This window comes from Brevundimonas sp. FV1ye28 (assembly GCF_058681135.1).
Genome location: NZ_CM178731.1, coordinates 1013016 through 1069099 on the forward strand (window position 1 = coordinate 1013016; position 56084 = coordinate 1069099).

Annotated in this window: 53 protein-coding genes, 1 tRNA gene and 1 other annotated feature; of the genes, 31 read left to right on the forward strand and 23 right to left on the reverse strand. The window is 67.1% G+C overall.

Translation table 11 applies throughout. The annotated features are described in order from the left end of the window. Positions 1 to 24 precede the first annotated feature (24 nt). The 3 genes from ACW171_RS05150 to ACW171_RS05160 form a co-directional block, all read right to left on the reverse strand. Positions 25 to 393 carry a hypothetical protein gene (locus tag ACW171_RS05150; RefSeq protein ID WP_492096021.1) on the reverse strand — a complete coding sequence of 123 codons (369 nt, stop codon included), beginning with the start codon at positions 391 to 393 and terminating at the stop codon, positions 25 to 27. A gap of 148 nt (positions 394 to 541) precedes the next feature. Continuing rightward, complete coding sequence (gene serS, locus ACW171_RS05155; protein WP_492096022.1) at positions 542 to 2044, reverse strand: serine--tRNA ligase; 1503 nt, start codon at positions 2042 to 2044, stop codon at positions 542 to 544. Between the two features lie 362 nt (positions 2045 to 2406). Further along, positions 2407 to 3348 carry a hypothetical protein gene (locus tag ACW171_RS05160; protein WP_492096023.1) on the reverse strand — a complete coding sequence of 314 codons (942 nt, stop codon included), beginning with the start codon at positions 3346 to 3348 and terminating at the stop codon, positions 2407 to 2409. 99 nt (positions 3349 to 3447) lie between these two features. Here ACW171_RS05160 and ACW171_RS05165 point away from each other — a divergent pair, with 99 nt between their 5' ends. The 4 genes from ACW171_RS05165 (at position 3448) to mutL (ending at position 8646) form a co-directional block, all read left to right on the forward strand. Next, positions 3448 to 3906, forward strand: a complete 459-nt coding sequence (locus ACW171_RS05165; RefSeq protein WP_492096024.1) for a RidA family protein — start codon at positions 3448 to 3450, stop codon at positions 3904 to 3906. Then, positions 3903 to 5060 carry a GNAT family N-acetyltransferase gene (locus tag ACW171_RS05170; protein ID WP_492096025.1) on the forward strand — a complete coding sequence of 386 codons (1158 nt, stop codon included), beginning with the start codon at positions 3903 to 3905 and terminating at the stop codon, positions 5058 to 5060. Before ACW171_RS05165 ends, ACW171_RS05170 begins: the two co-directional genes overlap by 4 nt. A 61-nt stretch (positions 5061 to 5121) precedes the next feature. Then, positions 5122 to 6741 carry a M20/M25/M40 family metallo-hydrolase gene (locus ACW171_RS05175; protein WP_492096026.1) on the forward strand — a complete coding sequence of 540 codons (1620 nt, stop codon included), beginning with the start codon at positions 5122 to 5124 and terminating at the stop codon, positions 6739 to 6741. A gap of 48 nt (positions 6742 to 6789) precedes the next feature. After that, positions 6790 to 8646 carry a DNA mismatch repair endonuclease MutL gene (gene mutL, locus ACW171_RS05180; RefSeq protein ID WP_492096027.1) on the forward strand — a complete coding sequence of 619 codons (1857 nt, stop codon included), beginning with the start codon at positions 6790 to 6792 and terminating at the stop codon, positions 8644 to 8646. A 234-nt stretch (positions 8647 to 8880) separates the two neighbouring features. On the opposite strand, the gene ACW171_RS05185 is transcribed toward mutL, so the two are convergent. Next, positions 8881 to 9924 (reverse strand): Kelch repeat-containing protein, encoded by a 1044-nt coding sequence (locus tag ACW171_RS05185; RefSeq protein ID WP_492096028.1) that lies wholly within the window; start codon positions 9922 to 9924, stop codon positions 8881 to 8883. A 9-nt stretch (positions 9925 to 9933) separates the two neighbouring features. Continuing rightward, positions 9934 to 10503, reverse strand: a complete 570-nt coding sequence (gene rsmD, locus ACW171_RS05190; protein WP_492096029.1) for a 16S rRNA (guanine(966)-N(2))-methyltransferase RsmD — start codon at positions 10501 to 10503, stop codon at positions 9934 to 9936. Between the two features lie 45 nt (positions 10504 to 10548). On the opposite strand from rsmD, the gene ACW171_RS05195 reads away from it, so the two are divergent. Next, positions 10549 to 11496 (forward strand): CPBP family intramembrane glutamic endopeptidase, encoded by a 948-nt coding sequence (locus tag ACW171_RS05195; RefSeq protein WP_492096030.1) that lies wholly within the window; start codon positions 10549 to 10551, stop codon positions 11494 to 11496. Here the strand turns inward: ACW171_RS05195 and ACW171_RS05200 are convergent. Beyond that, on the reverse strand, positions 11473 to 13038 hold the full coding sequence (locus ACW171_RS05200) for a pseudouridine synthase (RefSeq protein ID WP_492096031.1): 1566 nt from the start codon (positions 13036 to 13038) through the stop codon (positions 11473 to 11475). The two genes, ACW171_RS05195 and ACW171_RS05200, sit on opposite strands and share 24 nt — an antisense overlap. Positions 13039 to 13050: 12 nt before the next feature. On the opposite strand from ACW171_RS05200, the gene tadA reads away from it, so the two are divergent. After that, on the forward strand, positions 13051 to 13512 hold the full coding sequence (gene tadA, locus ACW171_RS05205; RefSeq protein ID WP_492096032.1) for a tRNA adenosine(34) deaminase TadA: 462 nt from the start codon (positions 13051 to 13053) through the stop codon (positions 13510 to 13512). Positions 13513 to 13544: 32 nt separating this feature from the next. Beyond that, positions 13545 to 13952, forward strand: coding sequence for an MliC family protein (locus ACW171_RS05210; RefSeq protein ID WP_492096033.1), 408 nt, complete (start codon positions 13545 to 13547; stop codon positions 13950 to 13952). On the opposite strand, the gene aroB is transcribed toward ACW171_RS05210, so the two are convergent. After that, positions 13949 to 15052, reverse strand: coding sequence for a 3-dehydroquinate synthase (gene aroB, locus ACW171_RS05215; RefSeq protein WP_492096034.1), 1104 nt, complete (start codon positions 15050 to 15052; stop codon positions 13949 to 13951). The two genes, ACW171_RS05210 and aroB, sit on opposite strands and share 4 nt — an antisense overlap. Continuing rightward, positions 15049 to 15660: a shikimate kinase gene (locus tag ACW171_RS05220; protein ID WP_492096592.1), complete on the reverse strand. Its 612-nt coding sequence runs from the start codon at positions 15658 to 15660 to the stop codon at positions 15049 to 15051. The genes aroB and ACW171_RS05220 overlap by 4 nt, the downstream gene beginning before the upstream one ends. 68 nt (positions 15661 to 15728) lie before the next feature. On the opposite strand from ACW171_RS05220, the gene ACW171_RS05225 reads away from it, so the two are divergent. The 5 genes from ACW171_RS05225 (at position 15729) to ACW171_RS05245 (ending at position 21063) form a co-directional block, all read left to right on the forward strand. Beyond that, on the forward strand, positions 15729 to 16631 hold the full coding sequence (locus tag ACW171_RS05225) for a tyrosine recombinase (protein WP_492096035.1): 903 nt from the start codon (positions 15729 to 15731) through the stop codon (positions 16629 to 16631). Between the two features lie 651 nt (positions 16632 to 17282). Next, positions 17283 to 18893: an ABC-F family ATP-binding cassette domain-containing protein gene (locus ACW171_RS05230; protein WP_492096036.1), complete on the forward strand. Its 1611-nt coding sequence runs from the start codon at positions 17283 to 17285 to the stop codon at positions 18891 to 18893. 60 nt (positions 18894 to 18953) lie between these two features. Next, positions 18954 to 19904: an acetyl-CoA carboxylase carboxyltransferase subunit alpha gene (locus tag ACW171_RS05235; protein ID WP_492096037.1), complete on the forward strand. Its 951-nt coding sequence runs from the start codon at positions 18954 to 18956 to the stop codon at positions 19902 to 19904. 95 nt (positions 19905 to 19999) lie between these two features. Beyond that, positions 20000 to 20581 (forward strand): response regulator, encoded by a 582-nt coding sequence (locus ACW171_RS05240; RefSeq protein ID WP_492096038.1) that lies wholly within the window; start codon positions 20000 to 20002, stop codon positions 20579 to 20581. Continuing rightward, positions 20578 to 21063: a chemotaxis protein CheE gene (locus tag ACW171_RS05245; RefSeq protein WP_492096039.1), complete on the forward strand. Its 486-nt coding sequence runs from the start codon at positions 20578 to 20580 to the stop codon at positions 21061 to 21063. Before ACW171_RS05240 ends, ACW171_RS05245 begins: the two co-directional genes overlap by 4 nt. Here the strand turns inward: ACW171_RS05245 and ACW171_RS05250 are convergent. From ACW171_RS05250 to ACW171_RS05260, 3 genes are read right to left on the reverse strand one after another with little or no spacing between them, the layout of a single operon-like run. Beyond that, positions 21048 to 22934: an ABCB family ABC transporter ATP-binding protein/permease gene (locus ACW171_RS05250; RefSeq protein WP_492096040.1), complete on the reverse strand. Its 1887-nt coding sequence runs from the start codon at positions 22932 to 22934 to the stop codon at positions 21048 to 21050. The two genes, ACW171_RS05245 and ACW171_RS05250, sit on opposite strands and share 16 nt — an antisense overlap. Before the next feature lie 51 nt (positions 22935 to 22985). Continuing rightward, positions 22986 to 24002: a threonine aldolase family protein gene (locus ACW171_RS05255; protein WP_492096041.1), complete on the reverse strand. Its 1017-nt coding sequence runs from the start codon at positions 24000 to 24002 to the stop codon at positions 22986 to 22988. Between the two features lie 4 nt (positions 24003 to 24006). Beyond that, entirely contained in the window at positions 24007 to 24999 is a 993-nt protein-coding gene (locus ACW171_RS05260) for a mechanosensitive ion channel family protein (protein ID WP_492096042.1), read from the reverse strand. A 115-nt stretch (positions 25000 to 25114) separates the two neighbouring features. Here ACW171_RS05260 and ACW171_RS05265 point away from each other — a divergent pair, with 115 nt between their 5' ends. Then, positions 25115 to 25732: a hypothetical protein gene (locus ACW171_RS05265; protein WP_492096043.1), complete on the forward strand. Its 618-nt coding sequence runs from the start codon at positions 25115 to 25117 to the stop codon at positions 25730 to 25732. Here the strand turns inward: ACW171_RS05265 and ACW171_RS05270 are convergent. From ACW171_RS05270 to ACW171_RS05285, 4 genes are all read right to left on the reverse strand, one after another. Further along, a complete protein-coding gene (locus ACW171_RS05270) occupies positions 25729 to 27417 on the reverse strand; it encodes a cisplatin damage response ATP-dependent DNA ligase (RefSeq protein WP_492096044.1) in 1689 nt (562 codons plus the stop codon). The two genes, ACW171_RS05265 and ACW171_RS05270, sit on opposite strands and share 4 nt — an antisense overlap. 239 nt (positions 27418 to 27656) lie before the next feature. Further along, complete coding sequence (locus ACW171_RS05275; RefSeq protein WP_492096045.1) at positions 27657 to 28163, reverse strand: RcnB family protein; 507 nt, start codon at positions 28161 to 28163, stop codon at positions 27657 to 27659. Between the two features lie 92 nt (positions 28164 to 28255). Next, positions 28256 to 30028, reverse strand: a complete 1773-nt coding sequence (locus tag ACW171_RS05280) for a response regulator (RefSeq protein ID WP_492096046.1) — start codon at positions 30026 to 30028, stop codon at positions 28256 to 28258. Positions 30029 to 30163: 135 nt separating this feature from the next. Then, a complete protein-coding gene (locus ACW171_RS05285) occupies positions 30164 to 30463 on the reverse strand; it encodes a BolA family protein (RefSeq protein ID WP_492096047.1) in 300 nt (99 codons plus the stop codon). A 45-nt stretch (positions 30464 to 30508) separates the two neighbouring features. Here ACW171_RS05285 and ACW171_RS05290 point away from each other — a divergent pair, with 45 nt between their 5' ends. Beyond that, on the forward strand, positions 30509 to 31183 hold the full coding sequence (locus ACW171_RS05290; RefSeq protein ID WP_492096048.1) for a J domain-containing protein: 675 nt from the start codon (positions 30509 to 30511) through the stop codon (positions 31181 to 31183). A 4-nt stretch (positions 31184 to 31187) separates the two neighbouring features. On the opposite strand, the gene ACW171_RS05295 is transcribed toward ACW171_RS05290, so the two are convergent. Next, positions 31188 to 31637: a MarR family winged helix-turn-helix transcriptional regulator gene (locus ACW171_RS05295; RefSeq protein WP_492096049.1), complete on the reverse strand. Its 450-nt coding sequence runs from the start codon at positions 31635 to 31637 to the stop codon at positions 31188 to 31190. Between the two features lie 123 nt (positions 31638 to 31760). Between ACW171_RS05295 and ACW171_RS05300 the strand changes: the two genes are divergently transcribed. From ACW171_RS05300 to ACW171_RS05315, 4 genes are read left to right on the forward strand one after another with little or no spacing between them, the layout of a single operon-like run. Beyond that, a complete protein-coding gene (locus tag ACW171_RS05300; RefSeq protein ID WP_492096050.1) occupies positions 31761 to 32186 on the forward strand; it encodes an organic hydroperoxide resistance protein in 426 nt (141 codons plus the stop codon). 59 nt (positions 32187 to 32245) lie between these two features. Beyond that, positions 32246 to 33250: a cobaltochelatase subunit CobS gene (gene cobS / locus ACW171_RS05305; protein ID WP_492096051.1), complete on the forward strand. Its 1005-nt coding sequence runs from the start codon at positions 32246 to 32248 to the stop codon at positions 33248 to 33250. 55 nt (positions 33251 to 33305) lie between these two features. Further along, positions 33306 to 34658: a DUF3696 domain-containing protein gene (locus ACW171_RS05310; RefSeq protein WP_492096052.1), complete on the forward strand. Its 1353-nt coding sequence runs from the start codon at positions 33306 to 33308 to the stop codon at positions 34656 to 34658. Beyond that, on the forward strand, positions 34659 to 35135 hold the full coding sequence (locus ACW171_RS05315) for a hypothetical protein (protein ID WP_492096053.1): 477 nt from the start codon (positions 34659 to 34661) through the stop codon (positions 35133 to 35135). It begins immediately after the preceding gene. A gap of 5 nt (positions 35136 to 35140) precedes the next feature. On the opposite strand, the gene ACW171_RS05320 is transcribed toward ACW171_RS05315, so the two are convergent. Further along, positions 35141 to 35701, reverse strand: coding sequence for a DUF2239 family protein (locus ACW171_RS05320; RefSeq protein WP_492096054.1), 561 nt, complete (start codon positions 35699 to 35701; stop codon positions 35141 to 35143). 160 nt (positions 35702 to 35861) lie between these two features. Between ACW171_RS05320 and ACW171_RS05325 the strand changes: the two genes are divergently transcribed. Further along, on the forward strand, positions 35862 to 37613 hold the full coding sequence (locus ACW171_RS05325; protein WP_492096055.1) for a hybrid sensor histidine kinase/response regulator: 1752 nt from the start codon (positions 35862 to 35864) through the stop codon (positions 37611 to 37613). Here ACW171_RS05325 and ACW171_RS05330 read toward each other — a convergent pair. Further along, the gene (locus ACW171_RS05330) at positions 37610 to 37972 is read right to left on the reverse strand and encodes a phage holin family protein (protein ID WP_492096056.1); all 363 of its coding nucleotides are present in this window, start codon (positions 37970 to 37972) and stop codon (positions 37610 to 37612) included. The two genes, ACW171_RS05325 and ACW171_RS05330, sit on opposite strands and share 4 nt — an antisense overlap. A 152-nt stretch (positions 37973 to 38124) precedes the next feature. On the opposite strand from ACW171_RS05330, the gene ACW171_RS05335 reads away from it, so the two are divergent. Further along, the gene (locus ACW171_RS05335; protein ID WP_492096057.1) at positions 38125 to 38433 is read left to right on the forward strand and encodes a CsbD family protein; all 309 of its coding nucleotides are present in this window, start codon (positions 38125 to 38127) and stop codon (positions 38431 to 38433) included. A gap of 73 nt (positions 38434 to 38506) precedes the next feature. On the opposite strand, the gene clpA is transcribed toward ACW171_RS05335, so the two are convergent. The 3 genes from clpA to ACW171_RS05350 all read right to left on the reverse strand — a co-directional run bounded on the left by clpA (position 38507) and on the right by ACW171_RS05350 (position 42910). Then, on the reverse strand, positions 38507 to 40822 hold the full coding sequence (clpA, locus tag ACW171_RS05340; protein ID WP_492096058.1) for an ATP-dependent Clp protease ATP-binding subunit ClpA: 2316 nt from the start codon (positions 40820 to 40822) through the stop codon (positions 38507 to 38509). 12 nt (positions 40823 to 40834) lie between these two features. Continuing rightward, positions 40835 to 41167: an ATP-dependent Clp protease adapter ClpS gene (clpS, locus tag ACW171_RS05345; protein ID WP_492096059.1), complete on the reverse strand. Its 333-nt coding sequence runs from the start codon at positions 41165 to 41167 to the stop codon at positions 40835 to 40837. 261 nt (positions 41168 to 41428) lie between these two features. Continuing rightward, the gene (locus tag ACW171_RS05350; protein ID WP_492096060.1) at positions 41429 to 42910 is read right to left on the reverse strand and encodes a SulP family inorganic anion transporter; all 1482 of its coding nucleotides are present in this window, start codon (positions 42908 to 42910) and stop codon (positions 41429 to 41431) included. A gap of 36 nt (positions 42911 to 42946) precedes the next feature. Beyond that, positions 42947 to 43007: a sequence feature (sul1 is cis-regulatory element that is thought to sense ions involved in sulfur or methionine metabolism; They are found in Alphaproteobacteria), on the reverse strand. Positions 43008 to 43191: 184 nt separating this feature from the next. Between ACW171_RS05350 and ACW171_RS05355 the strand changes: the two genes are divergently transcribed. Continuing rightward, a complete protein-coding gene (locus ACW171_RS05355) occupies positions 43192 to 43734 on the forward strand; it encodes a biliverdin-producing heme oxygenase (protein ID WP_492096061.1) in 543 nt (180 codons plus the stop codon). Next, positions 43731 to 46307 carry an HWE histidine kinase domain-containing protein gene (locus tag ACW171_RS05360; RefSeq protein WP_492096062.1) on the forward strand — a complete coding sequence of 859 codons (2577 nt, stop codon included), beginning with the start codon at positions 43731 to 43733 and terminating at the stop codon, positions 46305 to 46307. Before ACW171_RS05355 ends, ACW171_RS05360 begins: the two co-directional genes overlap by 4 nt. Positions 46308 to 46381: 74 nt before the next feature. On the opposite strand, the gene ACW171_RS05365 is transcribed toward ACW171_RS05360, so the two are convergent. Further along, entirely contained in the window at positions 46382 to 46885 is a 504-nt protein-coding gene (locus ACW171_RS05365) for a phasin family protein (RefSeq protein ID WP_492096063.1), read from the reverse strand. A 311-nt stretch (positions 46886 to 47196) separates the two neighbouring features. On the opposite strand from ACW171_RS05365, the gene ACW171_RS05370 reads away from it, so the two are divergent. From ACW171_RS05370 to ACW171_RS05410, 9 genes are all read left to right on the forward strand, one after another. Further along, positions 47197 to 48741: a D-alanyl-D-alanine carboxypeptidase family protein gene (locus ACW171_RS05370; protein ID WP_492096593.1), complete on the forward strand. Its 1545-nt coding sequence runs from the start codon at positions 47197 to 47199 to the stop codon at positions 48739 to 48741. A 766-nt stretch (positions 48742 to 49507) separates the two neighbouring features. Continuing rightward, positions 49508 to 49930 (forward strand): hypothetical protein, encoded by a 423-nt coding sequence (locus ACW171_RS05375; protein ID WP_492096064.1) that lies wholly within the window; start codon positions 49508 to 49510, stop codon positions 49928 to 49930. Further along, on the forward strand, positions 49927 to 50133 hold the full coding sequence (locus tag ACW171_RS05380) for a hypothetical protein (RefSeq protein ID WP_492096065.1): 207 nt from the start codon (positions 49927 to 49929) through the stop codon (positions 50131 to 50133). Before ACW171_RS05375 ends, ACW171_RS05380 begins: the two co-directional genes overlap by 4 nt. A 64-nt stretch (positions 50134 to 50197) precedes the next feature. Continuing rightward, positions 50198 to 51070 carry an AAA family ATPase gene (locus ACW171_RS05385; protein WP_492096066.1) on the forward strand — a complete coding sequence of 291 codons (873 nt, stop codon included), beginning with the start codon at positions 50198 to 50200 and terminating at the stop codon, positions 51068 to 51070. 114 nt (positions 51071 to 51184) lie between these two features. Then, positions 51185 to 52060 (forward strand): methyltransferase type 11, encoded by an 876-nt coding sequence (locus ACW171_RS05390; protein ID WP_492096067.1) that lies wholly within the window; start codon positions 51185 to 51187, stop codon positions 52058 to 52060. A gap of 129 nt (positions 52061 to 52189) precedes the next feature. Further along, on the forward strand, positions 52190 to 52783 hold the full coding sequence (locus tag ACW171_RS05395) for a YfbR-like 5'-deoxynucleotidase (protein WP_492096594.1): 594 nt from the start codon (positions 52190 to 52192) through the stop codon (positions 52781 to 52783). Between the two features lie 4 nt (positions 52784 to 52787). Further along, the gene (locus ACW171_RS05400; protein ID WP_492096068.1) at positions 52788 to 53729 is read left to right on the forward strand and encodes an NUDIX hydrolase; all 942 of its coding nucleotides are present in this window, start codon (positions 52788 to 52790) and stop codon (positions 53727 to 53729) included. 99 nt (positions 53730 to 53828) lie between these two features. Then, positions 53829 to 53918 (forward strand) — tRNA-Ser (locus ACW171_RS05405). A gap of 92 nt (positions 53919 to 54010) precedes the next feature. Further along, complete coding sequence (locus ACW171_RS05410; protein WP_492096069.1) at positions 54011 to 55519, forward strand: DUF6538 domain-containing protein; 1509 nt, start codon at positions 54011 to 54013, stop codon at positions 55517 to 55519. 180 nt (positions 55520 to 55699) lie between these two features. Here ACW171_RS05410 and ACW171_RS05415 read toward each other — a convergent pair whose 3' ends face one another. Further along, positions 55700 to 55987, reverse strand: a complete 288-nt coding sequence (locus ACW171_RS05415; protein ID WP_492096070.1) for a helix-turn-helix domain-containing protein — start codon at positions 55985 to 55987, stop codon at positions 55700 to 55702. Positions 55988 to 56084 lie beyond the last annotated feature (97 nt).

The window sequence follows — 56084 nt, forward strand, 5'->3', positions numbered from 1 at the left end:
AGGCCGGGGTGCACGGAGGGAAAGTCACTGAATGACGGCGATGTCCGTCCCCAGGATCACGAAGGCGCCCTCGCACTCATTGCGGATGTTCGAGCCTTCGTAGTCGTACCGATCGCCCGGCAGATCCTCGGACCATGGCATGGTCGTGCCGGTGACCCGCACCTTCTGGCGGCCGATCGTCCGCGCCGACATCCGCTGTTCGTCACGCGGCAGGGCGCCCGAGATGCAGGGACGGCGCGTGCCGGCGACATAGCGGTTCTGGTTGTCCACCAGCTGGAATTCCTCGCCGGAGAAGTTGATCCAGCCTTCGAACGTCGTCGGCGGGGCCGGTCGATCCTGGGCCATGGCCGGGGTGGCCAATGCCAGGGCGAGGGCTGCAAGCATCGTCTTCATCTCGGGACTCCCTTTTTCCGTGCATCCCGGCGAAGGCCGGGATCTAGATTGCAAACGCAAATCTAGACCATTGTATGCCGATGCCGACCCGGGCGAGACCGGATCCGTGATCTGGACCCCGGCCTTCGCCGGGGTGCACGGAGCAATCTCAACCGACGTGCGTCGCCCCGCCCATATAGGGCAGCAGGGCCGCCGGCACGGCGATCCGCCCGCCCTCGTCCTGATAGTTCTCCATGATCGCCACCAGCGTCCGCCCGACCGCCAGGCCAGAGCCGTTCAGCGTGTGCACGAACTCCGGCTTGCCCTCTTTCCGCTTGAACCGCGCATCCATCCGCCGCGCCTGGAAGTCCCCGCAGTTCGAGACCGAGCTGATCTCGCGATAGGTGTCCTGCGACGGCAGCCAGACCTCCAGGTCGAAGGTCTTCCGCGCCGAGAAACCCATGTCGCCCTTGCACAGCAGCATCCGGCGATAGGGCAGCTCCAGCTTCTGCAGCACCGCCTCGGCGCAGGTCACCATGCGCTCGTGCTCCTCGTCGGACTTGTCCGGCGTGGTGATGGAGACCAGTTCGACCTTGTGGAACTGGTGCTGGCGGATCAGCCCGCGCGTATCCCGCCCCGCCGACCCCGCCTCAGCCCGGAAGCAGGGCGTCAGGGCCGTGAGCCGCAGCGGCAGCTCCTCCTCCGGCGTGATCATCTCGCGCACGAGGTTGGTCAGGGAAACTTCGGCGGTGGGGATGAGGTAGCGAGCTTCTTGATACCTGCCCTTTTGCACCAAGCCGGTGAGAATATCTCCAATGGCCTTACTGTGGTTCTCGAACAGTTGCCCTTGAGCCCCCTCAATGATCAGTCGGCGTTCTTCCTCAGTCGAACTCGGATCGATTTCCAGTGTCAATTGGTAGAGTTCGGTGAGGGCCGCGTCTCGCGCCGGTCCTGCTAACCGATAGGCCTCATCACTCAGCGCCTCCCAATCATAGTTTTTTACGCTGAAGAGGTCTGGCTCGAACTTAGGCAGCTGCCCCGTCCCGAACATCGCCTCTTCCCGCACCAGATAGGGCGGATTGACCTCCAGATAGCCGTGCTCGGTCGTCTGCACGTCGAGCATGAACTGGCCGACGGCCCGTTCCAGCCGCGCCAGCCCGCCCGTCAGCACCGCAAACCGCGAGCCCGACATCTTCGCCGCCGCCTCGAAGTCCAGCAGGCCCATGGCCTCGCCGAGGTCGGCGTGATCCTTGGCCGGAGCGCCCGCCTTGGGCGTCCCCCATCGCGAGGTCTCGACATTGCCGTCTTCGTTCTCGCCGTTCGGCACATCGTCGGCTGCGAGGTTCTTCTGCGCCGCCAGCAGGTTGCGCAATGTCCAACTCTTGGCCGCCTCCACCAGCGACTCGGCACCGATCGCATTCTTCAGCGTCTCGACCTCGGCCTTCAGCCGATCGGCCTCCTCCATGTCCTTGCGCCCCATCGCGGCGCCGATCAGCTTGGACGCCGCATTGCGCTTGGCCAGCGCCTCCTGCCCCGCCGTCTGAGCGGCGCGCAGTTCGGTGTCGAGGCTCAGGATCTGGTCGACCAGGCCTTGCGCATCCTCCACGCCGCGCGACGACCAGCCGGCGACGAAGTGGCCGGGGTTGTCTCGAATGGCTCGGATATCGTGCATGGCGCGGTCTTTTGGGTGGTCATCGGTGAGGCGGCTGTCCTAGCGGGCGTCGCTGACCACCGCAAACCTCCCTTTTCCCCGGTCGGATCGATGCAGGACCGAAACGCGAGGATGCCAGTTGGCAAAAGACCGCCGAAATCGCCCAGGGATTTCAACACCTCGATCTTTTGAGACGCCTTATTCCAGACCCCGCTTGAAACCGTGAGACACTGTCGCCCGGTCTTTCACATCGTTCCCACGCAGCGCCACGACCCGAACGCATCGGACGCTTCGGACGGTGTTTTGGCGTCCATATCGAGCCGCCGGCTGTGCCTTGGGACTCAGTGGACGACTTGGACTCTGAATTTGGAATCGCGCCGCCTTCAGGCGGCCTCGGCCAGCTCCAGGGCCGCCTTGCGCTGTTCCGCCCACGGGATCAGCGTCGACTTCGGCCAGGCGACCAGCCACGAGCTCGGCGTGTATTCGCCGCTCTCGATCATGGCCTTGCGCGTCGGCGAGGACGCGCTGGCCCGCTCCGAATGAATCGGCGCCGGTCCCTGGTGGATGATGAAGGCCCCGCCCTTCAGCGGGTTCAGCCGCAGATAGGCCAGACGCGGGCTGATCGTCTCCAGCGGCGGGTCATAGAACCAGCTCGACCCGATCATCCCGGCCAGCTCCGGCCGCGTCTTGCAGATCGCCGCCGCCGTCGCCCAGGCCCGGTCCCAGCCGGCCTCGTTGAAATCGGCCAGCTGGCGGCTTTCGGTGTGGACCTCCAGCCAGGGCTTCTTCCACCCTTGAGCCCGCGCATAGGCCACCAGCTGCGACCAGCCATGCCCCTCGCGCCCGTTCCGCACCACCTGCCCCGGCCCCATGGGCGACGACAGGTCGATGGTCTGGGTCAGGGCGCCGGGTACGCTAAGCACCAGCGCCATCCGCACGTCCTTGGCCCAGTGGTCCGGGTCATACGGAGCATCTGTTTCGCCGGCCCCCGTCAGGAACTCGGCCATCTTGTCCATCCAGTAGGGATAGAGCTCCATCACCTCGCCCGGCAGCGCCGCCTGCTTCGCCCTTCCGGGCAGCTCCAGCGCCCATGTGGCGACCAGCGCCCGGCGCATCGCATCGGTCGCGTCCTCGCCCATCGCCCCATCCTTGAGTGCAATGTCGGCGGCATGGGCCGGAAGGTCGAAATTCCAGTGCGACGCCGACGCGACCGCCGGATCCACGGCCTCCACCGAGGCGATATCGACCCGCGTCCGCTCGTCGGCGGTCAGGCGATTGCGAACGGCCTTGAAGGCCTCGATCTGGGTCAGGCTCAGCGTTTCCATGCCCGGATACTGGCACACGCCGGTTGGCGAAGACTTAAAGGCTGGCGACGCGCCTCGCCCCCGCGCTAAACCGCCCGCAACACCTATATGGAGCCCAAGATGAGCATCGCCGCCCGCCTGACCGAACTCGGCATCGACCTGCCCGCCCCCGCCGCGGCCGTCGCCAACTACGTCCCGTTCGTGAAGACGGGCAATCTGGTCCACATCTCGGGCCAGCTGTCGAACGACGCCTCGGGCGGCCTCAAGGGCACGGTCGGCGAGGATGTCACCCCGAAACAGGCCAACGCCGGCGCCCGCCTGTGCGGCATCAACCTCCTGGCCCAGCTCAACGCCGCGCTCGATGGCGACCTCGACCGCGTCGTCCGCGTCGTCAAACTGGGCGGCTTCGTCCAGGCCGGCCCCGGCTTCACCGCCATCCCGGCCGTCATCAACGGCTGCTCGGACCTGATGGTCGAGGTCTTCGGCGACGCCGGCCGCCACGCTCGCTCCGCCGTCGGCGTCTACCAGCTCCCCCTCGGCTTCGCCGTCGAGGTGGACGCCATCGTCGAGGTGCGGTGACCTCCGAGCCCGACTTCACCCTCCAGGTCCATGACACCCTCGCGGCCATCGGTCGCGAGGCCTGGGACGCCTGCGCCGCCCCCACCGGCGATCCCTTCGTCAGCTTCGACTTCCTCAACGCCTGCGAGGCCTCCGGCAGCGCGGTCGCCCGCGAAGGCTGGGGCCCGCGCCACCTGACCCTTCGCGGCCCCGACGACGCCGTCCTCGGCTGCATGCCCCTCTATCTGAAGGGCCACAGCCAGGGCGAATACGTCTTCGACCACTCCTGGGCCGACGCCTATCAGCGGGCGGGCGGCCGCTATTACCCGAAGCTCCTCGGCGCCGTCCCCTTCACCCCCGCCACCGGCCCGCGCTTCCTGCACGCTCCGGGCACGGACGAAGCCACAGTCCGCGCCGCCCTGATCCAGGGAGCGATCACCCTGACAGAGCGCCTTGGCGTCTCCTCCCTGCACGTGAACTTCCCGACCGAGCCCGAATGGACCGCGATGGGCGAGGCGAAGATGCTGCGTCGCCAGGACATGCAGTTCATCTGGCGCAACCAGGGCTACCGGACCTTCGACGACTTCCTGGGGGCCCTGTCCTCCAACCGCAGGAAGACCATCCGCCGCGAACGCCGCGACGCCCAGGCCGATCTCGACATCCGCGTCCTCACCGGCAGCGACATAACCGAGGCCCACTGGGACGCCTTTTTCGCCTTCTACCAGGACACCGGCGAACGCAAATGGGGCCGCCCCTATCTGACGCGGGAGTTCTTCAGCCTGGTCGGTCAGACGATGGCCGACCGCATCGCCCTGGTCATGGCCTTCCGTGACGACGAGCCCATCGCCGGCGCCCTGAACTTCATCGGCCGCGACGCCCTCTACGGCCGCCAGTGGGGCGCGCTGGAGGAGGTCCCCTTCCTCCATTTCGAGCTCTGCTACTACCAGGCCATCGAGTTCGCGATTCAGCACGGCCTGTCCCGCGTCGAGGCGGGCGCGCAGGGCGAGCACAAGATCGCGCGCGGCTACCTGCCCTCCCCCGTCTACTCCGCCCACTACATCGCCGACCCCGCCCTGCGCGGCCCCGTGGCCCAGTACCTGACGCACGAACGCGCCGAAGTGGAAGCCGGGATCGCCGCCATGACCGAGGAACTGTCCCCCTACCGATCCGCCTGATTGCAAAGCGTCGCGGCGCAGCGCCTTATCCCGAAACAACGATTTTCGCCCCGGAGTCCTAATGTCACGTCTGCTGATCCTCCTCGCCTCGGCCGCCCTCGCCGCGCCGCTCGCCGCCGCGCCGGCCTCGGCCCAGTCCGTCGATCGCGTCGCCATCAACGGCATCCTGGACGAGGGCCTGAACCACTCGCAGGTCATGCAGACGGCCGCCCATCTGACCGACACCATCGGCGGTCGCCTGACCAACTCCCCCGCGATGCGCGAGGCCGAGAGCTGGACCCAGCAGCAGTTCCGCGACTGGGGCCTGTCAAACGTCCGCGCCGAGGGCTTCGAGTTCGGTCGCGGCTGGTCGATCGTCCGCTCCAGCGCCCGGATGACCGAGCCCCGCGCCATCGATCTGCGCGCAATCCCCATCGCCTGGACGCCCGGCACGAACGGGACGCTCAACGCCGATGTCGTGGTCGCCCCCATGACCAAGGTCGCAGACTTCGAACGCTATCGCGGGCAGTTGCGCGGCAAGATCGTCATGGTGACCCAGCCGGACACCGGATCGGAGCCTGCGGAAGCGCCCTTCCGGCGCTGGACCGACGAGGAGCTGCGGGGCCGTAACGGATACACCCAGCCCCAGTATTCGCCAGCCGCCATCGAGCGCCAGCTGTCGACCGCCGACTTCGCCACCGCCATGGACGGTTTCCTGGCCCAGGAAGGCGCGATCGCCTGGGTGCGGATGTCCCAGCGTGATGCCGGGCTCCTGCACGGGACCGGCTACCTGTTCCGCGTGGGAGCAACGCCGCAGTTGCCCGGGATGGAACTGGCCGCCGAGGACTATCGTCGCCTGGCCCGCCTCGCCAAGACCGACACCCCGCCGAAGCTCGAACTGATGAGCGAGGTCCGGTTCCACGACGAGGACGTCAACGCCTACAACGTCCTGGCCGATATTCCGGGCACGGATCGGTCCGGTGAATACGTCATGGCCGGCGCCCACTTCGACAGCTGGGTCGCCTCGGACGGCGCTCAGGACAACGCCGCCGGCACCGCCGTGGTCATGGAAGCCGCACGCATCCTGATGGAGCTGGGCGTCCGGCCCAAGCGCACCATCCGCTTCGCCCTGTGGAACGGCGAGGAACAGGGTCTGCTGGGCTCGCTGGCCTACATCGATCGGCACGTCGCGACCCGTGCGCCCCTGACCGATCCGGCCCTCGCCGCCCTGCCCAACAGCCGCACCTGGCGTCACCGCTGGCCGATCCAGCCCCGCGAGGGCTACGGCGACCTGACCGCCTACTTCAACCTGGATAACGGCTCCGGCCGCATCCGGGGCATCAACGCCGAGGGCAATGTCGCCGCCGCTCCGATCTTCCAGGAGTGGCTGGCGCCCTTCTCCAGCCTGGGCGCCTCGACCGTCTCGCTGCGGCCGTCCGGCGGCACCGACCACGTCTACATGCAGGCCGTGGGCATCCCGGGCTATCAGTTCATCCAGGACCCTCTGGATTACGGTGCCCGCATCCACCACACCTCCATCGACAGCTACGATCACCTCAAGCCGGACGACATGCGCCAGGCGGCCGTCATCCTGGCCAGCTTCCTGCTGAACGCCGCCAACCGCGACCAGCCCCTGCCGCGTATGCCGACGCCGACCCAGCCGACGCCGAGCGATCCGTTCGAATACCTGCCGGTGGAGTGATCCGGCGGCGAGACCCGGGCGGCGGAACGGGCTAGGATCACGAATCCCATGCCCATCCGCCGCCTCCCGCCCGAGACCGTCAACCGCATCGCCGCCGGCGAGGTGGTCGAACGGCCGTCCAGCGCCATCAAGGAGCTGGTCGAGAACGCCCTGGATGCCGGCGCCACCCGGATCGAGATCCAGGCCGACGGCGGCGGCCTGTCGCGCATCCTGATCGCCGACGACGGTCACGGCATGGCCCCGGACCAACTGGCCCTGGCCGTCGAGCGCCACGCGACCTCCAAGCTGGAGCCCGACGACGCCGGCGACGTGGACCTGCTGCGCATCCACACCCTGGGCTTCCGGGGCGAGGCCCTGCCCTCCATCGGCTCGGTCGCCCGCCTGACGATCACCAGCCGCGCCCGGGACGGCGACGCCCACCAGATCACCGTCGAGGGCGGCGATCAGCGCCCGGTCGCCCCCGCCGGCTTCCCGGGGCCCCACGGCGCCCGCGTCGAGGTCCGCGACCTGTTCTACGCCACGCCCGCCCGGCTCAAGTTTATGAAGTCGGAACGGTCAGAGGCCATGGCCATCTCCGAGGAGATCAAGCGCCAGGCCATGGCGCACGAGAGTGTCGCCTTCACCCTCGACCTCGACGGCAAGACGACGCTGCGCCTGCCCGCCGAGCACCCCGGCGACGAGGGCCGGCTGAAGCGGCTGGCCGCGTTGCTGGGTCGCGACTTCGAGGCGAATGCCCTGCTGATCGACCAGCAACGCGAGGGCATCCGCCTGTCGGGCTATGCGGGCCTGCCCACCTATTCGCGGGGCAACGGCGGGCACCAGTATCTGTTCGTCAACGGCCGCCCGGTCCGCGACCGCCTGCTGCAAGGCGCCCTGCGAGGGGCCTATGCCGATTTCCTGGCGCGGGACCGCCATCCGGCGGCGGTGCTGTTCCTCGATATCGATCCGCTGTTCGTCGATGTGAACGTCCACCCGGCCAAGGCGGAGGTCCGGTTCCGCGATCCTGCCATGGTGCGGGGCCTGATCGTGGGCGCTCTGAGACACGCCCTGCATGCCGCCGGTCACCGGGCCTCGACCACGGTGGCCGACAATGTGCTGGCCGGGTTCACGGCCCATGCGGGTCCCGCCTTCAGCCCGACCTCGCCGACAGCCCAGAGCTTCGCGGCGCCCGGCTACAGCGGCTGGACCGGCTGGGACCGACCGGCCGCAGCCAACCAGGACATCCCCGGCCTGTCGGAGATGTCGGTCCGGGTCGAAGCCCCGCCCTCCGGCTTCTCGGCCTGGCCGGAACAATCGGGCGCGCCCCATCCGGCCGATCCGATCGACCAGCCCCTGGGGGCGGCCCGGGCCCAGGTCCACGGCACCTATATCGTGGCCCAGACCCGCGACGGCATCGTCGTCGTCGATCAGCATGCGGCGCACGAGCGCCTGGTCTACGAGCGGATGAAGACCCAGATGGCCGCGGGATCCGTCACCCGTCAGGCGCTTCTGACGCCCGAGGTGGTCGAGCTGGATCCAGCGGAGGCCGAGCGCGTCGTGGCGCGGGCGGGCGAGCTGGCGGAGCTGGGCCTGATCGTCGAGCCGTTCGGCGGCGGGGCGGTGCTGGTGCGCGAGACGCCGGCCCTGCTCGGCGACACCGACGTCCAGGGCTTGATCCGCGACATCGCCGACGACCTGGCCGAGCACGGCGCGGCGCTGGCGCTGTCGGAGAGGCTCGGGGAGGTCTGCGGGACCATGGCCTGTCACGGCTCGGTCCGCGCGGGACGGGTGCTGTCAGCACCCGAGATGAACGCCCTGCTGCGCCAGATGGAGGCCACACCCCACTCCGGCCAGTGCAACCACGGGCGGCCGACCTATGTGGAGCTGAAGCTGAACGACCTCGAAAAGCTGTTCGGGCGGCGGTAGGTCGGGACGGCGGCGCGGCCGCGATTTGGACTCTGGATGACCGGGTGCACAGAGTCCAAACGACGAAATGCTCGTTTAGTCAGGGACTTGGACGAAAGTCTGGAGACGGCCATCGAAATGCGAGTCCAACGGCTGATAATATACTGAATTAATTGCGTTTTGCTCTAATTTTGGGTCAGTTTCAGCGCCACTGAGCGTGTCGGGAGGGCTAAGAGCCTTTCCGTGGCGCGATGGTCAGACAGCGAACGAAAAAGCCTCGAGCGTTCCCGTGGCATTACCGCCCGAGACGACGGACCCGCCGGCGATGGCATAGATCGTATCGCCGACGACCGCTGCGGCCAGACCGTGACGCGGTGTCGTCATGTCGGGGCCGCGCTCCCAGCGATCGGCCGTGGGGTCGTAAATCCAGGTCTCGGCGAAGACCCCGCCGCCCCCGCCCTGGCGGAACCATTCGCCGCCGAACGCGACCAGCTTGCCGGCCAGAGCCACCATGGCCAGGCCGCCGCCGACCTGATTGTTCGCCGCATAGGAGCGCGGAATGGGCGCGAGGGTGTCCCAGCGATCCTCGGCAGGGGTGTAGCGATCCAGCCGCCCGGTCCCGCCGCCGCCGACCGTGCGTCCGCCGGCCACCCAGACGGCGCCGTCCAGCACCGCCGCCGCCGCGCTGTTTCGCGCCATAGGACAGGGCCGCCCGACATCCCACCGGTCGTCACCGATGCGGTAGATCAGATGCCGGTCCGTATCGACCTGGTCGTTCCAGGCGCCGTTCGCCGCCCCGCCCGGCGTTCGGCCGGTGATCAGGTGCAGGGTCTCGCCCAGGCCCACGCCCACGCCCACGGCTTCGGCCTGAGGCGACGGCAGCGGCGCGATCTCGGTCCAGCGAGCGCCCTCGGCCAGCACCCAGGCCGTGGTCGTATTGGTCCATTCCCCGGCGTCGGACCGGGCGTAGCCGCCGATGGCATAGAGGTCGGCGTCGCCGGCGATCAGCATCGGATGGTGGCGCGCCGCCGGGAGTTCGGGGCCTTCCGCCCACAGACCTGTCGCAGGGTCGTACCGTGCGACGCGATCTTCGATGTGCAGGGGCTGGCGGCCCCGCGAGACCAGCCCGCCCGCCGTCCAGATCGCGCCAGCGTGGACGGCGGCGTATATCTCCTGCGCCGGCCAGGGCATGGCGGCGCGTGCGGTCCAGGCGGTGTCGCGGGCGAAGGCGGGCGCGGCGGGGGCGAGCACGGCGGCTCCGGCGGCGGCGAGCAGGCTGCGGCGGTCGATCTGGGTCATGGCCGGAGGCTAGACCCGCGCGCGCCTCAGGAACAGCACGCGTGCGGCGCCGTAGTCGCGCGCATCCAGCCGCTCGTAGCCCGGGGTGTCGATCTCCGGTTCGTCCGAGCCGCGTTCGAAGATCACCAGGGCCTCGGGCTTCAGCCAGTTGCCTTCCAGAAGACGCAACAGCGCCTGTTCGCCCATGCCCTTGCCATAGGGTGGGTCGAGGAAGGCGATGTCGAAGGCCTCGCCGTCCGAGCCGGGCCGAACCCCCAGGTCGGTGGCGCTGCGGCGATGAACCCGCGTCGCCCCCATCACGCCGTAGGCGTCGGCGTTCTCGCGGATCGCGCCGCGCGCGGCTTCATCGATCTCCACGAACAGGGCGAAGACCGCGCCCCGGCTCATGGCTTCGAAGCCCAGGGCGCCCGATCCGGCGAACAGGTCCATGACCCGCGCGCCGTGCAGCGGCACGGCCCAGGCGGCATGTTCCAGGACGTTGAAGACGGCCTGACGCGCCCGGTCCGACGTCGGGCGTGTGCCCTGTCCCTCCGGCGCCACTATGGCGCGACCTTTGAGCTTTCCGGCGACGATCCTCATGGCCTGCCTCTGGACCGAAACCGCGACGCAATGCAACGGTCGGGGATGTCTCCGTATGAACGCCTGGTCGCCGCCGTCCCGCTCGCGCGCCGTTCGCCCATGATCACCGGCTTCAAGCCGGATCGGCCGTGGCTGAAGCTCGGCGGCTTCATCGCCCTGTCGGTCCTGTTCATGTTCGGCGCGACACTGGTCCTGACCATCCTCGTTCAGTTGATTCCGGGCCCCGCCGCCGACCTGCAGTTTTCCGAGGTTCTGCCCGACACGCCGATGCGGCTGGTCGACGAAAGCGCCTACATGATGATGCTGGCGCTCATACTCGGGACCCTGGCCCTGGCGATCCTGGGGGCGGCGGCTGTCACCTATCGTCGCCGACTGACGGAGTTCCTGTGGCCCGGTCGCCGGTTCAACGCCTGGGACCTGGGCGTCGGCTTCCTGGCGATGGTCTGTGTCGTCGCGATTCTGTTCCCGGTCTATCTGTGGATGGGGGCCGAGTGGTCGCCGCCGATCCTGAACCCGCTATACGCGGATTGGACGCGGCCGCTCTATCTCATGGCCGGGGTGGTCGGCCTGCTGATCGCGGCGGCGGGCGAGGAGATCGTCTTCCGAGGCGTCCTGTTGCGCCTGACCAGCCAGATCAGCCGGCATCCGGTTCTGCTGTGCGTGATCAACGGCCTGCTGTTCTCGGCGTTTCACCTGGATCCCGATCCGGTCGCCTTCGTCGCCCGCGCCCTGTCCGGCGCGATCTGGACCTGGGCGGCGATTCGGTTGGGCGGGCTGGAGTTCGCGGTCGGCGCCCATCTGGCCAACAACCTGATGATCTGTCTGTTCGGCGCGCCGATGTCCGAAGCGGCCGAGGTCGGACGCGACTCGCGCTGGATCGAACTGGCGCCCGAGGTCTTCGTCGCCGTCGTCATGCTGATCATCATCGAACGCCTGGCCGCAGGTCCCCGCGACTGGCTTCCGGCGCAGTTAGCCCCGCGAGGGACCGCGTGATCCGCCGGGCTTTCCGCCCGTAGGGCGCGGGCCGCCGGGGCCGGAGCGCGGGCCGCTGGAACGGGGTGCGCTGGACCGAGGCGCGCCGGCTCCGTCACGCGGTTTGAAGTCGCGCTTCGGCTTATCTCCGTCGCGGGCCCAGGTCGCGGACTTCGGACCGATCATCTGTTCGTCACGCGGCTTGAACACCCGTGCGGGGCGTTCGCCCTCGGCGGCGCCTTCGCGAGGAACCCAGGCCTTCTTGGTCGAGGGACCGCGCGGATTGGGGGGCGCGGCCTTGGCCCAACCCGCCTTCTTCGGAGGACGGTTGGCGCGTTCGACGCCCGCCACATGGGCATCCTCTGCGGCGCGGACGCGGCTGGGCTTGCGCGACGGGTCGGACATGGCCGAGCCGGAAACGCCGGCCAGCTTGGGCGCGGCCGACCGGCGGCCCGGGATGGGCGCGGGGGTTTCGACCGTATTGCCCTCGGGCAGATTGTCCGGACGGATATGTTCGCCCAACAGCTCGCGGATCACGCGCGGCCCGATTTCCTCGACCGAACCGGTCGCCAGAGTCCCGAGCTGGAACGGGCCATAGGCGAGGCGGATCAGGCGGTTGACGGTCAGGCCGATGGACTCCAGCACCTTGCGGACTTCGCGGTTCTTGCCCTCGGTGATCTGGACGCTGATCCACAGGTTGGCGGCCTGGGAGCCGTCCTCCTTGGTCGTCGCCTTGTCGATGTGGGCCAGGACCGGGCCGTAGCGGACGCCGTCGACGGTGACACCGTCCTTCAGCTTGTCGAGATCGGACTGGGTGACGCGTCCCCGCGCCCTCGCCCGGTACTGACGCACCAGGGCCGTGTCCGGCAGTTCCAGCGCCCGCGAAAGCTCGCCGTCGTTGGTCAGCAGCAGGAGGCCTTCGGTATTGATGTCGAGGCGCCCGACCGAGATGACTCGCGGCAGGCCGCTGGGCAGGGCGTCGAAGACCGTGGCCCGTCCCTGGGGGTCGTTGTGCGAGGTCAGCAGGCCGACCGGCTTGTTGTAGCGCCAGACGCGCGTGGCCTGGGCCGCCGCGATCGGCTTGCCGTTCACGGTGATGACGTCGTCGCGCGTCACCAGGGTCGCGGGCGTATCCAGAATGCGGCCGTTGACCGCCACCTTGCCCAGACCGATCAGCCGCTCGACCTCGCGTCGCGAGGCGATGCCGGCGCGCGCCATGGCCTTGGCGATCCGCTCGCTGCGTTTCGGCTCGGCGGGGGCTGCGTCCTTGGCGCCCGGTTTGCCGCCGGGCTTGCCGCCGGCCTTGGCGCCTGCGCCCTTGGAGTCGTCGGAATAGCGTTTGCCCTTGATCGGCTTCTCAGGCCGCGCGCCCTTGTCGGGCGCATAGGCGCGACCGGTCGAGCCGCGGCCGCCCTCGAGCGACTTCTTGGTGGTTTCGAAGCTGGCGGCGGACGCAGAGCCGGGGCGCGCGGCCCCGCTCTTGGGGCGATCGCCGGGCTTGTGGGCGCGCAGCTCTTGACTGGTGCTGCGCTTCTTGTCGTTGTCTTCGGGATGGCGGGCCATGATGAGCGGTTCATGCGCATGGCCTTGGCCCTGGCGCAAGCGGCGGCGGACGCCGGAGAGGTGCCTGTGGGCGCCGTCGTGGTCGATGAAGCCACAGGTGAAGTCGTCTCGACCGGCGCGAACGGGCCCGTGGCGGCGCATGATCCCACCGCCCACGCCGAAATCGTCGCCCTGCGTGCGGCGGCGGCGGCGACCGGGAACTATCGGCTGACCGGCCTGACCCTCTATGTGACGCTGGAGCCCTGCGCCATGTGCGCCGGGGCCATCAGCCATGCGCGAATCGGCCGCGTCGTCTGGGGCGCCGACGATCCCAAGGGCGGCGCGGTCATCCACGGTCCCCGCCTGTTCGAGCAGCCGACGCTGCATTCGCGGCCGACGACCGGGGGCGGGCTTCTGGCCGAGGAGGCGGCGGCGCTTCTGCGGGACTTCTTTCGGGCCAGACGGGCTGGAACGCCGGGCCGAGCAGCCCGTTAGCCAAGCCTGACCGTAACGCGGTAGTGAGACTGATGCGCCACCTGATTCTGATCGCCGCCGCGGCATCCGCCCTGTCCGCCTGCGGAGGCCAGGAGCCGGCAAAGGCGCCCACCGACGGAGAAGCCGTTCGCCAGCGCGCCGTCGACGCCCAGACCGCGCGCCGTCGCACGGGCGCCGAGCTTCAGGACCGCGCCCTCAACCGCGTCATCCGCACCGTCTATCTGTGCGACAACGGCGAGCGCCTGTCGGTCGATTTCGACAACCCGCGCGCCATGGCGACCGTTCGCAACTCCAACGGCGAAGCCGTTGATCTGTATCAGGAACGGGCCGCCGACGGCATCTGGTACAAGGCCAGCGCCTATGAGCTGCGCGGCAAGGGGATCCTGGCGACGTGGACAGCGGACGGCCGCCAGCCGACGGACTGCCGCGCGATCGACTAGTTCGCGCCCTCTTCCCGCAGGAAGTCGAGGATCGGCGTAGGGTCGGCGAACCTCTGCGTGAAGGCGTCACCGATGCGGCGCGCGAGGATCAGGGTCAGCCCGCCGGCCTCGGCCTTCTTGTCCCCCGCCATCCGGGCCAGCAGGGCCTCGGCCGAGAAGGCGCCGGCCTGCGCCAGCCGCGTCGGCAGGCCTGCGGCGGTGATCACCGCCTCGACCCGTTCCGCATCCGCCGCCGCGCACAGGCCCTGACGCACGGAGAACCGGAAGGCCATGCAGCAGCCGAGCGCCACGGCCTCGCCATGCGCCAGCGCCGCCTCTTCGAAGCCCAGTTCCGCCTCGATGGCGTGGCCGAAGGTGTGGCCGAGGTTCAAGAGGGCACGCCGGCCCGCCTCCTTCTCGTCCTCGCCGACGATGTCCGACTTGATTTCGATGGACCGGATCACGGCCCGCTCCAGCGCGGCCGGATCGCCGGTCACGCCCGTCGCGCCCTCCCCGGCCAGCCAGTCGAAATAGGCCGCGTCGCAGATCAGGCCGTGCTTCAGCACCTCGCCCCAGCCGGACCGCATCTGAACGGGTGGCAGGGTGGCCAAAACGTCGATATCGGCCAGGACCAGCCGGGGCTGGTGGAAGGCGCCGACCAGGTTCTTGCCGCGCGGGGTGTCGATGGCGGTCTTGCCGCCGACGGAGGAGTCCACCTGGGCCAGCAGGGTCGTGGGAACCTGCACGAAGTCGATGCCGCGCATGTAGAGGGCCGCCGCCAGCCCGGCGAGATCACCGACCACCCCGCCGCCCAGGGCCACGACCACATCCTTGCGATCCAGGCCCGCCGCCAGCAGCCGGTCCATCAGCCGCTCCAGCTCGGCGAAAGATTTGGACGCCTCGCCCGCCGGCACCGCCACGATCTCGGACGTCACACCGGCCGCCGCCAGCGAGGCCTGCAGGGCCGGTCCGTGGATCGCCGCCACCGTCTCGTCGGAGATGATCACCGTCCGGCCGCGCGCGAGCGGCGCGATCCGCGCCCCCGCCTCGGCCAGCAGGCCGCGCCCCACGACGACGTCATAGGCGGCGAATGCGCCGCCGGAGACCGGGATCACCCTCATGCCGTCGCTCCGCTCGCCCAGTAGTCTCTCAGCGCCACGACGATGGCTTCCACAGCCTGCCCGTGCGCGCCCGCCCCGACATCGACCGTGACATCGGCCGTCGCCGCGTAGACGGGGTAGCGGACCTCGGCCATGGCGCTCAGGGCCGCCAGCGGATCCTTGCCGCGCAACAGGGGCCGGGTGTCGCGCCGCTGTACGCGCTGGGCCACCACCTTCAGGTCGGCCCTCAGCCAGACGGAGGTCGCGTGTGCCTTCATCAGGTCGCGCGTCTCGGGGTTCAGGACGGCGCCACCGCCGGTCGCCAGCACGATCGGAGGCCCTTCCAGCAGCCGGCGCATGACCCGCGCCTCACCGGCGCGGAACTCTGCCTCGCCCAGCTGGGCGAAGATGTCGGACACGGTCATCCGCGCGGCGGATTCGATCGCATCGTCGCCGTCGACGAAGGGAAGACCCAGCCGGTTGGCCAGCCGGCGGCCCACGGTCGATTTGCCCACGCCCATCAGGCCCACCAGCGCTATGATGCGGGTCGGGGCGGGAATCGCGGCCAGAGCCGTCTCTGTCGAGGCGGCGGCGGTCACGGTCGGTCTCGGCGGAAGGAATAACGGCAGGCCATGGTCGCACCAGTCTCTACACCAAGCGCCGCCGCTCGCCACCGCTTGCCGAACGCATCCGCCAGATGAGCTCGCCCCAGGTCGAAGCCTTTCTGGAGATGATGGCGGTGGAGCGCGACGCCTCGCCCCACACATTGTCGGCCTACGCCCGCGACTTAGCGGATGCGGAGGCGTCGCTGGGCGCCTCGGGTCTGATGGGCGCCGACGAAACCGCCATCGAGGCCTGGTATGCGGGCCTGTCCACGCGAGGCCTGTCCGCAGCAACGGCCGCACGGCGCCGCTCGGCCGTGCGCCAGTTCTACCGGTTCGCCATGGGCGAGGGCTGGCGCACGGATGACCCGTCCCGCCGCCTCGACGCCCCGAAACAGGGTCGGTCCCTGCCCCGCACCCTGACGCGGGACGAGGTGGAGCGGCTGCTGGCTGCCTCGGCTGCCCGCGACGGCGCTTCCGGCCTCCGCATGATCGCCCTGGTCGAGTTGGCCTATGCCTCGGGATTGCGGGTGTCGGAACTGCTGGCCCTGCGGGTCGAGGCCGTGCGTCGCGATCCCGCCTACCTCATCGTGCGCGGCAAGGGCGGCAAGGAACGGCTGGCGCCGCTGAACGGCTCGGCGCGCGAGGCGGTGAAGGCCTGGCTGATCGTCCGCGATGCCGCGCGGCCCGAGACAGCGCCCGACAGCCCGTGGCTGTTCCCGTCCGGCACGACCGCCAGCCACCTGACGCCCCGCCGCTTCGCCCAGATGCTGGATCAGGCGGCGCTCGACGCGAACATCGACCCCGCCCGCGTCAGCCCCCACGTCCTGCGCCACGCCTTCGCGACGCATTTGCTGGAAGGCGGCGCCGACCTCAGGGTGGTGCAGGCGCTTCTGGGCCACGCCGACATCGCCACGACCCAGATCTACACCCACGTCGCGACGGACCGGCTGACGCAGGTGGTCAATCGGCACCATCCCTTGGCGCGGGAGGAGTAAGAGGCTCGGCCATGAACTCGCGCTCTGCCAGTGAGACTCGTCGTTCCTGAACCGTCAGCGCATCAGGCGCGCCTTGTCGACGGCGGTTGCCGCACATCCAACATGAGCAGACCTTCAAATACTCAGCCGCACGCCCTTTCGGATCATGCGGATAGATGCGCCGCGCCTCATCGCGTTTGCGCGCGAGATCTCTGCGTCGACGAGCACGCTTCGTTTTCGGGGTTTCCACTTTCCGCCTCACCTGGTGTCCAAGTGCGGCTAAGCCCCGCGCATGGCTGCCGGGGCGGTTGGGACGCGGGACGTCCAAGGCCATGATGCGCGCGCCGTCGGCTCCGTTCAAGAACGCCTTGGTGACGCAGCGTGCGGCAGCTCATTTCACCGTGCACCCCGGCGAAGGCCGGGGTCCAGATCACAGGCAGTGATGGTAGGTATCGGGCACCTGTCTTCCGTCCGGATGACCGGGTTCGCCCTCTGGACCCCGGCCTTCGCCGGGGTGCACGGAGTGAGGGATTGGCCGGCCGACGAACCTCGCCTTGATCCTGCCAAGCCCCTCCCCTAGCCTCTGATCTCTACCCGAACGAAGGCCTGCGCCGACCATGTGATCCCCTCCCGACCGCAACCGCCCCTCAAAAGCCTTGCATCGGGAAAGCCATGTCCGCCTTCATCGTTCTGCACGATCTCGCCTGGGCGCCGCCCGGCGGATCGCCTCTCTTCTCCGACCTCAACCTGACCTTCGGCCCCGAGCGATCGGGGCTGGTGGGGCGCAACGGCGTGGGCAAGACCACTCTGCTGCGCCTGATCGACGGCCGCCTGACGCCCCAGGCGGGCAGCGTCAACGTCAACGGCCGCGTCGCCGTCCTGCGCCAGACCGTTCAGGTCGAAGCGGATGAGACCGTCGCCGACCTGTTCGAAGCCCGCGACGCCCTCGCCGTCCTCGCCCGCGCCGAGGCGGGAGAGGCCGATTCCGACGACCTGTCCCGCGCCGACTGGACACTGGACACGCGCATCGCCTCGGCGCTGGGGCGGCTGAATCTCGATGCGACGCCTGACACCCGCCTCGCCGCCTTGTCTGGCGGTCAGCGCACCCGCGCGGGCCTTGCGGCCCTGCTGTTCGCCGAGCCCGACTGGCTGATCCTGGACGAGCCGACCAACAACCTGGACCGCGAGGGACGACAGGCCGTCATCGACCTGCTGGCCGAATGGCGATCCGGGGCCATCGTCGTCAGCCACGACCGGGAACTGCTGGAGACGATGGACGCCATCGTCGAACTGACCACTCTCGGCGCGACCCGATACGGCGGCAACTGGTCGGCGTATCGGGCCCGCAAGGCGTTGGAGCTTCAGGCGGTCCAGCGCGACCTCGCCGACGCCGACAAGCGACTGACCGATCTCGCTCGCACGGCCCAGCAGACCGCCGAGCGCAAGGCCCGCTCCGACAAGACCGGGCGTGCCGCAGCTGCGCGCGGCGACCAGCCGAAAATCCTGCTCGGCATGAGGAAGGACCGCGCCGAGGACACCGGCGGCGAGCAATCCCGCCTCGCCGAACGTCGCCGAGAACAGGCCGAGGGCGCGGCCATCGCCGCCCGCGAACGGATCGAGGTGCTCCAGCCCCTGACTGTCGCACTGCCCTCGACCGGCCTGCCCACCGGACGCGAGGTGCTGGTTCTCGACCACGTCACGGCCGGATACGTTCCCGGCCAGCCGGTGCTGACCGACCTCAGCCTGCGCATCGCCGGGCCCGAACGCATCGCCGTCACCGGGCCCAACGGCTCCGGCAAGACGACGCTGCTCGCCATGATCACCGGCGCTCTCGCCCCGACCTCGGGCTCGATCCGCCGGTCCGTCCCGTTCGCCATGATGGATCAGCAGGTCGCCGTGCTCGATCCAGAAGTCTCGATCCGCGACAATTTCCGGCGTCTGCATCCCGACGTCGACGAGAACGCCTGCCGCGCGGCCCTCGCCCGGTTCATGTTCCGCGCGGACGCCGCGCTTCAGATCGTCGGCGATCTGTCCGGCGGTCAACGCCTGCGGGCGGGCCTCGCCTGCGTCCTTGGCGGCCCGACGCCGCCGCCCTTCCTGATTCTGGACGAGCCGACCAATCACCTCGACATCGATTCGATCGAGGCGGTCGAAGCGGGCCTGCGCGCCTATGACGGCGCCCTCCTGGTCGTCAGCCACGACGAGGCCTTCCTGGACGCGATCGGCATTGACCAGCGCATCGAACTCGGTTCGTCTGAACCCCCGCTTGCTCCGATGCGTTGACCTCTCTAGGTTCCGCCGCCTTGCGACTGGGCCGTTTTGCCCGCCCCATCCGGACGCCTCATGGCCACGCACTATCTCGAATTCGAAAAGCCGATCGCCGAGCTGGAGGCCAAGATCGAGGAACTCGGTCTGCTTTCGGCCACCTCCGGCTCGTTCGAGACCGAGATCGACGGCCTGCGCAAGAAGGCCGCGCAGCTGCGCAAGAAGACCTATGCCGAGCTGGACCCGTGGAAGAAGACCCAGGTCGCCCGCCACCCACAGCGGCCCCACTTCATCGACTACCTCGACGCCCTGTTCACCGACTATGTCGAGCTGCGCGGCGACCGCCAGTTCGGCGACGACCAGGCCATCCTGGGCGGTCTCGCCCGCTTCCGCGGCCAGGCCGTCGTCGTCATGGGCCACGAGAAGGGCCACGACACCGCCACCCGCCTGACCCACAATTTCGGCATGGCGCGACCCGAGGGCTACCGCAAGGCCGTGCGCCTGATGGACATGGCCGACCGCTTCGGCCTGCCGGTGCTGACTTTCGTCGACACGGCCGGCGCCTATCCGGGTCTGGGCGCCGAGGAGCGCGGTCAGGCCGAGGCCATCGCCCGCTCGACCGAACGCGGCCTGATCCTGGGCACGCCGATGATCGCCACGGTCACCGGCGAAGGCGGATCGGGCGGCGCCATCGCCCTGGCCGCCGCGAACCGCGTGCTGATCCTCGAACACTCGATCTATTCGGTCATCTCGCCGGAGGGCGCGGCCGGCATTCTGTGGCGCGACGGCGCGCGGGCCAAGGACGCGGCCAACGCGATGAAGATCACCGGCCCCGACCTCTTGGCCCTGAAGATCGTCGACCGGATCATCCCAGAGCCCGTCGGCGGTGCTCACTCCGACCGAGAGGCCGCGATAGCGGCCGTTGGCGACGCCGTCTGGGACGAACTGCAAAAGCTGCTTCCGCTGTCGCCGGCCCAGCTTCGCAAACACCGTTCGGATCGCTTTTACGCCATCGGTCAGGCCAGCTAGGCCGTTAACCTCGCGTAGAGGCGAGATGGCCATTTTCGGCCGTCAGTGATCCAGGCCGCCGCCATGCCCTCTTCGATAGCGTCCACCGTTCGGCGATGAGCGCCGCCGACGAACCCCTTCGCGAGAGCGCCGTCTTCAACCTGACCGGCGCCATGGTCATGGTCGTGGACGATTCGCCGTTCAGCCTGGAGGTGACCATCCAGGCGCTCCAGGGCTTCGGCATCCGGGTCAGACACCTGCCCCGCAACCTCGAACACGCCAAGGAGCTTCTGAAGCTCCACCCGATCGACCTGCTGTTCGTGGATTGCGAGATGGAGGGCTCCAACGGGCATGCGCTGGTTCGTTGGCTGCGTCGCTCGGGACTGGAGCCGAACGCCTTCGTCCCCGTAATCATGACGGCCAGCCACGTTCGACGGTCCAAGGTCGCCGACGTCCGCGACTGCGGCGCCAACTTCCTCGTCACCAAGCCGTTCAGCGCCGCCGTGGTGCTGGAACGGATCATCTGGGTCGCCCGCGACAGCCGCCCCTTCCTGGAGGCGGGCGACTATTCAGGCCCGGACCGCCGCTTCGCCGCAGCGACGCCGCGCAAGACCGGAGAGCGGCGCGCGGACATGATCCGGCTGATCGCCAGCCTCGCCGACCAGGCCGCCGCCAACACCGAGGACACCCGCTCATGAGCGTCGTGATGTGGAAGACGCGCACCTCGCGCCTGTCGACGATCATCGACACCCCCGGCGGCCTCAGCGTCGGCGTGGCGATGGCGCAGGCCAGGGCCAACCTCGAAGACCTGAAGGTCGAGGGCGAAAAGATCGTCGCCGAGCGTATCGCCCGCCTCGCCGCCCTGCGCCCGCCCGCCGATGGCGGCGATCCGATCCTGCAACTGAACGAGGCCTATGAGATCGGCAGCGCGGTCATCGACGCCGCCGGTCCGTTCGATCGCGACGACCTGTGCCGGGCCGCCGCCGGCCTGTGCGATCTGATCGACGCGGCCGAGCCGGGCAAGCCGTTCGACTGGCGCATGGTCACCGTCCACGCCCAGGCGCTGCAGCTGATCCTCGGGCTGCCCGCAGACGCCGAAGCCGCGCGCGCCGAGATATTGAGCAACCTGGACCAGTTGGTCAGGCGGAAGATCCCGATGTCGGATCAGCCCGCCGACTGACGCTCGTCGAGGCCTATCCGCGCGCCGCGCGTCTGCTTCTTCCACAGCGCCGCGTACTCGCCGCCGACGCGCGCCACCAGTTCGTGGTGGGCGCCGCGCTCGACGATCCGCCCGGCCTTGAGCACCAGGATCTGTTCGGCGTCGGCGATGGTCGACAGACGGTGCGCCACGACGAGGGTGGTCCGCCCGGCCTTGGCCTTCCTCAGCGTCTTCTGGATGGCCGCCTCGGTCCGACTGTCCAGCGCGCTGGTCGCCTCATCGAGGATGAGGATGCAGGGATCGGCCAGCAGGGCGCGGGCGATCCCGACGCGCTGACGCTCTCCGCCCGACAGTTTCAGGCCGCGCTCGCCGACCTTGGTCTGCATCCCGTCGGGAAGGCTGCGGATGAACTCGGCCAGTTCCGCCGCCTCGGCCGCCGCCCAGATGTCTTCCTCGGTCGCCTCGGGCCGGGCGAAGGCGATGTTCACCGCCAGGGTGTCGTTGAACAGGGCCACGTCCTGGGGCACCAGGGCGACCGCGCGGCGCAGAGACGCCTGGGTCACGTCCCGCACGTCCGCCCCGTCGATGACGACCCGCCCCACCTGCGGATCCAGCAGGCGCAGCGCCAGCTTGACGATGGTCGACTTGCCCGAGCCGGACGCCCCGACCAGGGCTGTCGTCGTGCCCGGCGTCACCGTGAAGGACACGTCCTCCAGCCCGTTGGCCCGCGCGTCGTGGCGGAAAGAGACCGCCTCGAACGCCAGCGCCCCGCCCCTCTGGCCTTCCGGCCGCACCAGATCGGCGGCGCCAGGCGCATCGGCGACCTGCGGCGTCTGGCGCGTGACTTTCAGCATCTCCTCCATGTCGATGAAGGACTGGCGGATCTCCCGATAGGCGAAGCCCAGGATGTTTAGCGGCGCATACAGCGAGATCAGGATCAGCACCGCCGCCGTCACGTCGCCCGGCCCCATCCGCCCGGCCGCCGCCTCGAAGCCGGCCATGACGGCCATGACGCCCAGGCCGATGTTCATGATCAGGGCCTGGACCGCGTTCAGCAGCGCCAGCGAACTGTTCGCCTTCAGGGCGGCGGCGTTGTAGGCCCCCAGCGCGCGGTCGTAACCCAGGGCCGCCCGGCTCTCGGCCCCGAAGGACTTGACAGTCTCGTAGTTGATCAGGGCATCGACGACCTGACCGGCCGCCTCGGTATCGGCCGTATTCATCGTGCGCCGATGCTCGATCCGCCAGTTGGAGATCGACAGGGTCAGGACCGCATAGACCGCCACCACCACGACCGCGACGGCGCCGAAGCGCCAGTCGTACTTGCCCGCAAGCACCCCCGCCGCCAGCACCAGCTCCAGTCCGGTCGGCACCAGGTTGAACGCCAGGATCCTCAGCAGGAAATCGACCGAGCGGGAGCCTCGGTCCACGGTCCGAGACAGGGCGCCGGAGCGTTTGGTCTGGTGAAAGTCCAGCGACAGGCTCAGCGCATGGGCGAAGGTCTCGGTCGCCGCCGTCTTCTGGGCGGCCTGACGCACCGGGGCGAACACCACGTCGGAAAGCTGCGGCGCCGCCGACGACAGGAACCGCACGATGGCCCAGCCGACCGCGAAGCCCGCGAACCCCAGACCGATCGCCACGCCGGCAGGCTGATCGGCCGCCAGATGGTTGACCGCCGCGCCCAGCACCAGCGGACCCAGAACGCCCAGCGCCTTGCCCGCCATGGTCAGAAGAATCGACGCCGCCAGCCTCAGCCGCAGTTGCGGCGCGCCCGATCGTCCGACCAGCCGGACCAGATCCATCAGCGCAGGGATCGTCTTAGGATCGACCGGCGCTTCGGCCTCGGCCCCCGCGCGCTGCGCCTTGGCCTCTATGCCGCCTCCGCCGCCCCGCATCCCAGATCGTTCACCTCGCACCATGGGACCGATATGGACTGCGTCGGGGCGTCACGAAAGTCCGGCGATCGCCTCGATGACTTCATCGACCACTGCCGGGTCCGTCGCCCAGGAACAGACGAACCGCACCGAGCCGTCGTCGAACCGGTAACAGGCCCAGCCCATCTCGTTCAGCCGGGCATGCGCGGCGACGGGCATGCGAACGAAGACCGCATTGGCCTCCACCGGATGGGCGAGCACGAAGGGCGAGCGCAGCGCAATCCCCTCGGCCAGTCGCAGGGCCATCAGGTTGGCGTGGGCGGCACCGTCCTCCCAGGCGTTCGACTCCAGCATCCCCAAAAGGGGCGCCGCCAGGAACCGGCCCTTGGACGCGGTCTGGCCCGCCTGCTTCAGCCGGTTGTCGACCCGGCGCGCCAGGGTCTTGTCGAACATGACGATGGCCTCGGTGCACAGGCCGCCGGCCTTGGCCCCGCCGAACACCAGGACATCGACGCCCAGCCGCGCGATCTGGGTCAGGTCGAAGCCCGCCGCCGCCGCATTGGCCAGCCGCGCGCCGTCCAGATGGACGCCGTACCCGCGCGTCTTCACCGGCTCGATCAGGTGGCGCAGCTCTTCCTCGGTGTAGACCGTGCCGTATTCGGTGGACTGGGTCAGCGACAGGGCGGCGGGCGGCTGGCGATGACCGACCTCCGGCTCCTCCAGCGCGGCTTCGAGCGCCTTCTGATCGATCTTGCCCGACAGGCCCGGCAGGCCGATCAAACCGACGCCCTGACCGAAGAAGCCGGGCGCTCCGGTTTCGTCGGTACAGACGTGGGCCGCGTGGTGGGCCAGCACGGCCTCGTGCGGATAGGCCAGCATCGACAGGGCGATGGCGTTGGCCGCCGTGCCCGAAAACACGAACCGGATCTCGGCGTCCGCATCCAGCCTCCGCCGAATCTGATCGGCCGCCCGCGCGGTGACGTCGTCGGCGCCATAGGCCCGGGCATAGCCGTCATTGGCCGCGATCAGGGCCTGTAGCGCGGCCGGCGCCATCCCTGCGGTGTTGTCAGATCCAAAATCGTAGCGCATGGCCTCAGCCCTCGTTCTCGACGTCTTCGTCCGGTCGGCTGTCGAAGCCCGCGCTGCGCGGATCGGCCTTACCCTTGCGCACCACCGCCCCTTCGGCGACGACCGGCATCACCAGATCGTCGTCGCCATAAGGCACGGCCACCTGGTGGGGGAACGGGATCTCGATATCGGCCGCATCCAGCGCCTCCTTGGCCGCCTGGAACACATCGGCCCGGGTCTGCCAGTAGTCGGCCGACGACACCCAGGCGGTCAGGGTGACCTCCATGGCGCTGTCCAGCATATTAGTGACCCCTGCCCAGGGCGCAGGATCGGCCATGACGGCGTCCACGCCGGCCGCGGCGGTCGTCAGGACCTCCCGTGTCCGGGACAGGTTCTCGCCGTAGCCCACCCCGATCTTCAGTTCGATGCGACGCGTCTGCTGGCCGGACAGGTTCAGGATGATGTCGTCGAACACCTTTCCATTGGGCGCCATGATCTTCACGTTGTTGGCGTCGGACAACTGGGTGAAGAACAGGTCCAGCCGCTGCACCTTGCCGATGTTTCCGCCGATGTTGACCAGGTCGCCGACCCGATAGGGCCTCAGGACCAGCAGCATCACGCCCGCCGCCACGTTAGAGAGCGTCCCCTGAAGCGCTAAGCCGACCGCCAGGGAGGCCGCGCCCAGCACCGCGATGATCGAGGTGGTCTGAACCCCCAGCCGCTGCAGCACCGCGATGAAACCGATCAGGAAGACCAGCACGCGGACCACCTGCACGGCGAAGCTGAGCACCGTCGGATCGTGCCGGAAGCCCCGCACGCGACCCAGCGCCTTGCGCGTGGCTCGGGACGCCCATTTCGCGGCGAACACGGTCGCGGCCAGTATGATCAGGGCGATGGCCAGATTGACCGCGAAGTCGCCTGCAATCTGGGTCAGCTTGGCCAGCATCACCGTATCGACGGCGACCGCCTGTTGTCCGGTGGCGATGAGGGTGTCTAGCGGGTCGGCTCTGGAAGTCATGAGCGGGGTCTAACGCCTCAGGCCCGATTTGGAACCCGACAGCTTCACTTTTAAGGCCTCTCGACGCAGTCGCATGGTGAGCGCAGGATGAACTTTCCTGAGGGGGAGCAAGGTCTTGCGGCAATCATCACTCGTCGTCGGCGTCGATGTGCCGTGGGTCACCAGCTGGACAGCCGAACCGATCGAAGGCGTCCGCCCCTGCCCCTCGGTCGGCGGCCAACTGGCATTGGTCCAGACCGAACAGCCGGGTTTCGGCAAACCCGAGTATTCGAAGAACCACCTTCTGCGTCAGCGCCTCAGCATGACCCGCATGCTCTGTCCGATGTGCGGCCAGCCCACCGCGCCAGGTGATCGCGTGACCCAGGTCGCTCGCCGCGTCGCCGCCGGCAGGCTGCGCGCCTCGGGCCGGGCCGATCTGCCTCCGACCATCACCGACGAACAGGTGATCGTGGATGCGGGGGCCATCGCGCCTCTGCACCGCAGATGCTCGGACCTGTCCTTGAAGCATTGCCCGCACCTGCGCGCCGAGCCGGCTATCGACGTCCAGCCTTTCCCGGTCCGCTGGGGCCTGATCCCTCTGATGATCGAGGCGACGGCGCCCCTCCCCGCCGGGTTCGCCCTGCTGGCCGTAGCGACCGTCGCCGCCCCCGTGGCGGTGGTCACCTTCCTGCAGCTCTGCGGCGTCACCGACCAGAACGACAAGGCGTGGCGCACGCGTCGCAAGAGCGCCTAGACCTTCGCGACCCGTCCGCCGCCGCTCTCCAGCGCGTCCAACAGGTCCATCACGTCGCCCAGCGTATTCGCCTCCCGCGCCGGCTTGTCCCAGCGGATGCGGCTGACGCGCGGAAACCGCATGGCCACCCCCGACTTGTGTCGAGGCGACCGTTGCAGGCCTTCGAAGGCGATCTCCAGCACCAGGCCGAAATCCCGCTCTGCCCGGACCGACCGCACCGGACCGAACCGCTCGATGGTGTGATCGCGCACGAACTTGTCAAGCTGCTTCAGCTCCTCGTCGGTGAAGCCGAAATAGGCCTTGCCCACGGGGGTCAGCGTCCCCTCCGGCGTCCAGACGCCGAAGGTGTAGTCGGAATAGAAGCTCGACCGTTTTCCGTGCCCGCGCTGGGCGTACATCATCACGCAATCGACGACATGCGGATCGCGCTTCCACTTGAACCACGGCCCCTTGGGCCGTCCGGCGATGTAGGGGCTGTCCCAGCGCTTCAGCATCAGGCCCTCGGCCGCCGCTCCCACGGGCGGATCGGCCCGCAGGACGCCGAGACCCTCCCAGCTGTCGAACTCCACCACCGGCGACAGATGCAGCCGCTCTCCGGTGTGGCCGGCCACTACCGCCTCCAGCCGCGCCCGCCGTTCCTTCAATGGCAACCCGCGCAAATCCTCGCCCGCCTCCCCCAGCAGATCATAGGCATAGAGCGACGCCGGATAGGCGGTCATCAGCTTCGCATCCACGGTCTTGCGGTTCAGCCGCTGTTGCAGGTCGCCGAACGGCGCGACGGCCCCGTCCCGCATGACCAGCAGCTCGCCGTCGATCGCGCCTTCGAAGGTCAGGGCGTTCATCAGATCGGGGAAGGTGCCCGTCACCTCGTCGCCGTGGCGGGAATAGAGCCGCGCCACGCCGTTCTCGCGCACGGCCTGCACCCGGATGCCGTCCCATTTCCATTCGGCGGCATAGTCGGCGGGGTCGAGCTTGTTGAAATCCACCGCCTCGTCGATTGCCACGGCCAGCATGACCTGCCGGAACCGGCCCGGCGCCTCGGTGTCGGGTCGCTCCGCCCGGCCCTCGACCCAGGCAAACAGTTCGGCATAGGGCGGCTTCACCGCGTGCCAGACCTCGACGATGTCGGCGGCGGTCAGGGGCTCCAGCGTCGTCGTCGCCTCACCGCCGTCCGGGTCCGGCGCATCGGTCACGCTCTCGGGCCGCATCATCGCCACGGCCGTCCGCGCCAGCTGAGCAGACAGCCCAACCCGCATCCCGCCGGTCACTAGCTTCAGCAACGCCCATCGGCCCTTGGGCGCCAGCGCATCCAGCCAACCCTCGATCAGCCCCTGGACCTCACCCCGTTTTGCGGCGGCGAGCGCATCGACGACCTCGCCCAGCTCCGGTTCGCGGTTGGGCCGATAGGCGGGGTCCGTGGGCCAGATCAGGGCCGCCGTCTCCGCCAGGTCGCCGACATAGTCGTAGGACCAGCCGAACAGCACCGGATCGACCCTCACCTCCACGGCCTTCCTGATCATCGCAGGCTTGGCGTCATTGAACACCAGCTCGCTCGTCAGCGCCGCCAGCGCCCAGCCTCTGTCGGGATCGGGGGTGCTGCGCAGATAGTCCCGCAGCAACACCAGCTTGGCGTTCCGCGACCCGGTCAGCGCCAGGCGGTCGAGCAGTTCAGCGAAGGCGCGCATTCTTCCCTATCCGTGCACCCCGGCGAAGGCCGGGGTCCAGATGCAAACTCCGAAAGAGATGATTGGTCACTGATCGCTGCTCACGAACCCAGAAATGTGTCCGCTATCTGGACCCCGGCCCTTGGTTCATCCTCGGGCCGGCGAAGCCGGACCCGGGGGCCGGGGTGCACGGTGATGTGAGACACGACAACGCCCCGGAGGTCTCCCTCCGGGGCGAAGCTTTCGACACTGATCGGTTTTTAGTTGAACAGACCAGCGATGACGGCGGTGATCAGACCACCGGCGACCGCAGCCAGAACCACGTCATTGCCCGAACGGACATAGTGGTAGCCGCGGGGCGGCGCGCGCAGACCGTAGGACGAGTAGTTGTTCACGACGTAGCCGCGCGAATAGTAGCTTGGGATCCGCTGGCCATAGCTCCACTGGCGGACCTGATAGCCGCGCGGCGGGGAATAGCGGCCGGCATTGTAGCGACGTTCCGACCGCTGCCAGCGATCATAGGCCCGGGCCTGCTGGCGATAGTCCTGACGGTCGTCGCGACGATCCTGACGGTACTCGCGACGGTCTTCGCGGTTGTCCTGGCGCCATTCACGGCGGTCGTTGCGGTCGTCACGACGGTCGTCACGACGGTCTTCGCGGCGATCCTGGCGCTGCTCGGGGCGCGACTGGGCGTCGGCGGCCGAGGCGATGCCGATGGAACCCGTGGCGATCACGGCGGCCAGGGCGGCGGTGGCAAACTTGTTCATCACATACTCCTAGATGTCGGGGGGCTCCGACTTGCCCCCACACTAGGATCACGCGGTTGAGCCGTGTCTGAACGGCGTCGATCAGGTCTCGTTCAGGCGGCCGCCGCAGTCTCGCCCATTTCCGCCGCCGCTCGCAGGCTGATCCGGCCGCCACGCACCGTCTGCATCAGTTGGGCCAGGGCGGCGAAGTCGATCGGCTTGTTCAGATAGGCGTCGGCGCCCGCTTCCAGACCCGCCGCATGGTCCTCGCTGCGGGCCGAGGCGGACAGGACGGCGATCGGGGTCTCGGCGTTCACGCCCCGTGCGCGGATCAGTCGGGTGGCACTGAGGCCGTCCATGACCGGCATGTTGACGTCCATGATGATCAGGTCGAATCGCTGCTGGCTGGCGATGTCGACGGCGATCTGGCCGTTCTCGGCGGTCGCGGTGCTGTGACCGGCCGAGCCGAGCCAGGCTTCCAGGATCATGCGGTTGACCGGGTGATCCTCGACCACCAGGACGTTCAGGCATTCGCCGTCGCCGATTTCCGCGTCGATGGCTTCGACCTCGCTCACCGCCGACCACTCGACCACCTCGGCCTCGACGATCAGGGTGAAGGTCGAGCCCTGACCGACGGTCGAGGTCACGGTGATGTCGCCGCCCATGATGTTGGCCATGCGCCGGGCGATGGTCAGGCCCAGGCCCGTGCCGCCGAATCGACGGGTCGAGGAGGCATCGGCCTGGGTGAAGGGCTGGAACAGTCGCTCCAGGTCAGCCTCGGCGATCCCCGAGCCGCTGTCGGTCACCGAGAAGGCGAAGGCGACGCGGCGGTCGTTGATGCGGGTCGATTCGATCCGGTAATCGATCAAGCCTTCGTCGGTGAACTTCACCGCGTTCGACAACAGGTTCTGGATGACCTGGCAGACGCGCAGCGGATCGCCGCGCACCACGGCCGGGGTCTCGCCGACCAGGGTGGATCGGAACTCCAGGCCCTTGGCCTCGGCCTGGGCGACGAACGGCCCGACGACGCGGCGATGCAGGTCGTCCAGCTGGATGTCGATGACCTCGAAGGTCATCTTGCCGGCCTCGATCTTGGTCATGTCGAGGATGTCGTTGAGCAGGCTCAACAGGTTGTCGCCCGAGTTGCGGATGATCGACAGATATTCCCGCTGCGTCGGCTCCAGACGCGTCGCGCCCAGAAGCTGGGCCGCGCCGAGGACGCCGTTCATCGGCGTGCGCAGTTCGTGCGAGATGACGCCGAGGAAGTTCGACTTGGCCTGGTTGGCGGCGTCGGCCTTGTCGCGGGCGGTCTGCAGCTCCTCGATCAGATGCGCCTGATGCTCCTGGAACGCGCGGATCCGTTCCTCGCGCAGCATGGTCATGGTCACCAGCACGAACATGCCGGCGGCGGTGAAGGGCATGATGGCCAGGAAGGCCCAGAACGACGGCCCGCCCCAGAGGCTGACGGCGATGGCGATGGCCACCGCCGTATAGGGGGACGAAATCACCAGAGCCTGTTTCGGCGAGCTTCTAAGCTGAGCGAACACGAGCACATAGCCGCTGATCAACAGGGCGACGGCCAGGATCTGTCCAAAGGGATGACCGGAGAACCATGCCATGAGGGGCGCGGCGGCCCAGGCGGCGGTGGTCACGGTGGCGACGGCGGGGAACAGCAGGCCCCAGCCCGCATCGACCCGGCCGGCCATGCTCTTTTCGAACTTGCCGCGCACGGCGCCGGCGCCGATCGTGCCGACGAACCAGACGATCGCCTCGACCCAGCCGACCGTGCCCAGAAGGCCGATGGCCCAGCTGCCGATGATGACGTAGCGCAGATACTGGGTTTGCAGGATCGCCGTCAGCGCCTGAGCCGCCTCGCTGGCGCTCATGGCTCCGGACCGGGCCGATTCGAGACTTTTGCCGATATCCTCGGATCCGACCATGCGTCCCCCAACGTCCCAAAATGCTTGCCGGCGTGACGCTAGGGCGAAGTTTCTAAGACGAAGTGAACGCTGATTTTTCTCTCAACTCCCGGCTTCATCCGGCGTCTGGGCCTTTATGGACAGGGCGTGGACGGGTCCGGCCAGCTCCTCGGCCAGGACCGCGTTCACCGTTCTCTGCCTCTGGACCCGCCCGAGACCGGAAAACGCGGCGGAAACGATGGTCAGGTTGAAGTGGCTTTCACCGCCCGGCTGGGCGTCCATCCCGCCTTCATGATGGTGACCGGCGTGACGCCAGCTGTCGTCTTCGAGCTCCAGACGGGTCGGTTGGAGCGCGGACGTCAGTTTTTCCCGCATAATCGACGCAATCGGGCCTTCAGACATGTCAGCTTCCTTGATGGTGACCAAATCGACCTTACACTGCGTCCAATGCCTGCGTCATTCGAGTACAAGCCCCGTTTCAAGGACATGCGGATCAAACCGCCCAAGGCCGGCGAAGCTGCCGAAGCCGAGGCCGATGTCCTGCGCCTCAAGCCCGGCGAGAAGCCGTGCGAATGGCCCGACTGCACCAAGGCCGCCACGGCCCGTGCGCCGAAGTCGCGCGAGCAGCTCAACAGCTTCTATGAATTCTGTCAGGCGCACGCCGGCGAATACAACAAGGGCTGGAACTTCTACGCCGGCATGAACGAGGCCCAGGTCCGCGCGGCCAAGGAAAACGAGGCCATGACCGGCGGCCGTCCCACCTGGGACATGAAGGCCTCCAAGAACAGCCGGGAAGCCGCCGCCTTCGCCGCCAAGATGGGCAAGGCCCCGGGCGCATCCACCGGCTCGATGAACGACAGCTTCGGCCTGTTCGGGCGTCGGGTGAACGAACAGGCCTCCAAGCCGGAAGACAGCCTGCGTCTGGGCAAGCTGGAGCAGCAGGCCCTGACCGACTTGGACCTGGATTTCCGCACCGACAAGGCGGGCATCAAGGCGCGCTATCACGAGCTGCTGAAACGCTTCCACCCCGACCTGAATCAGGGTGATCGCGGCGCCGAGGCCAAGCTGCAACGCGTCATCAAGGCCTACAAGACGCTGAAGAAGGCCGGACTGGCGGCTTAGGCCGTCAGGCGGCGAGCCGTTCGCGGAACGCCGCCAGCCGGCTTTTCAACGCCATCAGCTCGCCCGGCGTCATCGCCGATTGCGTCATCAGGGCCTCGCCCAGACAGGCGCTGTCGGCCACCGTGGCCCGTCCCCTGTCTGTCAGCCCGACCTCGACGACGCGCTCGTCCTTCGCGCCCCTGGTCCGACTGACGAACCCGGCCGCTTCCAGCCGCTTGATCAGAGGCGTGATCGTACTGGGCTCCAGGGCCAGACGTTGCGCCACGCCGCCGATCGTCAGCGTCCCGGCCTCACCCAGCGCCTTCAGCGCCAGATACTGGGGATAGGTCAGCCCCATCGCATCCAGCATGGGCTTGTACAGCCGGGTCACCGCCATCGAGGCGGCATACAGCGCGAAACACAGGTGATCGTCCAAAGGCAGATCGCGCGGGGTCGGCACTGGGCTCTTGTCCATGAGAGCTCTTTAGCAGGAATTGATTATCGCAACAACTTTTCTCTCGACAACAGGATGGTTGGCGATTAGGGTTGCTTATCGCGATAACTTCTCGCCGCAGCGACGGCGCTCAGGAGATTTTCCATGGACGTTCTTTATACCGCACATGCCTCGGCCACCGGCGGCGGGCGCGACGGCCGCAGCCGCACCGACGACGGCAAGGTCGACGTCAACCTGTCCGTGCCCAAGGCCATGGGCGGCGACGACGGCGCCGGGACCAACCCGGAACAGCTGTTTGCCACCGGCTATGCCGCCTGCTTCCTCGGCGCGCTGCGTCTGGTGTCCAAGGACGCCGGCACACCCGTCGGCCCTGACACCCAGGTCGACGCCTCTGTCGGCTTCGGCAAGAACACCAAGGGCGACGGCTTCAACCTGGATGTCGAGCTCAAGGTCTCGAACACCGGCCTCGACGCAGCCACCGCTCAGAAGCTGGTCGAGCGGGCGCATGAGGTCTGCCCCTACTCCAACGCCACCCGCGGTGGCGTCGATGTCCGTGTCAGCGCGCAATAACTGACCTTCCGGGCCGCGCGCGTGTTGAGCCGCGCGCGCGGCGCCTCTAGATGAGGCTCATGGCTCCTCTCCTCGACGCGACTCCCGACCCGCTGCTGACGTTCGAACCCCACCGCAAGGTCACCGTGCGTGAGGCCTTCGGCATCGATTCCGACATGATCGTGCCGATGTTCGACACGGTCGACAGTCACGTCCCCGAGGTCGACCCGGCCTACAAGTTCGATCCCCAGACGACCCTGGCCATCTGCGCCGGCTTCGCCCACGACCGCCGCGTCATGGTTCAGGGCTACCACGGCACGGGCAAGTCGACCCATATCGAACAGGTCGCCGCCAAGCTGAACTGGCCCCTGGTTCGCGTGAACCTGGACAGCCACGTCAGCCGGATCGACCTGGTCGGCAAGGACGCCATCGTCCTGAAGGACGGCAAGCAGATCACCGAGTTCCGCGAGGGCATGCTGCCCTGGGCCCTGCAACGCCCGATCGCCCTGGTGTTCGACGAATACGACGCCGGCCGCCCCGACGTGATGTTCGTCATCCAGCGCGTGCTGGAGGCTCAAGGCCGCCTGACCCTGCTGGACCAGAACCGCGTCATCCGCCCCAACAGGTACTTCCGCCTCTTCGCCACGACCAACACCATCGGTCTGGGCGACACCTCGGGCCTGTATCACGGCACCCAGCAGATCAATCAGGGCCAGATGGACCGCTGGTCGATCGTAACCACCCTGAACTACCTCGACCACGACGTCGAAGCCGAGATCGTCGCCGCCAAGGCCCCCGAGTGGAACACCGCCGACGGCAAGCGCGCCATCGCCGCCATGGTCCGCGTCGCCGACATGACCCGCAACGCCTTCATGAACGGCGACATCTCGACGGTCATGTCGCCGAGGACGGTGATCACCTGGGCCCAGAACGCGACCATCTTCGGCGGCGACCTCGGGCTGAGCTTCCGGCTGACGTTCCTCAACAAGTGCGACGAGCTGGAACGGCCGACGATCGCGGAGTTCTACCAGCGGGCGTTCGGGGAGGACTTGCCGGAGGCGGCGACGCGGGTAAAGGTGGGTTAGCTACTTAGCCGAATTGGTCGCGCAACGCGGAGCCAAAAACAAGCGGAACGACTAGATGCTAACCAAGCTAAAGTTCGAAAACTTCAAAACCTGGAAGAAGGCGGAGCTCCAGTTCGGCAGCATAACTGGCCTTTTTGGTACAAATTCATCGGGCAAGTCCAGTCTCATTCAGTTTTTGCTGATGCTCAAGCAAACGAAGGAAGCTACTGACCGAGCTATATCTCTTGATCTGCGTGGTATATATACTGATCTTGGAACGTTCTCCGACGTAATCCATCGGCATAATGAGTCATTGAATCTGTCGTGGTGCCTTTCGTTTGCACTAGACCATGAATTTTCCGTCAGCGATCCTTCTTCGAAGCGGACCAAGGCTCTCGTTCGATCGACTTCAGTTTCAGTGGCTGGAGAAGTGAGGTCCAGCTCATTGGGACCGATTTCTAGATATCTAAGCTACGAAGTCGGAAGTTTACAGTTCACCCTTTCTCCCAAGAAGAGCGAGGAAACTGCTTTTGATCTAAAGGCAACCGGAGATGACTTCCGCTTTATAAGGACACCTGGCCGAGCATGGCAGCTTCCTGGCCCAATTAAATCATATGCTTTCCCTGATCAGGCGCGCACATATTATCAGAATGCTTCGTTCCTTGCCGACTTGGAAACAGTTTACGAAAACGAGATAGACAAAATTTACTACCTTGGCCCTCTTCGCGAATATCCGAAGAGAGATTACACTTGGGCCCGCACACGACCACGAGACGTTGGCGTGCGGGGAGAGAAAGTTATTGACGCCATATTAGCCGCCACAGCGGCGGGTGAGCGTCACAACTTAAAGCCAAAAGGACACCTAAAGAGCTTCCAAGAGATGGTTGCCCATTGGCTCTCTGAAATGGGTCTTATTCAGAGTTTTTCTGTCAAAGAACTCGCAAAGGGATCGAACTACTGGCAGGCATTGGTTACAACGCAAAAAGGTGGGCCGCCTGCACTATTGACCGACGTTGGGTTTGGCATATCTCAAGTGCTACCGATTATCGCGTTACTATATTATGTCCCGCGCGGATCAACCGTAATTCTAGAGCAACCAGAGATCCATTTGCACCCTTTGGCACAAGCTAACTTAGCTGACTTGATCATAAACGTGACCAAGAACCGCGGCTTGCAAGTGATATTCGAAAGCCATTCTGAGCATTTGTTGTTGCGCATGCAACGCCGGATAGCCGAAGAAGAAGAAGATCCAGAAAATGTTAAGCTATACTTCTGTCGGTCGGACGCAGGGGAGTCAGAGCTTGAGGAGCTCCGTGTGGATGATCTCGGCCAGATAGAGAACTGGCCTGATCACTTCATGGGAGATGCATTCGGAGAAACACTCGCCGCTGAGCGTGCTCGCATCAAACGCCTCCAGACGAGCACATAAGTGCGCTGTGCTGTAGACACCAACGTATTAATCGTCGCAAATGGTCGCGATTCAAACGCTTCGCCGGGTTGTCGCTTAGCAACTGTAGATTTTCTTGCTGACTTGATAAAAAATGGCCGGCTGATAATCGATGACGCAGGGCTGGTGGAGGAGGAATATAGAAAAAACATAGATTTGGGCCAGCCTGGCGTTGGAAATCTGTTTTTTCAGCATTTCATCGGATCCGCCTCAAACCGTCTAGAGCGAATTACGTTGGAGAAAGCAAAAGATGGCAGCTTTGTCGATTTTCCTAATGTTTCAACTCTAAAGAAATTCGACATGAGCGATCGTAAGTTTGTTGCGCTTTCATGCAAAGCCAACTGCGCCGTTGCCAACGCTACTGACACCGATTGGTTAAACGACAAGGCTGAACTGGAAAAAAATGGAGTCAAGCTCCATTTCATCTGCGGATGCGACAAAGCTAAGTGGTTCACGTAGTCTGTTCAAATATCTTTGACACCGGCTAACCCCGCCGCATAACCCCGCACCCCCTCCGGCCACCCCGCCACCGCCGCCTCAAACCCCGGCTCATCCCCCGCGAACAGCATCCGCGTCGCCTCCTCATACCCCGGCAGGTCCCCCGCCACGGCGGTCATGAAGCGGTAGGCCGCCTCCCGGCCCTTGCGCACCCGGTCCGGCCCCTCGGCCTCGCGCAGCGCCCCCTCGACCAGCTTCCTCAGCGCCACCGACGCCCCGCCGGGCTGGGACGCCAGCCAGTCCCAGTGGCGCGGCAACAGGGTGACCTCGCGCGCCGTCACCCCCAGCTTCGGCCGGCCCGGCCCCCTCTTCTCCTCCACCGGCAGCGCCAGCCGCGCCAGCACAGCCTCCAGGTCGCCGCGCAGGTCGAACTCGACCGGCCGGGCGTCGGCGTCGTCGAAAACCAGCACGCTTTCGCCCGCCTCGACCGCCGCCTTCACCGCGGCCACGACCTCGCGCGGCGCGCCCGAGGCTATCCGCCGATGGCCGGCGAAGGCGGTGCATGATTTCACGTCGGCGGCGGCCATGGGCGGGTCTCCAATAGGGTCGCCAGGATTTACCCGGACGAAACAGATGGAGTCAATATCGCCCGGACGAAACCTGGATTTCGTCACAGTCTCGGTTCTTGACCCCTCCTTAAACCCGACCCGATAAGCTTGGCCGCAGTCGAAGCGTATCGGTGAGCTGATGGTCCGGAACAACGAGTACGTACGGGCCTACGCCGGTCGCTATGGCGACATGTTCCCGGTGCGGATCGCCTCCATCGTCGGCATCGTCCTGGTCGCCCTCTGGCTTCTGGACTGGACTTGGGCGCTGAACTTCGCCGTCTTCCAGCTGGGCCTTTATGCCGTCCTGTGGACCCGGGTCGACCGGGCGCTGCGCCATCCCGAGGCTCCCAGCGCATTTCAGACCCTGAAGCGCTGGACCGAGGCGGTCACCCTGGGCCTCGCCCTGCACACCGCCGCCTTCGTGCTGATGCTGGCCGCCACTCAGCCCGCCTACCAGCGGCACGCCGTTCTGCTGATCATCGGCAATCTGATGGTCGGCGCGCTTCAGGTGCATATCAGCCGGCTCAGCTTCGCCTTCGCCGTCGTACCGGCCTCCATGGCGTTCGGCTTCCTGGTCTGGCGGCGGTCGGGCGACGATGTCGCCCTGATGATCTGCGTCGCCATGTTCGTCATCGGCATCATCGGCGCGGCCTGGCGCCAGATGCAGACGGACCGCCAGACCGTCCAGCTTCAGGTCGATCTGACCGCACGCACCGCCGCCCTGGAGACCGCCCTGATCGAGGCCGAGGCCGACCGCGCCCAGGCCGAGCGCGCCAACCAGGCCAAGTCCCGCTTCCTCGCCATGATCAGCCACGACGTCCGCACCCCGCTGAACATCATCATGGGCGTGGTGGCGGTGCTGAAGCGCAGGAAGCGTCCGAAGGCGGAGGCCGAACTGGTCGCCGACATGGGCGACGCGGGCTCCATGCTGCTGCGCCTGCTGAACGGCGCGCTGGACCTGTCGAAGATCGAATCCGGCCAGATCGAGGTCCGCCCCGCCCCCGTGGATGTCCGCGAGGCCCTGGAGAGCGTGGCCCGTGTCTGGCGCCATCGCGCCGACGAACTGGGCCTGAGCCTGGTCGTGGACTGCGAGGGCGATGCCGAGGACTTCCGCGTCCTGGCCGACGAGGGGCGCATTGAACAGGTGGTGATCAACCTCATCTCCAACGCCCTGAAGATGACGCCTGCGGGCCAGGTGCGCCTGCATGTGCGCGCCCGCCCGACCAACGACGGCGCGACGACCCTGGACATCGAGGTCCATGATCAGGGTCCCGGCGTACCGGAGGATCAACGCGCCCGCATCTTCGAGCCGTTCGAACAGCTGGAGGCCGGCCGCGCGGCGGGCGGCGCCGGTCTCGGCCTCGCCATCTGTCGCTCCAGCGTCGAGGCGATGGGCGGACAGATCGGCGTCCGCTCCGCCGAGGGCGGAGGCGCGGTCTTCTGGGTCCGGATCACCGCCGAACGCTCGGATGCCCCGACCGCAACCGCCCCGGCCTCGCACGGGCAGACCGGCGTCCTGTCCGTCCTCGCCGCCGAGGATCACCCCGCCAACCGCAAGCTCCTGGCCATGCTGCTGGAGGGTCTCGACCTCGAACTGACCCTGGTCGAGAACGGAGCCGAGGCCGTCGCCGCCGCTTCGGCCACCGCCTACGACCTGATCCTGATGGACGTGATGATGCCGGTCATGGACGGCGTCGCCGCGCTCCAGGCCATCCGCGCCGCCGGCAACCGGGTCCCGGTCCACATGCTGACCGCGAACGTGTTCGAGGACGACGTGGCCCGCTATCTTGCGGCCGGCGCCGACGGCGTGCTCGGAAAGCCCTTCGACGTCGCGGCGCTGCACGCCCTCATCGCGCAGGCCGCCACGCCGCCGATGCGCATGGTGGGTTAGTCCGCGCGGACCCGACGCTCGTCCGGGATGATCGATCCGGCGATCCAGCTGACCACCCCGGTCACGATCGCCGCGCCGACGCCCGCCCACAGGCCCTCGACCACGAACCCGCCGAGGAACATGGCCACCAGACCGATGGTCGCCGCGTTCACGACCAGCAGGAACAGGCCGAAGGTGATCACCGTCAGCGGGAAGGTGACGAACACCAGGATCGGCCGCACGATCGCATTGACCAGCCCCAGCAGCACCGCCGCCGCGATCAGGGATCCGGTGGAGAGGAACTCCACCCCCGGCACGAGGTAGGCCGCCAGCCACAGCCCCAGGGCCGTCACCACCGCCTGCAGGATGAACCTCAACATGGTCGTCTCGCTCCCGGTTTCGCCATTATTGCAACGCTTCATATCGGTCCGCACCGACCGCCTCGCAACCTTCAATGTTGGAGGAACCGGGGCGGTTCACGCGCGCTATTGCGACACGCCTCCCCGGCACACCCCATCTGAAGGACGATCCCATGACCGACCAACGTATCGAAGGCGCCGCCAACGGCGTCAGCGGCAAGATCAAGAGCGGCCTCGGCAACCTGACCGGCGACACCAAGCTGCAGGTCGAAGGCAAGTTCGACGAAGTGAAGGGCAAGGCGCTCGACTACTACGGCCGCGCCATCGACAAGCTGGACACCCTGTCCGACCGCGCCCCCGAAGACCTGCGCGGCCCGGTCAAGAGCGGCCTCGACTTCGCCCGTCGCAAGCCCCTGCTGACCACCGGCATCCTGGCCGGCATCGCCTTCCTGATGGCCGGCTCGGGCCGCCGCCGCTACTAGGCTTCAGCTACCAGACAAACGAAAGGCCCGGGATCGCTCCCGGGCCTTTTGCTTTGAGCGGAGGCGGCGGTTGTTACACCGTCTCCCCGTCGACCGTTTCCTTCACCGGACCGCCCGAGGCGGCCTTGATGTCGAAGACGATCTTGCCGTCCTTCAGCTCGACCTTCACATGGCCGCCGCGCGTCAGGCGTCCGAACAGGATGTCGTCGGCCAGCGGCTTCTTGATGTTTTCCTGGATGACCCGGCCCAGGGGGCGCGCGCCATACAGTTCGTCGAAGCCGTTCTTGGCCAGCCAGTCGGCGGCGTCGTCGGTCAGTTCGATCGTGATGTTCCGGTCCGCCAACTGGGCTTCCAGCTGCAGCACGAACTTGGTCACCACCTGACGGATAACCTCCGGCTGCAGGGCCTTGAAGCTGACCACCGCGTCCAGACGGTTCCTGAACTCCGGCGCGAACAGACGCTGGATGGCCTTCTCGTCCTCGCCCTCCACCTTGCCGCGGCCGAAGCCGATGGAGGCGCGGGCGTTGTCGGCGGCGCCGGCGTTGGTGGTCATGATCAGGACGACGTTCCTGAAATCGACCTTCTTGCCGACCGCGTCCGTCAGCATCCCGTTGTCCATGACCTGGAGCAGGATGTTGTAGACGTCCGGGTGAGCCTTCTCGATCTCGTCCAGCAGGACCACGGCGTGCGGATGCTGATCCACGGCGTCGGTCAGAAGCCCGCCCTGGTCATGCCCGACATAGCCCGGAGGGGCCCCGATCAGACGGCTGACCGTGTGCCGCTCCATATATTCCGACATGTCGAAACGGAGCATCTCGATGCCCAGGGTGGACGCCAGTTGCTTGGCCACCTCCGTCTTGCCGACGCCCGTCGGGCCGGCGAACAGAAAGGATCCGATCGGCTTCTGCGGATCGCGAAGGCCGGCGCGGGCCAGCTTCATGGCCGAGGCCACCTGTTCGATCGCCGCGTCCTGACCGAAGACGGCCCGGTTCAGGTCCTTCTCCAGCTCGCGCAGGCCTTCGGTGTCGGACTTGGAGACCGACTTCGGCGGGATGCGGGCCATCTTGGCGACGACGGCCTCGACCTCCTTCTGGCCGATGACCTTCTTGCGCTTGTTCTCGGGCAGCAGCATCTGCGACGCCCCCGCCTCGTCGATCACATCGATCGCCTTATCGGGCAGTTTGCGGTCGGTCATGTAGCGGGCCGACAACTCCACGGCCGAACGGATCGCCCCGTCGGTGTAGCGCAGCTTGTGGTGGCCCTCGTAGGCGGTCTTCAGCCCCTTCAGGATCTTCACCGTGTCCTCGACCGTCGGCTCGTTGACGTCGATCTTCTGGAAGCGCCGCACCAGGGCGCGGTCCTTCTCGAAATGCTGGCGGTACTCCTTGTAGGTCGTCGACCCCATGCAGCGCAGCGAGCCCGAAGCCAGGGCCGGCTTCAGCAGGTTGGACGCATCCATCGCCCCGCCAGAGGTCGCGCCCGCGCCGATCACCGTGTGGATCTCGTCGATGAACAGGATCGCGTCCTCGTGGTTCTCCAGCTCCTTCACGACCTGCTTCAGCCGTTCCTCGAAGTCGCCGCGATACCGCGTCCCAGCCAGCAGGGCGCCCATGTCGAGCGAGTAGATGGTCGCGCCCTTCAGCACGTCCGGCACCTCGCCCTTGACGATCTTCAGCGCCAGACCTTCGGCGATGGCCGTCTTGCCGACGCCGGGTTCGCCGACCAGCAGCGGGTTGTTCTTGGTCCGGCGGCACAGGATCTGGATCGCCCGGTCCACCTCGGCGTGACGGCCGATCAGCGGGTCGATCTTGCCGCTCTTGGACTTCTCGTTGAGGTCGACGCAGTAGGCTTCCAGCGCCTCCCCGCCCGACTTCACGGCGGCGGCGTCCTCGGCCTCCTCCGGCGACTGGCCACCGGTCTTGGCAGGACGCACGTCGCCGCCCTGCCCCGCCTTCTTGGCGATGCCGTGGGCGATGTAGTTGACGGCGTCGTAGCGCGTCATGTCCTGCTCCTGCAGGAAATAGGCGGCATGACTCTCGCGCTCACTGAAGATGGCGACCAGCACATTGGCGCCGGACACTTCCTCGCGGCCCGAGGACTGGACGTGGATCACCGCGCGCTGGATCACGCGCTGGAAGCCTGCGGTCGGCTTGGCGTCCTCGCCGTCCGAGGTCGCAAGCGCGGCCAGGTCGGTGTCGACGTAAAGGGTCAACGCCGTCTTCAACGCGACCAGTTCGACGTTGCAGGCCTTCATCACGCCCGAGGCGTCGGGATCGTCGATCAGGGCCAGCAGCAGATGTTCGAGCGTCGCATATTCGTGGCGGCGTTCATTCGCGTAGGACACCGCGCGGTGCAGGGTCTCTTCGAGAGGACGTGAAAACGAGGGCATGGGGAGATCCTCTCAGTCTTTTTCCATAGTGCATTGCAGCGGGTGCTGGTGACGGCGCGCCGTCTCGACCACCTGGGCGACCTTGGTTTCGGCCACTTCGTAGGTGAAGACGCCGCAGACCCCGACGCCATGCTGGTGCACATGCAGCATGATGCGGGTCGCGTCCTCGCGGCTCTTCTGGAAGAACCGCTCCAGCACATAGACGACGAATTCCATCGGCGTGTAGTCGTCGTTCAGGATCAGCACCCGATAGAGCGAGGGCTTCTGAAGCTTCGGTTTCGTCTCGGTGATGGTGCCGGAGCCGAAGCCCTGATCCTGTCCTTCACCTGGCCGTTTGGTTGGCATCCGTGGTCCGTCATTTCGGGGGAGTCGAAACGCTATGTAGGGAGCGTCAGCCGGTTTTGTAGGGATGTCCAGTCACGGCTGTCGTGAACGGCTGTCCTCAAACCCCCTGCACCCCCGCCTCCCCACCTCCGTGCACCCCGGCGAAGGCCGGGGTCCAGATGGCGAAGACGGGCGTTCGAGCGGACAGCCCGGTGCAAAATCCAGCCATCCCGTCTGTAATCTGGCCCCCGACCTATACCGGGGTGCACGGTGGGAAAGGACTTAGTGCGCGCCCGCCGGTATCGGGCCGCCCTTGTCGCTCTTGCCGACCCGCCCGATCAGCGTGCGCCCGGCCTCGTTCACGCCCGTGACCACGACCTCCGCCCCCTGCCTTCGATAGCGGAACACGACCTTGTCCAGCGCGGCGACCCCGCTCAGGTCCCACAGATGGGCCTCGCTCATGTCGATCTCGACGCGCGTCGGATGGCCATGATGCTCGAAGCTGGCGGCAAAGACATCGGCCGAGGCGAAGAACAACTGACCCGAGACGCGATAGCGCAGCACGCCCTCCTCCACCGTCTCGATCTCCCGGACCACGATGGTCTTGCCGACCTTGCGCATGAAGAAGATCGCCGACAGCACGACGCCCAGCACCACCCCTTTGGACAGGTCGTGGGTCGCCACCACCGTCGCGGTCGTCGCCACCATGACGATCGACGACTGGATCGGCGTGGACCTAAGCTTCAGCACCGAGCCCCAGTCGAAGGTCCCGACCGACACCATGATCATGACGGCGACCAGGGCCGCCATCGGGATCTGTGACACCCAGTCCCTCAGCGTCAGCATCAGGATCAGCAGGAACAGCCCGGCCCACAGGGTCGACAGCCGCCCTCGCGCGCCCGACGACACATTGATCATAGACTGGCCGATCATGGCGCAACCGGCCATCCCGCCGAACAGGGGCGACAGGATGTTGGCGATGCCCTGCCCTCGCGTCTCGCGGTCCTTGTCCGACGGCGTATCGGTGATGTCGTCGATCAGGTTCGCCGTCAGCAGGCTTTCCAGCAGGCCCACGAAGGCCAGGGTGAAGGACACCGGCGCGATGATGGCCAGGGTCTCCCAGGTCAGGGGCACGGACGGTAGCTGGAACCACGGCAGGGTCGAGGGCATCTGCCCCATGTCGCCCACGGTGCGCACATCCAGCTTCATCAGGATCACGACCGCGCTGATGACCACGATGGCCACCAGCGGCGACGGCACGGCCTTGGTCAGACGGGGCAGGCCGTAGATGATCACCAGGGCTGCGGCGACGAGCACATAGGTCATCCACCCCATGCCGATCAGCTCGGGCATCTGCGCCAGGAAGATCAGGATGGCCAGCGAGTTGACGAAGCCGGTCATCACGCTGCGACTGACGAACTTGATGTACCGCCCCAGCCGTAGCAGGCCGACGACGATCTGGATCACACCGCACAGCAGCGATGCCGCGAACAGGTATTGCAGCCCGTGATCGCGAACCAGCCCTACCATCAGGAGCGCCATCGCCCCCGTCGCCGCCGAGATCATCGCGGGCCGCCCGCCGACGAAGGCGATGGTCACGGCGATCACCACGCTGGCGTAGAGGCCCACCGCCGGATCGACGCCGGCGATGATGGAAAAGGCGATGGCTTCCGGGATCAGGGCCAGGGCCACCACGGTACCAGCCAGCAAGTCGCGGCGCGGACTGGCGAACCATTGCTGGCGCGCCGAGGCGAGGATGGACATGTGAGATTTCATTCAGCTGGGCGCTGTTGCGCGCCCGGTTTCCCGACGGATAGGCGGACGGGATAGCCACTGATCCCGCTGACGGGCTCAGTCCGAGTTGAGACGCCGCTGATGCCCTCTGAGGGGATGTAACGCAACCCACCCCTGCCTCCCTGCCTCCCTGCCTCCCTGCTCCAGGCGCCCAGAGCCTCGTGTCCGCGACCGCACCGAGCGCCCAAGCCGCTGGCCTCTCGCGGAACCGGCCCCTAAATAACGCCTATGATCCAGTCGCCCACGCCCGCATGAGCGCCCGCTTCGCCTTGAGGGCCGCGACCTCGCACGCGCACGAACGGCTCGACGCCCGCTTCTCCACCTTCGACCTCGCCCACCCCGTCGACTACGCAGCCTTTCTGCGCGCCCAGGCCGGCGCATTCTTCCCCATGGAGGACGCCCTCGACGCGGCGGGCGCCGAAGCCGTCATCGCCGACTGGCCCGAACGTCGCCGTTCCGCCGCGCTGCGCGCCGATCTGACGGCCCTCGACCTTCCCGAACCGGTCCCCGTCCCGGTCCCCGCCCTCATCTCCGAAGCCGCCATCCTCGGCGCCCTCTATGTGCTGGAGGGATCCCGGCTCGGCGGCGCCATGCTGGTTCGCGCGGTCCCCGTCACATGGCCCCGCAGCTTCCTGACAAGCGGGAACTCGTTGTTATGGCGCGCATTGGTCAAGGTTCTGGATGAACGGCTAAGCTCATCGACCGATCTCGCCGTCGCCACCGCGGCGGCGTCCTCGGTCTTCGAAGCCTTTGAGTCCTCCGCGTCAAATATTCTTGGAGACGACAGGACGTGACTGACGGCTACCCCGACAATCTGTCGGTCGATCTGACCAACTGCGACCGCGAGCCGATCCACATCCTCGGCGCGATCCAGCCCGTCGGCTTCCTGATCGCCCTGACCGCCGACTGGCTGGTCGCCCGCGCCTCGGCCAACATCGGCCAGTTCATCGGCCGCGAGCCCTCGGACCTGTTCGGCCTGCCGCTCGATCAGGTCTTCTCGCCCAAGGCCGTCCACGACCTGCGCAACCGTTCGGCCATTCTGCGCGGCCCGGACGCCGTCGAGCGGCTGTTCGACTGCGCCCTCGTCTCACCCGATACCCTGTTCGACATCGCCATCCACTTCTCAGGCGGTCAGGTCGTCATCGAGGCCGAACCGGCGTCCGGCGAGCATGGCGACGCCTCGGGCATGGTCCGGTCCATGATCACCCGCCTGGATCAGACCGCCGACTTCCCGGCCTTCTTCCGCGAAGGCGCACGCCAGGTCCGCGCCCTGATCGGCTTCGACCGCGTCATGGTCTACCGGTTCGCCGCCGACGGCTCGGGCGAGGTCGTGGCCGAGGCGGTCAAGGCCGGCATCGGCCAGTTCATGGGCCTGCGCTATCCGGCCTCCGACATCCCGGCCCAGGCGCGCGAGCTCTATCGCCGCAACATGCTGCGGATGATCACCGACGTGAACGCCACGCCGGTGCCCATCCTCCCTCAGCGTGACCAGTCGGGCCAGCCGCTCGACCTGTCCCTGTCCGTCCTGCGCGCCGTCTCGCCGATCCACATCGAGTATCTGAAGAACATGGGCGTCCAGGCGTCCCTGTCGATCTCGATCATCGTCGACGGCAAGCTGTGGGGCCTGTTCGCCTGCCACCATTATTCGCCCCGCTGCCCGACGTTCGAGCGCCGCTCGGTGTCCGAGCTGTTCGCCCAGATGTTCTCGATGCGTCTGGAAAGCCGCGAGCGTCAGCAGACGGTCGAGTACGAGCGCCGCGCCCGCGACATCTCCGACCAGTTGCTCGGCGCCGTCGCCTCCGACGAGACCCTGCTCAAGGACCCCGACTGGCTGGGCGACATCCTGACCCACGCCATCCCGGCCGACGGCGTCGGCGTCTGGCTGGGCGGCGCCCACGCCTTCTCGGGGACCACCCCGCCGATCGAGGACTTCCGCCGCATCGTCCGCGCCCTGAACGGCACCGCCGCCGGCAAGGTCTTCGCCACCGACCACATCGGCTCTCTGTTGCCGGACGCCGAAAGTTTCGCCTCGGAAGCGGCCGGCCTCCTGGCCATCCCCATCTCGCGCAGCCCGCGCGATTACGTCGTCCTGTTCCGCAAGGAACTGATCCACTCCGTCCGCTGGGCCGGTGACCCGCACAAGCCCGTCGAATACGGTCCCAACGGCCCGCGCCTGTCGCCCCGCGAAAGCTTCGCCGAGTGGAAGCAGCTGGTGGAGGGCCACTCCCAGCCCTTCACCTCTTCCGAAGTCCGCGTCGCCGAGACCCTGCGCGCCACCCTGATCGAGGTCGTCCTTCGCCTCGCCGACGAGGCCTCCGCCGAACGCCAGCAGTCCAGCGCCCGCCAGGAACTGCTGATCGCCGAGCTGAATCACCGCGTCCGCAACATCCTGGGCCTCATCCGCGGCCTGATCCGCCAGTCCAGCACCGACGGCGGCAGCGTCGAGGACTTCGCCGCCGTGGTCGACGGCCGCATCCACGCCCTGGCCCGTGCCCACAATCAGATCACCGACGACCACTGGGGCCCCGCCCCCATGCAGGCCCTGATCGACGCCGAGGCAGCCGCCTTCGTCGACGACCACGACCGCATCGTCACGCAAGGCGAGGCCATCTTCCTCAACCCGAACGCCTATTCGACCCTGGCGCTAGTGGTCCACGAACTGGTCACCAACTCCAACAAATACGGCAGCCTCTCGGTCGAGGGCGGCAAGGTCACGCTCGGCTGGCATCGCCACGGCAAGGGCGACCTGATCCTGGAATGGCGCGAGACCGGCGGCCCCGAGGTCACGCCCCCGACGCGCAAGGGGTTCGGCACCACCATCATCGACCGCTCGGTCCCCTACGACCTCGGCGGCAAGGCCAGCATCGCCTACGACCCCAAGGGCGTGCACGCCACCTTCTGCATCCCGGCCCGCCACCTGTCCGAGCCGCGCCAGATTCCGACCGGCGCTACGGTCCGCTATCCCCGCCCCGCCGTCGGCCACCCCCAGGCCATGCCGGCCGCCATCCTCAAGGGCCACGACATCCTGCTGGTCGAGGACAGTCTGATCATCGCTCTGGACGCCGAGGACATCGCCCAGCGTCTCGGCGCCGAGAGCGTCACCACTGCGGCGACGGTGATGGGCGCGCTCGATCAGATCGAGGCCCACAAGCCGACCGTCGCGATGCTCGACATCAACCTGGGCGACCGCAACTCCTATCCGATCGCCGACCGGCTGGCGGAGCTGCGCGTCCCCTTCCTGTTCGCGACCGGCTACGGCGAACAGGCCAACCTGCCCACCGAGCACCGCGGCCGTCCCGTGGTGCAGAAGCCCTACACGGTCGAGAACGTCGCCCGCGCCATGGACGGTCTGCTGGGTCCGGTCTGAGCGCCGGACAAGCAAAAGGCCCTCCGGATCGCTCCGGAGGGCCTCAGCCTAAGCTACACTAGGAACAGGTCGCCTTAGCGGGCGGCCTGGAACTTCTCGACCGAGGCGGTGACGCGCTCGTTGATCGGCTTGAAGCTGTCCTTGACCGAACCGGTCAGGGTCTCGGTCATCTTGGTGACTTCCGAGAGATAGGTTTCCATCGCCGACTTGGCGAAGTTGGTCTGCAGCTCGATCAGCTCTTGGATCGAACGGGCCTGCGAGATCGTCTGGGCGGCGGCGACGCCGTTTTCCCAGCTGGTCTTGCCGTAAGACAGGGCCTGGGCCGACAGGGCCTCGGCGCCCTTCTGGGCGGCGGTGGCCGAAGCGGTCAGGGCTTCGAGGTTCTGCTTCGACTGGGCCGACAGTTCAGCCATCGAGGCGGTGGTCTTTTCCATGCCGTCGCGCAGGGCTTGCGTGCTCGTGGCCTGGAACTTCTCGGCGCCGGCCTTGAACTGCTCGGTCTGGGCCTTCTGGGCTTCGATCGTGGCGGTGGCGGCTTGTTCGACGGTCTTCTTCGCGTTGGTGACGGTGTCAGTCATGATAGTCTCCTGAACCAGTGATCACGGCCGTTACTTCGACAGACCGCTGAATGTTTCTCTCCCCGGGCGAGTCCCGGTTCGACGTGGCTGATATGGTGCAAGTGCGAACAAGGGTCAAGACTTATTGTGCACTGCAACATGTGAACGTCGATCACCGGTCACGGGATTCGCGCGTCAGGTTCAGCCCGTTCAAATCCGCGTTGATCTCTGGTTAACCACCGTGAAACCCGACGCCCTCATGCTAGGCTCATTACTTGCGTCGCGCCGGGGGGCCGTCGCCGCGTCATGGATGGAAGAGGCTTCGCTTGGCGATGATGCTTAACCGACAAAGCCCCGCGCGCCGCCTGATCGCAGGCTTTTGCGCCCTCGCCATGCTGGTCGGCCTGGCCGGCTTCGGCCTGACCCGTGTTCACGCCCAGACGGGCGAGAACAGCCGCTACGCCGCCATCGTCGTCGATGCGGGCACCGGCGAGGTCCTGTTCGCCCGCCACGCCGACAGCCGCCGCTATCCGGCCTCGGTCACCAAGATGATGACCCTCTACCTGGTGTTCGAAGCGCTGGAGAAGGGCTCGGCCGATCTGGACGACGTCCTCACCATCTCTCCCCTCGCCGCCTCCCAGCCGCCGTCCAAACTGGGTCTCGCCGCCGGCCAGACCATCCGCCTGGATGACGCCATGCGCGCCACGACCGTCCGGTCCGCCAACGACATGGCCATGGCGCTCGCCGAACACATCGGCGGATCCCAGGCCCGATTTGCCTCCATGGCGACGCTGAAGGCCGAGGAACTGGGCATGACCCAGACCCGCTACGCCAACCCGAACGGCCTCCCCGACAGCCGCCAGCTCACCTCGGCCCGCGACCTGGCCATACTGGCCCGCGCCATCATGCGCGATTATCCTCAGTACTACAGCTACTTCGGCCTTCACGACTGGAACTACCAGGGCCGCAGCTATCGCAACACCAACGGCCTGCTGCTGGGCGGCAACGGCTATGACGGCATCAAGACCGGCTTCACCAACGCTTCGGGCTACAACCTCGCCGCCTCGGCCGTTCGCGACGGCAAGCGCGTCATCACCATCGTTCTGGGCGGTCGTTCCAGCGCGACCCGCAACGCCCACGTCGCCTCCCTCATGGACACCGGCTTCGAGGTCGAGCGCCGCCGCGCCGCCGGAGAGCGCATCCAGCTGGCCCAGGCCTTCTTCGAGGCGCGCGGCTTCGGCATCGGCGGCCCCGACACCGGCGGCCCCGTCGCCTATGCCGCCCTCAACGGGGCGCCGACCGAGCGCGAGGAGGGACAGGGATCCTCCAGCGTCGCCTATACCGCATTGGCCGCTACGGCGCCGGCTCCGACCACGGTCGCCGCTTCCATGCCGAGCGCCCCGCCCGCCAACTACACGCGCGCGACGCCGATCCCGCCGGCGGCCGCGCCTGCACCGGTGCGCCGGGCCGAGGTCGTGGCCCCGGCTCGCACGACCGCAGCGCCCGGCAATCTGACGGCAAGCCTCAACGGCGGTATCGCTCCGCCCGCCGGCTCGACCTCGAGCCTGAACCGGAGCGCGGTCGCCAATCCGCCTCGCCCGGCCGCCACCGCCCCTGCCCGTGCCACAACGCCGCCCGCCGATCGGTGGGCCGTCCAGGTCGGCGCCTTCCGCGACCAGACCGTGGCCCGCGACTGGCTGACTGAGGTCAACCGCCGCTTCCGCTCCAGCTTCAACAGCGCCGAACGCAATGTCGTCACGGTCGCCGGCTGGCACCGGTCGCGCTTCACCGGAATGACCGAGGCCGCCGCCCGCGCCGCCTGCGAAGCCCTCGACGAACGCCGCGTCACCTGCATGGTCGTCCGCCCCGGCGGCTGATCGATCAGGCCGTCCCCCGGGTGCCGTCCCCTCTCCCCCTTGCGGGCGGGCGAGGGGTCACACCCGCCCTCTCTCACCGTGCACCCCGGCGAAGGCCGGGGTCCAGATGGAGGTCACCAAGGGTTCAGGCAGCACACCGACACCTCATCCCGGCCGCCTGGGAGCGTGATCTGGACCCCGGCCTTCGCCGGGGTGCACGGATAGGGGCGTCCAAGTTTGGCCAAGCATCGCCGGATTCCCCCAACGAATCCAATACCCCGAACTTTTAAGACCCCTCCGAACCGGCGCCCCCTCGAACATCCCTTATGATGGAGCCATCCCGTCGTTGGGGAAGGCGTCCTGGGCCCAGGACCCGGACGTGCGGCGGGACCGATCGTAGCGGGATTGTCCGGGGGGCGTGAAACCTCGGAGCCCGGCGGGCCTGAGCCTGCCGCCCGTCGCGGGCCTATCGCCTAAGGGTCCAAAGGACCCGGGATTCGTGGCCGGTCTTCGCCGAGGCGGGGATGCAGGCCCCCCCGGGGTATCCGTACACCCGCTGGGCGACGCTCGCGGACCCGGTCGGGGACGGAGCCTCGGCGCGAGCCGAAAACACAATCAATCGGTCCCCGTAACGCGAAAGCAGGGGGCCACCTCGGTTCCGGGCGAACGCCCAGGCTCCGTCGACTTCCCCACACCCGTTCGCAGCGGAAGGACGATGACCGCTGCCCGACAGGCGGAACACCCGGCAAAGCCACGGCGTTGAGCTGTTCACAACAGGGAGGCGACCATGCCCGATATCGACCAGTCGGAAGCTTTTGACGAAGACAACTCTGACGCTTCCGAAACCGGCGGCATCACGAACGAGTACAAGACCTTCGAGGAAATGCCCGAGGTTCTCGACGTAACCACCGCCGAGGGCGACGATGACGAAGAAGACTTCGACGAGGATGATCAGGATCTCGACGACGATCTCGGGGCCGACGGCGTCGAACCCGAGGCGGACGCCCAGTACGGTTCAGACGGCACCCGCATCAACGAGACGGACCTGGGCGCCGACGCGCCCGGCGAGGGCGAGGTGGAACTGGTCTACTCCGGCCTCATGGAGGATGCGCGCGGTGCCCAGGCCAGCGCCGCCCACTGGGAAGCCAAGACCCTGTCCGACGACGACATCGAAGACCTGGGCTACGGCCCCGAAGGAGAAGAAAAATGAGCACCGCCGATCCGAAAGACCGCGGTCCGGACCATGACGTCGACACGCCCCACGCCCGCAAAGCCGAGCGTCTGCACGGCAAACCCGATCAGCTTAACGAGACGCACGAGAAGGCCGAGGATCGCCAGGAAGCCCTGATCGACGAGGGTGTGGAAGAGACCTTCCCGGCCTCGGACCCCGTCTCGGCCAAGCGCATCACCTGAAACTGATCGTTGTTAACCGGCCGCGCCATCGGTAGTCGTGGTTCGACAACCACCGGAGCATCCGATGTCGCGGCCGCAAGACCGGTTCGAGGGCACCTCGAACTATATCGCCACCCAGGACCTGAAGATCGCGGTCAACGCCGCCGTCGCCCTGGAGCGTCCCCTGCTGATCAAGGGCGAACCCGGCACCGGCAAGACGGTCCTCGCCTACGAAATGGCCAAGGCGCTGAATGCCCCTCTCATCACCTGGCACATCAAGTCCACGACCAAGGCCCATAACGGTCTCTACGAATACGACGCCGTCAGCCGCCTGCGTGACAGCCAGCTGGGCGAAGAGCGGGTCAAGGACGTCCGCAACTACCTGAAGCCCGGCAAGCTGTGGGAGGCCTTCACCTCGCCCGTCCGCCCCATCCTGCTGATCGACGAGATCGACAAGGCCGATATCGAGTTTCCCAACGACCTCCTCCAGGAGCTCGACCGCATGGAATTCTACGTCCACGAGACAAGCGAGACCATCCGCGCCGAGGTCCGCCCGATCGTGGTCATCACCTCGAACAACGAAAAGGAGCTGCCCGACGCCTTCTTGCGCCGCTGCTTCTTCCACTACATCCGCTTCCCCGACGACGAGACGATGAAGGCGATCATCGAGGTCCATTTCCCCGGCATCAAACCTCGCCTCGTTTCGGAGGCCTTGAAGACCTTCTACGAAATCCGCGACACGCCCGGCCTGAAGAAGAAGCCCTCGACGTCCGAGCTGCTCGACTGGCTGAAACTGCTCATGGTTGACGACGTCCAGCCCGAGACCCTGCGTGAAACCAGCCCTAACAAGCTGATCCCGCCCCTCCACGGTGCCCTGCTGAAGAATGAACAGGACGTCCACCTGTTCGAACGGCTGGCCTTCCTGAACCGCCGAGAGGGCTCACGTCCCGGCGTTTGAGAAACGGCGCATTCCTGACACCCGACGGACAGATATCGTCAGATCGGTTACCGCGATTTCACTGGAATAGAGTCGACGACTGTTCAAGATGAAGGCCTGAAGAGGAACTTCTAGATGCGACTGCTTCTCGCCACCATCTGCACAGCTTGCCTGATGACGGCAGCTTGCGACGGCGACTCCGTGCGGATCACCTCGACCACGACCGACACCGGCGCCAAGGGCGTCCTGAAGGTCGTCGACACCCTGCAATGCCCCGAAACCATCGGCGTCCTGACCCGCAAGGGCACCGCCCACGGCGCCGGCACCACCTGCCTCTATTCCGGCCCGCGCGGCGCCGAAGTCTCGCTGCAACTGGTCACGCTCAGCGACGGTAACGCCGACGCCGTCCTCCAACGCTTCGAGACCGCGCTCGCCGCCGACATGCCGCACACGACCGCCGAGCTCCAGGCCTCCGCTGACGCGGCGGCCCGCGCCCAGACGGCCGCCGATTCCGCCCAAGTCCAGGCCGACATCGCCGGCGCCGAAGCGGAAGCCGCAGCCAGGGAGGCCGTCGCCGCCGGTGACCGAGCCAGCGTCCACGCCCCAGGCATGGCCATCGAAGCCGAGGGCGACCGCGCCAGTGTCCGCCTGCCCGGCATGAGCGTCGATGCCGACGGCGACAGGGCCAGCGTCCGCTTCGGCGGCTTCTCGATCAACGCCGACGACAGCGCCGGTACTGCCGAAATCAGCTCGTCCGACGAAAGCGTCAGCGTCCAGGCCCACGACGACGCCGCCGAAATCCGCACCAACGCCCCGGGCGACGCCACCCGACGCACCTATCTGCTGACCGACAGCCGCCCCGCCGATCAGGGCTGGCGTCTGGTCGGCTTCGAGGCGCGCGGTCCCGTCGGCGGCCCGATCGTCATCGCCACCGTCCGCGCCAAGGACCGCGATTCGGACGGCGTCTTCGATTCCGCCAAGGACCTGGTCACTCTGAACGTGGGCGAATAGGCCGCTTGCGCTTGATCCGGCGACGCGGATGGGTCACCTGACCTGCCGTTCGCCGTCTGGATCTCCGCCTTGGCCTCTGCTCCCTCCCCTCGCGCTTCCCGGACGCCAGCCCCCCGCGCCTGGCAGCGGATGCTGTCGGGCCGCCGCCTCGACCTGCTGGACCCCTCGCCGTTCGACATCGAGATCGAGGACATCGCCCACGGCCTGGCCCGCGTCGCCCGCTGGAACGGCCAGACCATCGGCGAACACGCCTTCTCCGTCGCCCAGCACTCCTGCGTCGTCGAAGAAATCGCCGCCCATTTGAAGCCGGGCCTTGAGCCGAAATGGCGCCTGGCCGCCCTGCTCCACGACGCTTCCGAATACGTGATCGGCGACATGATCTCGCCGTTCAAGGCGGCGCTTGGTGTCAGCTACAAATCCTTCGAGGCCCGCCTGGAAGACGCCATCCACGTCCGCTTCGGACTTCCGCCCAAGACGCCCCTGCCCATCAAGAAGCTCATCAAGAGCGCGGACCGGGCCTGCGCCTTCTTCGAAGCGACCCAGCTGGCCGGCTTCAACGAAACCGAGTCGCTCGGCTTCTTCGGTTCGCCCCCGCCGGGCTACGACCTCGTCATCGACCCCCTGCCCGCCCCGATCGCCCAGCAGCGCTATCTGGAGCGCTACCGCGTCCTCGCCGAAGCCGTGGGCATCCTGCCCGCCGCCGACGCCTGGCATACGGAATAGCGGCGTGAGCTGGGGCGGTGAGCACGGGGTCCGCATCGGCCTGTCCGCCGTCGTCATGGCGCTCCGCTCGGGCCGCCTCTGCGTCCTGACCACAGAGACGTCCGAGGGAGAACTGGCCCTGCCCTTCGGCCCCTTCGACCCGGCCGGGGACCGCACCTTCGAACGCGCCCTCCGGGCCTTCGTGACGGCCCAGACCGGCTTCGGCCTCGGCTTCGTCGAACAGCTCTACACCTTCGGCGACGCCGGCCGCGCCGCCCCACGCCCCACCCCCGGCCCCGACCGCCAGCGCGAGGTCTCCATCGGCTATCTCGCCCTGACCGCCGACGCCGTCGACATGGCCCCGCCCGGCGCCCGCTGGACCCCCGCGCTGGAGATTTTCCCTTGGGAAGACCGTCGCGCCGCCCCGACCAAACCCGCCAATGAAATCTTCGACCATTTGACGACCTGGGCCGCCGGCGATCCCGCCCGCATGGACCGGATCGAAGCCCTCTTCGCGCCGTCGCCCTCCGCGCGCTGGGACGAGACCCGCGTCCTGGAACGCTATGAACTGCTCTACGAGGCCGGCCTTGTCGCCGAGGCCGGTCGTGACCGTGACGACGCCGCCCCGCTGGACCTCCACGACCGCCCCATGGCCTCGGACCACCGCCGCATCCTCGCGACCGGCCTCGGCCGGCTCCGCAGCAAGCTCCGCTACCGTCCGGTGCTGTTCGAGCTGACGCCCGAGACCTTCACCCTCTCCGCACTCCAGGCCGCCGCCGAAGCCGTCGTGGGCCTGAACCTTCACAAGCAGAACTTCCGTCGCGGCGTCGAACGCACCGGCCTGGTGGAGCCCACCGGCCGCCTGTCGACCGGCACGGGGGGCCGCCCGGCGGAGCTGTTCCGCTTCACCGGCGCCGGCCCCCGCGACGGCCAGGCCCTCGGCCTCGCCCTGCCCGCACTGCGGTGAACGAAATCAGCGCGGAAAATCGTCCGCACCCGCTTGCGGCGCAACCTCGACCCCATTAGAGAAGCCGCTCGCTGTCGACCAAGCGCACTACGGCCCCGCGGAGAGGTGGCAGAGTGGTCGAATGTACCGCACTCGAAATGCGGCGTGCCTTTACGGGTACCGTGGGTTCGAATCCCACCCTCTCCGCCATCGGCCTCTAAGGTGCTGAACCGCCTTAGAAAGTCTGCGAAAACAGCGACTTTTGACGAGCGGGTGTTACAGTCGTAACAGTCGAGGCTCTCATGTGCAGCTACCTGAACTTTGACCGAGCCGTGTACGCGTTCCGGCGCTCTGTACCCGAGCATCTGCGGCCTTATTTCCTTACGCCAAGCGGAAAGAAGCGAACCGAATGGCGCGTCTCGCTACACACTAAAGATCGAGCTGAAGCCAAGCGACGATGCCATTTGAAGGCTGTTGAAACCGATGGGTGGATCAAAGAAGCGCAGGTCATGTTTGACGCTGGCGTCCAGCCTATTGCGCAGCCCTCACAGGCGGACCGGCAGCGCGAAGAACAGCAGTTCCTCTACGATCAGGAGGCCATGAGATGGCGCGAAGCGGAGAGCTTCGCTGAGGACCGTGAGCTTGAAGCAAGGAAGGATGATGCTGCGATCATTCTAGATCAGCTGCGGGGCCCTAGAAGCCAGCTCTCCCCCGCGCAAGCTGCGATGCGAGACCTCATCCCAGATCACGAGTTTGACAGCCCCGCTGACAAAGAGCGTGCGGAAAGGGACCGAAAGCTGAGCTGGGATCAAGGTGCAGTCGACGGCCTGCCTCAGATTAAAGCCCTGCTTGCAGGACGTCCTACCTTCCCAACCATAAGCGACCTGTTCGACGGCTACTCGAAGGCAGCGGCCTTACAGCCAGCCACCGTCAAACGTTGGAAGGCGGTTATTGAGAGCTTCATCAACTATCTGGGCCACGACAACGCTGCCAAAGTGCGTGAGAGCGACGTTCGAGGGTGGAGAGATGCCCTTTCGAGTGACACTCGAAAGAATGGAGCTTTGCGCCCGATAACGATCCGGGACGTATACTTGGCGGCGGTGAAGGCAACCTTTAGCTGGGCTGTCGAGGAACGCCGTGTTGAGACAAACCCAGTTTCCGGAGTGAAAGTCCGGCTGAAAAAGGAGCCGGAACTAAGAGGCAAAAGCCTCACCATCTCTGAGGTACGAACGATCCTGAGCGCAACACTTGTTCCGCAGAGTGAGAAGCTCTCGCCCCGCCACGCCCTAGCTCGGCGCTGGGTTCCTTGGCTTTGCGCATACAGTGGCGCTCGGGTGAACGAGATCACGCAACTTCGAGGCACTGACGTCACGCTCACCGCAGGGATTTGGACGCTTCGAATTACACCTGAGGCGGGAGGGCAGAAAAATAACAAGGCGCGAATGGTTCCTCTCCATTCGCATCTGGTCGCACAGGGTTTTCCAGAGGTTGCGGTTGCTGCTGGTAGCTCCCCGATATTTTATGATCCTCAACTCTCCAGAGGGGGGGCGTCTGGCAACCCCCAGTACAAGAAGGTTGGCGAACGGCTCGCGGCATGGGTCAGGGAGCTAGGTGTGAGTGATCCGAACGTTCAACCGAACCACGGTTGGCGTCACCTCTTCAAAACCCTCGGGCGTAACCACGGCATGGAGGAAGAAGCTAGGGACGCGTTCCCCGGCCATGCGAACGCGAGCGAGGGCCGAAACTACGGCGATCGCGAGATGCCCTACCTCTCCGGGGAGCTTGAGAAAATCCCTCGCTTTGAAGTCTAAGGTACGCTGGCGACATCGGCAGACGCACACCTTCGTTGGCTAGCCCTACGGATCCGCCATGGGGATCGATTTCCCGGCGCGTCAGGCTGATCAATTAGACTTGGGAACAGCGGGAGCGCAGCCGCGGGAGACGAGGCCCCACAGCGGGAAATTCCGCCCCCCTCATGAGGTCCCGGAAAGTTAAAGACCGGCCCGAGCCAAGAGGTCTGAGGGCGGCCGCCCGAGTGCGGCTGCGATCCTGACAAGGTTGAGCAGGGTAACGTTGCGCTCCCCGCGTTCGATCTTGCCCATGTGCGAACGGTCGATCCCAGCGGCATCCGCCAGCGCTTCTTGAGACAGATCTAGTTCCCGGCGACATTCGCGAATGAGGGACCCAAGACGCTGTAGCGCTCCGCTTTCGTCACTCGCTCCGGAGACCCTCGACATGGACGAAGGTGTCCGAGGATGCGGCCTTTGCGGCCACGGCATTTACGACCCAAGATAAGGCTGCTTTAGTCCTGTAGGCTGTAATCGTCAGCCCGTCCGTGACTAGGTAGCCTTATGTTTTTCCGTCGAAGCGCAGTCG

Coding starts and splice junctions, on each gene's coding strand:
- clpA (WP_492096058.1), bottom strand. CDS start 40,822: ATGCCCTCGTTTTCACGTCCTCTCGAAGAGACCCTGCACCGCGCGGTG.
- ACW171_RS05270 (WP_492096044.1), bottom strand. CDS start 27,417: ATGCGCGCCTTCGCTGAACTGCTCGACCGCCTGGCGCTGACCGGGTCG.
- ACW171_RS05410 (WP_492096069.1), top strand. CDS start 54,011: ATGTGCAGCTACCTGAACTTTGACCGAGCCGTGTACGCGTTCCGGCGC.
- mutL (WP_492096027.1), top strand. CDS start 6,790: ATGCCCATCCGCCGCCTCCCGCCCGAGACCGTCAACCGCATCGCCGCC.
- rsmD (WP_492096029.1), bottom strand. CDS start 10,503: ATGAGGATCGTCGCCGGAAAGCTCAAAGGTCGCGCCATAGTGGCGCCG.
- ACW171_RS05225 (WP_492096035.1), top strand. CDS start 15,729: ATGAGCTCGCCCCAGGTCGAAGCCTTTCTGGAGATGATGGCGGTGGAG.
- ACW171_RS05200 (WP_492096031.1), bottom strand. CDS start 13,038: ATGGCCCGCCATCCCGAAGACAACGACAAGAAGCGCAGCACCAGTCAA.
- tadA (WP_492096032.1), top strand. CDS start 13,051: ATGCGCATGGCCTTGGCCCTGGCGCAAGCGGCGGCGGACGCCGGAGAG.
- ACW171_RS05210 (WP_492096033.1), top strand. CDS start 13,545: ATGCGCCACCTGATTCTGATCGCCGCCGCGGCATCCGCCCTGTCCGCC.
- ACW171_RS05280 (WP_492096046.1), bottom strand. CDS start 30,028: ATGAGCGCCAGCGAGGCGGCTCAGGCGCTGACGGCGATCCTGCAAACC.
- serS (WP_492096022.1), bottom strand. CDS start 2,044: ATGCACGATATCCGAGCCATTCGAGACAACCCCGGCCACTTCGTCGCC.
- aroB (WP_492096034.1), bottom strand. CDS start 15,052: ATGAGGGTGATCCCGGTCTCCGGCGGCGCATTCGCCGCCTATGACGTC.
- ACW171_RS05290 (WP_492096048.1), top strand. CDS start 30,509: ATGCCTGCGTCATTCGAGTACAAGCCCCGTTTCAAGGACATGCGGATC.
- ACW171_RS05255 (WP_492096041.1), bottom strand. CDS start 24,002: ATGCGCTACGATTTTGGATCTGACAACACCGCAGGGATGGCGCCGGCC.
- ACW171_RS05165 (WP_492096024.1), top strand. CDS start 3,448: ATGAGCATCGCCGCCCGCCTGACCGAACTCGGCATCGACCTGCCCGCC.
- ACW171_RS05185 (WP_492096028.1), bottom strand. CDS start 9,924: ATGACCCAGATCGACCGCCGCAGCCTGCTCGCCGCCGCCGGAGCCGCC.
- ACW171_RS05260 (WP_492096042.1), bottom strand. CDS start 24,999: ATGACTTCCAGAGCCGACCCGCTAGACACCCTCATCGCCACCGGACAA.
- ACW171_RS05235 (WP_492096037.1), top strand. CDS start 18,954: ATGGCCACGCACTATCTCGAATTCGAAAAGCCGATCGCCGAGCTGGAG.
- ACW171_RS05310 (WP_492096052.1), top strand. CDS start 33,306: ATGCTAACCAAGCTAAAGTTCGAAAACTTCAAAACCTGGAAGAAGGCG.
- ACW171_RS05300 (WP_492096050.1), top strand. CDS start 31,761: ATGGACGTTCTTTATACCGCACATGCCTCGGCCACCGGCGGCGGGCGC.
- ACW171_RS05285 (WP_492096047.1), bottom strand. CDS start 30,463: ATGTCTGAAGGCCCGATTGCGTCGATTATGCGGGAAAAACTGACGTCC.
- ACW171_RS05250 (WP_492096040.1), bottom strand. CDS start 22,934: ATGCGGGGCGGCGGAGGCGGCATAGAGGCCAAGGCGCAGCGCGCGGGG.
- ACW171_RS05375 (WP_492096064.1), top strand. CDS start 49,508: ATGCCCGATATCGACCAGTCGGAAGCTTTTGACGAAGACAACTCTGAC.
- clpS (WP_492096059.1), bottom strand. CDS start 41,167: ATGCCAACCAAACGGCCAGGTGAAGGACAGGATCAGGGCTTCGGCTCC.
- ACW171_RS05320 (WP_492096054.1), bottom strand. CDS start 35,701: ATGGCCGCCGCCGACGTGAAATCATGCACCGCCTTCGCCGGCCATCGG.
- ACW171_RS05330 (WP_492096056.1), bottom strand. CDS start 37,972: ATGTTGAGGTTCATCCTGCAGGCGGTGGTGACGGCCCTGGGGCTGTGG.
- cobS (WP_492096051.1), top strand. CDS start 32,246: ATGGCTCCTCTCCTCGACGCGACTCCCGACCCGCTGCTGACGTTCGAA.
- ACW171_RS05350 (WP_492096060.1), bottom strand. CDS start 42,910: ATGTCCATCCTCGCCTCGGCGCGCCAGCAATGGTTCGCCAGTCCGCGC.
- ACW171_RS05415 (WP_492096070.1), bottom strand. CDS start 55,987: ATGCCGTGGCCGCAAAGGCCGCATCCTCGGACACCTTCGTCCATGTCG.
- ACW171_RS05160 (WP_492096023.1), bottom strand. CDS start 3,348: ATGGAAACGCTGAGCCTGACCCAGATCGAGGCCTTCAAGGCCGTTCGC.
- ACW171_RS05395 (WP_492096594.1), top strand. CDS start 52,190: ATGCTGTCGGGCCGCCGCCTCGACCTGCTGGACCCCTCGCCGTTCGAC.
- ACW171_RS05385 (WP_492096066.1), top strand. CDS start 50,198: ATGTCGCGGCCGCAAGACCGGTTCGAGGGCACCTCGAACTATATCGCC.
- ACW171_RS05325 (WP_492096055.1), top strand. CDS start 35,862: ATGGTCCGGAACAACGAGTACGTACGGGCCTACGCCGGTCGCTATGGC.
- ACW171_RS05355 (WP_492096061.1), top strand. CDS start 43,192: ATGAGCGCCCGCTTCGCCTTGAGGGCCGCGACCTCGCACGCGCACGAA.
- ACW171_RS05295 (WP_492096049.1), bottom strand. CDS start 31,637: ATGGACAAGAGCCCAGTGCCGACCCCGCGCGATCTGCCTTTGGACGAT.
- ACW171_RS05150 (WP_492096021.1), bottom strand. CDS start 393: ATGAAGACGATGCTTGCAGCCCTCGCCCTGGCATTGGCCACCCCGGCC.
- ACW171_RS05195 (WP_492096030.1), top strand. CDS start 10,549: ATGTCTCCGTATGAACGCCTGGTCGCCGCCGTCCCGCTCGCGCGCCGT.
- ACW171_RS05175 (WP_492096026.1), top strand. CDS start 5,122: ATGTCACGTCTGCTGATCCTCCTCGCCTCGGCCGCCCTCGCCGCGCCG.
- ACW171_RS05245 (WP_492096039.1), top strand. CDS start 20,578: ATGAGCGTCGTGATGTGGAAGACGCGCACCTCGCGCCTGTCGACGATC.
- ACW171_RS05365 (WP_492096063.1), bottom strand. CDS start 46,885: ATGACTGACACCGTCACCAACGCGAAGAAGACCGTCGAACAAGCCGCC.
- ACW171_RS05275 (WP_492096045.1), bottom strand. CDS start 28,163: ATGAACAAGTTTGCCACCGCCGCCCTGGCCGCCGTGATCGCCACGGGT.
- ACW171_RS05240 (WP_492096038.1), top strand. CDS start 20,000: ATGAGCGCCGCCGACGAACCCCTTCGCGAGAGCGCCGTCTTCAACCTG.
- ACW171_RS05390 (WP_492096067.1), top strand. CDS start 51,185: ATGCGACTGCTTCTCGCCACCATCTGCACAGCTTGCCTGATGACGGCA.
- ACW171_RS05380 (WP_492096065.1), top strand. CDS start 49,927: ATGAGCACCGCCGATCCGAAAGACCGCGGTCCGGACCATGACGTCGAC.
- ACW171_RS05335 (WP_492096057.1), top strand. CDS start 38,125: ATGACCGACCAACGTATCGAAGGCGCCGCCAACGGCGTCAGCGGCAAG.
- ACW171_RS05370 (WP_492096593.1), top strand. CDS start 47,197: ATGATGCTTAACCGACAAAGCCCCGCGCGCCGCCTGATCGCAGGCTTT.
- ACW171_RS05230 (WP_492096036.1), top strand. CDS start 17,283: ATGTCCGCCTTCATCGTTCTGCACGATCTCGCCTGGGCGCCGCCCGGC.